Source organism: Caballeronia eucalypticola (assembly GCF_047608185.1).
In the GTDB taxonomy this organism is placed as follows: domain Bacteria; phylum Pseudomonadota; class Gammaproteobacteria; order Burkholderiales; family Burkholderiaceae; genus Caballeronia.
In genome coordinates, this window is record NZ_JBLKRU010000054.1 from 1 (window position 1) to 50,360 (window position 50,360).

At 59.6% G+C, this 50,360-nt stretch carries 40 protein-coding genes and 1 pseudogene; 26 read left to right on the top strand and 15 right to left on the bottom strand.

All coding sequences use genetic code 11. The features are described from left to right. The 5 genes from ACMX25_RS35120 to ACMX25_RS35140 form a co-directional block, all read left to right on the top strand. Positions 1-745: IS3 family transposase (locus ACMX25_RS35120; protein WP_414954486.1), on the top strand; the 745-nt coding region annotated here is incomplete at its 5' end. Positions 746-1,034: 289 nt separating this feature from the next. Beyond that, on the top strand, positions 1,035-2,540 hold the full coding sequence (xdhA, locus tag ACMX25_RS35125; RefSeq protein WP_414954487.1) for a xanthine dehydrogenase small subunit: 1,506 nt from the start codon (positions 1,035-1,037) through the stop codon (positions 2,538-2,540). 27 nt (positions 2,541-2,567) lie between these two features. Further along, on the top strand, positions 2,568-4,973 hold the full coding sequence (gene xdhB / locus ACMX25_RS35130) for a xanthine dehydrogenase molybdopterin binding subunit (RefSeq protein WP_414954488.1): 2,406 nt from the start codon (positions 2,568-2,570) through the stop codon (positions 4,971-4,973). A gap of 13 nt (positions 4,974-4,986) precedes the next feature. Further along, complete coding sequence (gene xdhC / locus ACMX25_RS35135; RefSeq protein ID WP_414954489.1) at positions 4,987-5,568, top strand: xanthine dehydrogenase accessory protein XdhC; 582 nt, start codon at positions 4,987-4,989, stop codon at positions 5,566-5,568. A gap of 806 nt (positions 5,569-6,374) precedes the next feature. Next, complete coding sequence (locus tag ACMX25_RS35140) at positions 6,375-6,779, top strand: GreA/GreB family elongation factor (RefSeq protein WP_414954490.1); 405 nt, start codon at positions 6,375-6,377, stop codon at positions 6,777-6,779. Positions 6,780-7,142: 363 nt separating this feature from the next. Here the strand turns inward: ACMX25_RS35140 and ACMX25_RS35145 are convergent, their stop codons facing one another. Next, a complete protein-coding gene (locus ACMX25_RS35145) occupies positions 7,143-10,742 on the bottom strand; it encodes an ABC transporter ATP-binding protein (RefSeq protein ID WP_414954491.1) in 3,600 nt (1,199 codons plus the stop codon). 95 nt (positions 10,743-10,837) lie between these two features. Here ACMX25_RS35145 and ACMX25_RS35150 point away from each other — a divergent pair, with 95 nt between their 5' ends. The 7 genes from ACMX25_RS35150 (at position 10,838) to ACMX25_RS35180 (ending at position 17,101) form a co-directional block, all read left to right on the top strand. Beyond that, positions 10,838-11,779, top strand: coding sequence for a LysR substrate-binding domain-containing protein (locus tag ACMX25_RS35150; RefSeq protein WP_414954492.1), 942 nt, complete (start codon positions 10,838-10,840; stop codon positions 11,777-11,779). A gap of 89 nt (positions 11,780-11,868) precedes the next feature. Then, positions 11,869-12,201, top strand: coding sequence for a helix-turn-helix domain-containing protein (locus ACMX25_RS35155; RefSeq protein ID WP_414954493.1), 333 nt, complete (start codon positions 11,869-11,871; stop codon positions 12,199-12,201). Positions 12,202-12,409: 208 nt separating this feature from the next. Next, positions 12,410-12,874, top strand: coding sequence for a hypothetical protein (locus tag ACMX25_RS35160; RefSeq protein ID WP_414954494.1), 465 nt, complete (start codon positions 12,410-12,412; stop codon positions 12,872-12,874). A 292-nt stretch (positions 12,875-13,166) separates the two neighbouring features. Continuing rightward, on the top strand, positions 13,167-13,985 hold the full coding sequence (locus ACMX25_RS35165) for an ABC transporter substrate-binding protein (protein WP_414954495.1): 819 nt from the start codon (positions 13,167-13,169) through the stop codon (positions 13,983-13,985). 94 nt (positions 13,986-14,079) lie between these two features. Next, entirely contained in the window at positions 14,080-14,805 is a 726-nt protein-coding gene (locus tag ACMX25_RS35170) for an amino acid ABC transporter permease (RefSeq protein ID WP_414954496.1), read from the top strand. Beyond that, entirely contained in the window at positions 14,802-15,539 is a 738-nt protein-coding gene (locus ACMX25_RS35175; protein WP_414954497.1) for an amino acid ABC transporter permease, read from the top strand. Before ACMX25_RS35170 ends, ACMX25_RS35175 begins: the two co-directional genes overlap by 4 nt. Positions 15,540-16,339: 800 nt before the next feature. Continuing rightward, entirely contained in the window at positions 16,340-17,101 is a 762-nt protein-coding gene (locus tag ACMX25_RS35180; protein WP_414954498.1) for a glucose 1-dehydrogenase, read from the top strand. A 187-nt stretch (positions 17,102-17,288) separates the two neighbouring features. Here ACMX25_RS35180 and ACMX25_RS35185 read toward each other — a convergent pair whose 3' ends face one another. The 5 genes from ACMX25_RS35185 to dapA form a co-directional block, all read right to left on the bottom strand. Beyond that, positions 17,289-18,776 (bottom strand): efflux transporter outer membrane subunit, encoded by a 1,488-nt coding sequence (locus ACMX25_RS35185; protein WP_414954499.1) that lies wholly within the window; start codon positions 18,774-18,776, stop codon positions 17,289-17,291. After that, positions 18,769-19,968, bottom strand: a complete 1,200-nt coding sequence (locus ACMX25_RS35190) for an efflux RND transporter periplasmic adaptor subunit (RefSeq protein WP_414954500.1) — start codon at positions 19,966-19,968, stop codon at positions 18,769-18,771. Before ACMX25_RS35190 ends, ACMX25_RS35185 begins: the two co-directional genes overlap by 8 nt. Further along, positions 19,958-23,149, bottom strand: coding sequence for an efflux RND transporter permease subunit (locus ACMX25_RS35195; RefSeq protein WP_414954501.1), 3,192 nt, complete (start codon positions 23,147-23,149; stop codon positions 19,958-19,960). Before ACMX25_RS35195 ends, ACMX25_RS35190 begins: the two co-directional genes overlap by 11 nt. A 480-nt stretch (positions 23,150-23,629) precedes the next feature. Next, positions 23,630-24,805, bottom strand: coding sequence for a porin (locus ACMX25_RS35200; protein ID WP_414954502.1), 1,176 nt, complete (start codon positions 24,803-24,805; stop codon positions 23,630-23,632). A 118-nt stretch (positions 24,806-24,923) separates the two neighbouring features. Next, positions 24,924-25,796 carry a 4-hydroxy-tetrahydrodipicolinate synthase gene (gene dapA, locus ACMX25_RS35205; RefSeq protein WP_414954503.1) on the bottom strand — a complete coding sequence of 291 codons (873 nt, stop codon included), beginning with the start codon at positions 25,794-25,796 and terminating at the stop codon, positions 24,924-24,926. Between the two features lie 475 nt (positions 25,797-26,271). Between dapA and ACMX25_RS35210 the strand changes: the two genes are divergently transcribed. The 3 genes from ACMX25_RS35210 (at position 26,272) to zwf (ending at position 28,901) form a co-directional block, all read left to right on the top strand. After that, positions 26,272-26,649, top strand: coding sequence for a DUF1090 domain-containing protein (locus tag ACMX25_RS35210; protein WP_414954504.1), 378 nt, complete (start codon positions 26,272-26,274; stop codon positions 26,647-26,649). A gap of 163 nt (positions 26,650-26,812) precedes the next feature. Next, on the top strand, positions 26,813-27,145 hold the full coding sequence (locus ACMX25_RS35215) for a hypothetical protein (protein ID WP_414954505.1): 333 nt from the start codon (positions 26,813-26,815) through the stop codon (positions 27,143-27,145). A 292-nt stretch (positions 27,146-27,437) separates the two neighbouring features. Continuing rightward, a complete protein-coding gene (gene zwf, locus ACMX25_RS35220) occupies positions 27,438-28,901 on the top strand; it encodes a glucose-6-phosphate dehydrogenase (RefSeq protein ID WP_414954506.1) in 1,464 nt (487 codons plus the stop codon). 126 nt (positions 28,902-29,027) lie between these two features. Here the strand turns inward: zwf and ACMX25_RS35225 are convergent, their stop codons facing one another. From ACMX25_RS35225 to ACMX25_RS35245, 5 genes are all read right to left on the bottom strand, one after another. Then, on the bottom strand, positions 29,028-30,362 hold the full coding sequence (locus tag ACMX25_RS35225) for a type II toxin-antitoxin system HipA family toxin (protein ID WP_414954524.1): 1,335 nt from the start codon (positions 30,360-30,362) through the stop codon (positions 29,028-29,030). Continuing rightward, positions 30,362-30,808: a helix-turn-helix transcriptional regulator gene (locus ACMX25_RS35230; protein ID WP_414954507.1), complete on the bottom strand. Its 447-nt coding sequence runs from the start codon at positions 30,806-30,808 to the stop codon at positions 30,362-30,364. Before ACMX25_RS35230 ends, ACMX25_RS35225 begins: the two co-directional genes overlap by 1 nt. Positions 30,809-31,040: 232 nt before the next feature. After that, entirely contained in the window at positions 31,041-33,305 is a 2,265-nt protein-coding gene (locus tag ACMX25_RS35235) for a xanthine dehydrogenase family protein molybdopterin-binding subunit (RefSeq protein ID WP_414954508.1), read from the bottom strand. Further along, positions 33,302-33,757: a (2Fe-2S)-binding protein gene (locus tag ACMX25_RS35240; RefSeq protein ID WP_414954509.1), complete on the bottom strand. Its 456-nt coding sequence runs from the start codon at positions 33,755-33,757 to the stop codon at positions 33,302-33,304. Before ACMX25_RS35240 ends, ACMX25_RS35235 begins: the two co-directional genes overlap by 4 nt. Further along, entirely contained in the window at positions 33,754-35,082 is a 1,329-nt protein-coding gene (locus ACMX25_RS35245; RefSeq protein WP_414954510.1) for a c-type cytochrome, read from the bottom strand. The genes ACMX25_RS35240 and ACMX25_RS35245 overlap by 4 nt, the downstream gene beginning before the upstream one ends. 632 nt (positions 35,083-35,714) lie before the next feature. On the opposite strand from ACMX25_RS35245, the gene ACMX25_RS35250 reads away from it, so the two are divergent. The 5 genes and pseudogenes from ACMX25_RS35250 to ACMX25_RS35270 all read left to right on the top strand — a co-directional run bounded on the left by ACMX25_RS35250 (position 35,715) and on the right by ACMX25_RS35270 (position 40,122). Further along, on the top strand, positions 35,715-36,866 hold the full coding sequence (locus ACMX25_RS35250) for a porin (protein ID WP_414954511.1): 1,152 nt from the start codon (positions 35,715-35,717) through the stop codon (positions 36,864-36,866). Positions 36,867-36,976: 110 nt separating this feature from the next. Further along, positions 36,977-37,175 (top strand): annotated as a pseudogene (locus ACMX25_RS35255) (AraC family transcriptional regulator); the annotation flags it as partial. Between the two features lie 201 nt (positions 37,176-37,376). Further along, positions 37,377-38,999: an FAD-dependent monooxygenase gene (locus ACMX25_RS35260; protein ID WP_414954512.1), complete on the top strand. Its 1,623-nt coding sequence runs from the start codon at positions 37,377-37,379 to the stop codon at positions 38,997-38,999. Positions 39,000-39,148: 149 nt separating this feature from the next. After that, positions 39,149-39,538 (top strand): hypothetical protein, encoded by a 390-nt coding sequence (locus tag ACMX25_RS35265; RefSeq protein WP_414954513.1) that lies wholly within the window; start codon positions 39,149-39,151, stop codon positions 39,536-39,538. Between the two features lie 125 nt (positions 39,539-39,663). Next, complete coding sequence (locus tag ACMX25_RS35270; RefSeq protein ID WP_414954514.1) at positions 39,664-40,122, top strand: CPBP family glutamic-type intramembrane protease; 459 nt, start codon at positions 39,664-39,666, stop codon at positions 40,120-40,122. A 154-nt stretch (positions 40,123-40,276) separates the two neighbouring features. On the opposite strand, the gene ACMX25_RS35275 is transcribed toward ACMX25_RS35270, so the two are convergent. Further along, complete coding sequence (locus ACMX25_RS35275) at positions 40,277-40,882, bottom strand: TetR/AcrR family transcriptional regulator (protein WP_414954515.1); 606 nt, start codon at positions 40,880-40,882, stop codon at positions 40,277-40,279. A 130-nt stretch (positions 40,883-41,012) separates the two neighbouring features. Here ACMX25_RS35275 and ACMX25_RS35280 point away from each other — a divergent pair, with 130 nt between their 5' ends. Continuing rightward, positions 41,013-41,936, top strand: coding sequence for an NAD-dependent epimerase/dehydratase family protein (locus ACMX25_RS35280; protein ID WP_414954516.1), 924 nt, complete (start codon positions 41,013-41,015; stop codon positions 41,934-41,936). 2 nt (positions 41,937-41,938) lie between these two features. Beyond that, positions 41,939-42,283: a DoxX family protein gene (locus ACMX25_RS35285; RefSeq protein ID WP_414954517.1), complete on the top strand. Its 345-nt coding sequence runs from the start codon at positions 41,939-41,941 to the stop codon at positions 42,281-42,283. A gap of 86 nt (positions 42,284-42,369) precedes the next feature. Here the strand turns inward: ACMX25_RS35285 and ACMX25_RS35290 are convergent, their stop codons facing one another. After that, positions 42,370-42,603, bottom strand: a complete 234-nt coding sequence (locus tag ACMX25_RS35290; protein WP_414954518.1) for a hypothetical protein — start codon at positions 42,601-42,603, stop codon at positions 42,370-42,372. Positions 42,604-42,949: 346 nt separating this feature from the next. After that, entirely contained in the window at positions 42,950-44,956 is a 2,007-nt protein-coding gene (locus ACMX25_RS35295) for a thiamine pyrophosphate-dependent enzyme (protein ID WP_414954519.1), read from the bottom strand. Between the two features lie 483 nt (positions 44,957-45,439). Here ACMX25_RS35295 and ACMX25_RS35300 point away from each other — a divergent pair, with 483 nt between their 5' ends. From ACMX25_RS35300 to ACMX25_RS35315, 4 genes are all read left to right on the top strand, one after another. Then, positions 45,440-45,772 carry a LysR family transcriptional regulator gene (locus tag ACMX25_RS35300; RefSeq protein WP_414954520.1) on the top strand — a complete coding sequence of 111 codons (333 nt, stop codon included), beginning with the start codon at positions 45,440-45,442 and terminating at the stop codon, positions 45,770-45,772. Positions 45,773-45,900: 128 nt separating this feature from the next. Beyond that, the gene (locus ACMX25_RS35305) at positions 45,901-46,827 is read left to right on the top strand and encodes a glutamate cyclase domain-containing protein (RefSeq protein ID WP_414954521.1); all 927 of its coding nucleotides are present in this window, start codon (positions 45,901-45,903) and stop codon (positions 46,825-46,827) included. 2 nt (positions 46,828-46,829) lie between these two features. Beyond that, the gene (locus tag ACMX25_RS35310) at positions 46,830-47,504 is read left to right on the top strand and encodes an aspartate/glutamate racemase family protein (RefSeq protein WP_414954522.1); all 675 of its coding nucleotides are present in this window, start codon (positions 46,830-46,832) and stop codon (positions 47,502-47,504) included. Between the two features lie 360 nt (positions 47,505-47,864). Further along, positions 47,865-48,671, top strand: a complete 807-nt coding sequence (locus ACMX25_RS35315; protein ID WP_414954523.1) for a transporter substrate-binding domain-containing protein — start codon at positions 47,865-47,867, stop codon at positions 48,669-48,671. Positions 48,672-49,100: 429 nt separating this feature from the next. Here the strand turns inward: ACMX25_RS35315 and ACMX25_RS35320 are convergent, their stop codons facing one another. Beyond that, positions 49,101-50,222, bottom strand: coding sequence for an IS110 family RNA-guided transposase (locus ACMX25_RS35320; RefSeq protein WP_414949685.1), 1,122 nt, complete (start codon positions 50,220-50,222; stop codon positions 49,101-49,103). Between the last annotated feature and the right edge of the window lie 138 nt (positions 50,223-50,360).

Genomic DNA, 50,360 nt, shown 5'->3' on the forward strand with positions numbered 1-50,360 from the left:
CCCGGTCAGTGCCGCAGATCTGGCGCTCATGCGCCGGATCGACGAGTTGCACCTGGAGCATCCGTTTGCCGGCGCGCGCATGTTAATGCGCTTGCTCAAGAGAGAGGGCATCGCGATTGGACGCAAGCACGTCGGCACGTTGATGCGCAAAATGGGCATCGAGGCGCTGTATCGCAAGCCGAACTTGAGCCGCAAACATCTGGCTCACAAGATTTGGCCGTACCTGTTGCGCGATCGGAAGATCGAGCGCAGCAACGAGGTGTTCGCATTGGACACGACATACGTGCCTATGGCACAGGGCTTCGTCTATCTCACTGCTGTGATCGATTGGGCCAGCCGCCGTGTTTTAGCCCACCGAGTCGCGATCACGATGGAAGCTGAGCATGCGGTGGCAGCGCTTGAAGAAGCGTTCGCGAAGTATGGATTGCCTGAGATCGTCAATACCGATCAAGGCAGCCAGTTCACCAGTACAGACTTCACCGACGCGGTCCGCTCGCGTGGGATCGCTCTGTCGATGGACGGCAAGGGAAGCTGGCGGGACAACGTTTTTATCGAACGGCTGTGGCGCAGCGTGAAGTACGAAGAAGTGTATTTGAAGGCTTACGAATCTGTCGCACACGCAAGGAAGTCAATCGACCATTACCTGACGTGGTACAACCAGCAAAGGCCTCATTCAAGTCTGTCGGACAAGACCCCGGATGAAGCTTACTTCGCGATGCTGCCCGCGATTAAATCGGCAGCGTGACCGCCCAGCGTTCCACTTAAAAATCGAAAAAACTGTCCGAATGAACGGGGCCACGTCTCATACCCCCAGCCCCACATCCCGTGACTTATCGCCGCAGCGATATGACGTGCATATCTCCCCTGCTATGGGTTCTGAATATTGACGGTGATACTTTGCGAACCGTCACTGTGGCGGCGCTCAGCCCGGCCGAAAAAGCGCAGAACGATGCTTCGACGCCACCACAGCAACGCTAAAAAGACGCGACGACAGCCCTAAAAGCAGCAGCGCAAACCAACGCGAGCAACGAGACATGAGCCAGCCCATCCGCTTCTACCACCGCAACGCGATCCGCGAGGTCAGCGACGCAGCCGTGACCCGCACCGTCCTCCAGTACCTGCGCGAAGACGCGCTCTGCACCGGCACGAAAGAGGGCTGCGCCGAAGGCGATTGCGGCGCGTGCACTGTCGTTCTGGGCGAACGCGACGAAGCGGGCGGGGTCAAGTTCAAGACGGTCAACGCGTGCATCCAGTTCCTGCCAGCGCTCGACGGCAAAGCGTTATTCACCGTCGAAGACTTACGCCAGCCCGACGGTTCGCTGCATCCGGTGCAGGAAGCGATGGTCGAATGCCACGGCTCGCAGTGCGGCTTCTGCACGCCGGGCTTCGTGATGTCGATGTGGTCCTTGTACGAAAAACACGGGCACGAACACGCATGCGCGAACAAGACCGTTCCGTCACGCGCCGATATCTCCGACGCGTTGACCGGTAATCTGTGCCGCTGCACCGGCTACCGGCCGATCGTTGACGCGGCGGAGCGGATGTTCGAAATCCCCGCGCCAAAAGCCCCGGTCGATATCGCCGCGCTGTCCCGCACGCTCGCCACGCTCGAACGCGAAGACACATTCCACTACGAACATGCGGGCCAGCGCTTCGATGCACCGCGCACCGTGGAAGAACTTGCGCTGATCAAGGCGGCCAAGCCATCGACGCGCATTCTGTCCGGCAGCACCGACATCGGCCTGTGGGTCACCAAGCTGATGCGCGATCTTGGCGACATCGTCTATGTCGGGCGAATCGACGCATTGCAGAAGATCGAAACGTCGAGCGACTGGATTGAAATTGGCGCGGGCGTCACGGTCGAACGAGCTTACGAAGAACTCGCCAAGCACTATCCCGAGCTGAAGGAAATGTGGAAGCGCTTTGCGTCGCTGCCAATTCGCAATGCCGGCACGCTTGGCGGCAACATCGCGAACGGTTCGCCGATTGGCGACTCCATGCCCGGACTGATCGCGCTCGGCGCGCACGTGATCGTTCGCGGCAATGATATCGATCGCGTCATGCCGCTCGAAGACCTCTACCTCGCGTATCAGAAGAAGGACATGGCCGAGCACGAGTTTGTCCTCGGCTTGAAAGTGCCCACGCGGACCGGCGTGCGCGCAAACCTGAAGTTCCGCACCTACAAGTTATCGAAGCGTTTCGACTCGGATATCTCGGCAGTGTGCGCGGCGCTTTCGTTTATCGCCGATGGCGACGTGATACGTGACCCGCGCATCGCGTTCGGCGGAATGGCCGCAACACCCAAGCGCGCGACCCACGTGGAAGACGTGCTGCGCGACGCCGACTGGCACGAAGCCACTGCGCAGGCCGCGATGCTCGCGCTCGCGAAAGACTACGCGCCGTTGTCCGATATGCGCGCGTCGAGCGACTATCGGCTCGAAGCCGCGAAGAACACGTTGCATCGATTCTGGCTTGAGACACGCCCAAATAATCCGTTGCCGAAAGCGGCGCTCGATGTACGCGCAGTGACTGCTTCCTGAACTTCAACGGACACGGAGAACAACAGAATGAATCAGCAAGCTGAACCGTTCCTGAGGGACATGAAGGAAGCCAAAGATCTCCTTGAAGCTGACTTCACGCAGGTCCACGTTTCGCGTCCGCACGAATCGGCGCATCTGCATGTCAGCGGCCGCGCGAGTTACACCGACGACATTCCGGTGGTCGCCGGCACGCTGCACGCGGCGCTTGGAATGTCCGCGAAGGTGCACGCAAAAATTGTATCGATGTCATTTGACGCCGTGCGGGCAACGCCTGGCGTTGTCGCTGTCTTCACGGCCGCTGATATCCCCGGCGTGAACGATGTCGGCCCGATCATTCACGGTGATGACCCGATCCTCGCCGATGGCATCGTGCAGTTCGTCGGTCAGCCGATGTTCATTGTCGTCGCGATGTCCCACGACATTGCCCGCCGCGCCGCGCGCCGGGCCGAGGTCGTGTATGAAGAGTTGCCTGCAATCCTGACACCGCAACAGGCGCGCGCCGCTAACTCGCACGTGCTGCCGCCAATGAAGCTCGCGCGCGGCGACGCCGGCGCGAAGATCGCGTGGGCCGCCCATCGCGAAACGGGCGAAATGCTGCTCGGCGGCCAGGAACAGTTCTACCTCGAAGGTCAGATTTCTTACGCCGTGCCGAAAGACGACGACGGCATGCACGTGTGGTGCTCGACGCAGCATCCGTCGGAAATGCAGCACATGGTCGCCCATATGCTCAACCTGGCGTCGCATAACGTGCTGGTCGAATGCAGGCGGATGGGCGGGGGCTTCGGCGGCAAGGAGTCGCAATCGGGACTGTTCGCGTGTTGCGCGGCGCTCGCTGCATGGAAGCTGCTGTGTCCCGTGAAGCTGCGTCCGGATCGCGACGACGACATGATGATCACCGGCAAGCGGCACGATTTTCACTACACGTACGAAGTGGGTTATGACGACACCGGACTGATCGATGGCGTGACCGTCGACATGACGTCGCGCTGCGGTTTTTCGGCTGATCTTTCGGGCCCTGTGATGACCCGCGCGCTGTGCCATTTCGACAATGCGTACTGGCTGCCGCACGTTTCTATCGATGGATTCTGCGGCAAGACCAATACGCAGTCGAACACAGCGTTTCGCGGCTTTGGCGGACCGCAGGGCGCGTTCGCGATCGAATACATCATGGATAACGTCGCGCGTTCGGTAGGGCTCGATTCGCTCGATGTACGCCGCCGGAATTTGTACGGCAAGACCGAGCAGAACGTCACGCCATACGGACAGGCGGTTGAAGACAACGTGATTCACGAACTGCTCGACGAGCTCGAAGCGACCAGCAATTACCGCGCTCGTCGCGAGGCTGTGCGCGAATTCAATGCGAACAACGATGTGCTTAAAAAGGGACTCGCACTGACGCCGGTGAAATTCGGCATTGCGTTCAATGTGACTCACTTTAACCAGGCCGGCGCGCTGGTGCATATCTATACCGACGGCTCGGTGCTCGTGAATCATGGCGGCACGGAGATGGGGCAGGGGCTAAACACGAAGGTCGCGCAGGTCGTCGCGCACGAGCTCGGCATTCGTTTTAACCGCGTGCGCGTGACGGCGACCGACACGAGCAAAGTCGCGAACACATCGGCGACCGCGGCGTCGACCGGCAGCGATCTGAACGGCAAGGCCGCGCAAGATGCTGCGCGTCAATTGCGCGAACGGCTTGCCGCGCTTGCTGCCGAGCACTATGGCGCGGGCGAAGTCGACGCGCGCGACGTACGGTTCATCGACGACCGGATTGTGGTCGGTGACAAGGCAATTCCTTTCGATGAAGTGATCATGCAGGCGTACCGCGCGCGGGTGCAGTTATGGTCCGATGGTTTCTACAAGACTCCTAAGCTTTACTGGGATCAGGGAAAGATGCAGGGACGGCCGTTCTCTTACTACTCCTATGGCGCAGCAGTTTCCGAAGTCGTGATCGACACGCTGACCGGTGAGATGCGTGTGCTGCGTGCCGATGCGTTGCACGACGTGGGCGCGTCGCTCAATCCGGCTTTGGATGTTGGACAGGTCGAAGGCGGTTTCATCCAGGGCATGGGTTGGCTGACGACCGAGGAATTGTGGTGGAACGCGGGCGGCAAGCTGATGACCCACGCGCCGTCCACGTACAAGATCCCGACCGTCAACGATTGCCCGCCCGTATTCGACGTCCGGCTGTTCAAGAACCGCAATGCGGAGGACAGCATCCACCGGTCGAAGGCTGTTGGCGAACCGCCCTTGCTGCTGCCGTTTTCAGTGTTCTTTGCGATCCGCGACGCAGTGGCGAGTGTCGGCAATAACACGGTGAATCCGCCGCTGAACGCGCCCGCGACGAGCGAGGAAATCTTGAAGGCCGTGAATGCGGTTCGCGCGGCAGTAGCTGCCACTACTGCCGTTGCTGCGCCCTCAGCCGCTTATTGATTCGAGGCTTGCTATGGAAATGCTCCAGGAACGCGTGCTGATCGGCCGTCGTAGCGGGGTGTCCGTACCGCCGGCCGCACCGCCGACGCATATCGTGCTGTTCGGCGCCGGGCACGTCGGCCACGCGCTGGTCAAGTTGCTGGGCATGCTGCCTTGCGTGGTTCAATGGGTCGATGCACGCGACGAACTATTCCCCGATGAAGTGCCCCACAACGTGCAGATCGAAGCAACGGATACACCGGATGTGATCGTTGATTCGGCGCCTTCCGGCGCGTGCTTCCTGGTGATGACGCATGACCATTCGCTCGATTTTTCGCTAGCAGTTCGAATCATGCGACGTAACGATTTCGCTTACTTTGGCATGATCGGGTCGAAGACGAAGCGCGTGAAATTCGAGCGGCGATTGGTTGATCGAGGTGTTGAGCCGGCGCGCTTGACGGAGATGACCTGTCCGATTGGCGTGGAAGGGATTGTGGACAAGGCGCCGGCTTCCATTGCTGTCGCCGTTTGTGCGCAGTTGATGCAGGTCAGGGCTTTGGCGCAGTACGGCGCTCAACTATGCTCGGGGCGCGAAGGCAGCAATTTTTATCGATGAAGGGAGCTGTCGGCGACTCCCTGTTCGTCATGCAGGTGATCTAGCGCCGGCAAAAACGGATCGTTGCAGCATCCAGGTTCCCCTTCAGCAAGGCAGATTCCCCAAACCGGATTGTTCCGAATCCGGCTCCATTGGGCGAGCGGAAGGCGCATTCGGAGTTTGAAAGCTTGCAATATCCTGACAAACACGCTTTAATGAAGTCATGTGCTTCTGTTGTCCTTCCCCAGCGCTCTTGACTTAGGTAACCGCCGTGTTTCTCATTTCGCTCCATTCACTCGCAGTGTTCCATTTTCCGGTTGTGACCGGAAGGTGCCTGCGTGCGAGCGAAAAATCGAGGGGCACGCAGCTCAATCGGAGCCGCGCACGTCCGGCGGACATGTCGGCACTTCCTTGTGCCCGGCTCCTGCGTAACGACTGATGGTCAGTTAACGCGCGAACCGGGCCTTCTCCTCCCGCACATCTCACATCACCGCATCGGCGTCGATCCCTACCAGGAACCGACGTTGGAAACGCACGTGTGCGCGTCTGTTCGGCGATGTGACCAATCATTTTCGTCCGCGATTTAAACCGCCAGGAAAGCTTTTATCCACCGGTTCTCCGGGACCGTGGACAGCGATGCAGCCGCACGCAACGTCTTTTACGGATCAACGGCATGGCGTGGTTTATCGCACAGGATAACTAACAGTAGAACAAGTGATTTGATGGCGGTTGCATTAGCCCATTTGATTCTTAATTTACCCACGAGGTACCCTATGTCACTCAATAAAATTCAATCATCGCCATTAACGAGATCCAGAACCAAGAGCATGCCCAAAGGTATGCCCATCCTGTCCGAACTCGATATGGAACGGCTCAAGCGTTGCGCGCGCGCGTCGGGTGCTTCATCCGAGCACCGTACGCTCGTGGAGGAACTCGAGGGTACCGCCATGCTGCTTGATGCCGCCGAGGTGCCGGCAGATGTCGTCATGGTGAACACCCGAATCGAATGCACGGTTGTTGCCAGCGGGGAAGCGCATCAATGGACGCTCGTCTATCCCGATGAAGCGGACTATGAACGGGGATGTATATCGGTTCTTTCGCCCACGGGTTTCGCGCTTCTCGGCACACGGGTGGGGCAGAAAGTGGAGTGTCGACCGCCAAGCGGCGTGCCGGTTCAATACATCGTTAAAAGCATTTTGTTCCGTCCGGAACAGCTGGCCTTAGCCGATTGACTTCCAAAGGCGTGCGTCAAGATCAAGGCGTGCACGGACGAGCGGGGCGATGCGCAAGGCATCGCACTCAACTGCTGTGTCCGTCATGCCGGCAACAAAATTCGCGCTGAGGGCCGCCGCCAAAACCGTATTCCAAGGCCAGTAGATTTGTCGGCTTACCTCTGCCTCTCCCCCAAACACACATCGAAGAACCTGTCTTGGCTGGCCTTGCGATCCATCACGCGCACTGGCAACGCTCTCAAGGCTTTCTGCCGATGAGACTGGAACATTCCCACCTCCCTTCGTACGCCGCCGCAGAAAGACCAACGGCGTCGGCCTGCAAATTCGACCCTTTTTCCGATGATCTTCACGTAAGCATAGACCTCACGCGGATTGCTGCAAGCCGTTGCCCACCTGTTGCCGGTTAACCAGTTGCGCATAGACCGAGTTGTTCGCCAGCAGTTGCGCGTGCGGACCCGCTTCAATCACCGAGCCGTGGTCCAGCACGATGATCAGGTCGGCCTCGCGCACGGTAGCCAGCCGGTGCGCAATGATCAGCGTCGTGCGATTGGTCATGAGCGTCTTCAGCGCGGCATGTACCTGTGCTTCGCTGATGGCGTCCAGGTGTGACGTTGCTTCATCCAGGACCAGCACCGGTGCATCCTTGAGAAAAGCACGCGCAATGGCCACACGCTGACGCTGCCCGCCCGACAACTGCACGCCCCGTTCACCCACCCGCGTGGCGAGCCCCTGCGGCAGCGTTGCCACGAAGTCCCCAAGCGATGCCTGCGCAAGCGCGAGTTGTAGCGCTTCCGCGCTGGCGTCGGGCCGCGCGAGGCGGATGTTTGCCTCAAGGGTGTCGTTGAAGAGATACGTGTCCTGTGACACGAGGGCAACGTGCGAGCGCAGCGAGTCGAGCCGCAGGCGCCGCAAGTCGACGCCATCGAGTTGAACCGAACCTGTGTCCGGGTCCCAGAAACGCAGCAGCAGATTCGCAATCGTGCTCTTGCCGGCGCCCGAGGCGCCAACAAGCGCCGCAGTAGAACCCGCACGCACGCAGAAAGACACGCCATTCAACACAGGTTGCGCGCGCTCGGCGTAAGCAAAGCGGGCGTCGTCAAAGCGGACTTCCGATCCACCCGGCGATGGTTGCAAGTCGCGTTCTCCGTCGAGCACGGCAACGGGCTCGTCATGGACGACTCTCAAGCGCCGAGCCGACGCGATGGTATCGGCCAGTTGCCTGCCCACCTGCGCAATTTCAGCCACCGGCATGAAGGCTGCCACGGCGAGGAGGATCAGCATCGGCAGCCACCCCGCGGAGAGTTGCCCGGCCGAGACCAGGAACGCACCTATCACGGCAACAGCCAAGCCGCCGAGTCCGGTCGCGACATCCAGCAGCGCAGTTTGACGAGCCAGATCCGCCAGCAGCGAGAGCCGCGTCACACTATAGTCGCGTGCCAGCGCCATGAACGCATCGCGCCGTCGCCCGGTTGCCTGGAACGCGAGCAGATCGGACAAACCCTGAATGGTCTCCGTCATATGCGCGCCGAGCAGACCTAGGGATTCGCGCGCCTTGCTGCCTAATACATCGATACGGTTGCGCCCGCGCACCGGCGAGAGCATCGCGTACACCAGGAACGGCAGCAGTCCGAGTGCAAGCGGCCAGGCCGCCGTTGCGAGGACGCCTATGACCGCGGCCGGCACCAGCACCGCGACTATTGCCGGGGCGACCGTATGCGCATAAAAATATTCGATGGTCTCAACGTCTTGCGTCGCCAACGTTACGAGATCGCCGGAGCGGCGGCGGAGGAGATAGCCGGGCGCCAGACGATCAAGCTGTCCGAACAAGCGGATTCGAAGATCCGCCAGCAGCCGGTACGCCATGTCGTGGGCAAGCCAGGATTCAAGCCAGTGCAACACTGCTGCGAGCGGCGCAACGAGCAACAGATACGCCGCGATCGCCTGATGCGGATTGCCGGCACGCAGCGCGGAAACCAGCCATGCACCCAGCACACCTACACCGATGAAAGCCGTCACTCTTCCAACGCCCAAAAGAATGGTCAACACAAGCCGCACTCGCCACGGGTGGATTGCCGCGATCAGGGACCCCAGCGTGGCCTTCCAACCCAGGGTTCTTGCATCGGCATCGAGCTCGCGCGGACCTTGCACAGTGTCTTCTTCCGTCTCACCGGCTTGCGCGGTCTTCGTTCCAGGCACGGCTGTTTGAAGAGCCGTTGTATCTGAGCGTAATGCCGACACACTGCGAGGCGTCACTTGCGCCGCCATCAGGCGGTGATACAGCCCGCTTCGCTTCATTAGTTCGTCATGCGTACCACTTTCCGCGACAAGGCCATCGTCCAGCACCAGGATGCGATCGGCGCCGATCACACTCGACAGTCTATGCGCGAGGATCAGCGTGGTGCGGCCTTGCATCAGGCGGTCCAGCGCCCGCTGAATCAGCGCCTCGTTTTCCGCATCGACGGCCGAGAGCGCTTCATCCAGTATCAGGATTGGGGCATCGCGCAGCAGTGCCCGTGCAATGGCAAGCCGTTGGCGCTGGCCACCTGACAGTTGCACACCGCGTTCGCCAATCGAAGTCTGATAGCCATCAGGCAGGCTCGAAATAAAGTCGTGAGCGTAGGCTGCCCGCGCGGCGGCTTCCACTTCATCATGGGTGGCATCCGGCCTCCCGAGCCGAAGGTTTTCTTCGACGGTACCCGCGAACAGCATTGTGTCCTGCGCAACCACCGCGATCTTCGCGCGCAGTGCATCGGGGTCAAGCGTACGCACATCCTGACCTGCGATGCGGATACTGCCGGCCTGAGGATCGTACTGGCGCAAAAGCAGGCGAACGATCGACGACTTGCCTGCGCCGCTCGGCCCCACGATGCCAATGCGCTCGCCGGCCGCCACCGAGAACGTGAGTCCGCGGTGCGCGAGACCGCGGCCGCCGGCATAGGCAAAACGCACATCGTCGAAATCCAGCGATGCCGGCGCGTCGCGCAACGAGTCCGTACCGGCCTCCGGCATCGGCGGGTTGGCCTCGAGCAGTGAGCGAATGCCCGCCGTCGCGGCTTGCCCGAGCATGCCTTGATGCAGGACGCTGCGCAGCTCGCGCAACGGCCGGAAAATCTCCGTACCCGCCATCAATACGATCAGGAGCGTGGTCAGGTCCATCTGTCCATGAGTCACGCGCCACGCGCCAAGCACGAGCGCCAGAGCAGCGCCCAGGGCGGCTCCCAGATCGACGATGCCGCGTGTAAGAAGGCCTGCCGCGAGCACCCAGAAAGTGTTGTCGGATACAGCACGCGCCTGCGTGGCGAGGCGTTCGCCCCAGACGCGGCTTTGCCCGAACGCCTTGAGCGTTGGCAGGCCCTGGACTGCATCTAGAAAGGTTTCACCGAACTCCTTGAATGCCTGGGCGCGCGCGAGGCTGGTGCGGCGTTCATGCATGTGTACGGCGATCGGCCCGAACAACGCCACCAGGGCGGCGACCAGGAGCACGGTGGCCACGGGCAGGTCCCAGAATGCGATGAAGCCGAAGATGGCAAACGGCGCGCAGAGGGCCACGGCCAGTTGCGGCAGATACTGCCCGAAGAAGGTCTGCAACTGCTCGACGCCATCGATGACCGACAACATCACGCCGCCCGTGCGTTGTTCGGCGAACCACGCCGGTCCAAGCGCCACGATACGGTCATACAACTGGCCACGCAGCGTTTCCTGGGCTCGCGCTGCGGTGCGGGAGGCGATGCTCGCGCGCCAGTGATCCAGCAGCGCACGCAGTACGATCGCGGCCGCTACAGCCACCGATGGCGCCACCCACGACTGCCAGGGATTGCCTCGCAACACCTGCGCGAGCAACTGGCCGAGAAACACAAACCGCGCGATGCCGGCCAGCAAGGCCAGCAATCCGACGACGATGCTGAGCACCATGTGCCCGCGTAGTCCCTTGGTCAATTGCCAAAGGCGAAGATCGAAATACATCCGGATAACTCCTCAAGGTATTGGATCATCGTGGCATGGACCTGCGCGGCGCGCGAGCGATGCTTTCTCAACCGGGGTTGAGCTAAACTTTACCCATGATGCCAAGACTCTCTCCCCACATTCCTCCGCTGGCCGCCCTGAAGGCGTTCGAAGCCGTAGCCCGACTCGGCAGCCTGAGCCGCGCGGCGGAAGAGCTCAACGTTACCAAGAGCGCCATCAGCCATCAATTGCGCGCGCTGGAATCGGCGTTGGGTACAACGTTGATGCACCGCGGCGGTACGACTTCACGCGCGCAACCCACGTCTGCGGGGCAGGAGTTGCTGCTGGCCATTGAAGCGAGTCTGATTCCGTTGGGCGAGGCCTGTGAGCGGTTAGCTGTGCGGCGGCGCAAGCGACGGCGCACGTTGACGGTTTCAGCGAATGCGCCATTTTCATCGCTGTGGCTTGCGCCTCACGTGGTTGAGTTCTCGACGCGCCATCCGGAAATCGCGGTGAACCTGAGGGTGTTTGACGATGAACCGGATTGGCAGAATGACACGATCGATATCGCGATTCTGCGCGTGCCATTGTCAAGCTCGACAACCGATACGCCGAACTCGCATCCCAGCGACCGGGCGCTGGTCCGGGAGACTGTGTTCCCCGTGTGCAGTCCGTTGTTGATCGACCCTCGGACCGCTACTCCGCAGATACTCGCCGAGCATCGCTTGCTGCAAGAGGAGCATCACGCATCGAGCCGTGAAATAGACTGGCAGACGTGGTTTGCACTGCTCGGTGCCGGCGTGCTTCCGGAGCAGAACCTGGTGCGCTTGAGCAGCTTTAATCCGATCATCGGCGCTGCGATTGCGGGGAAGGGTGTTGCACTCGGCCGGTCGCCGCTGATCGATTTCGACCTGGCCCACGGCCGTCTGGTGCGACTCTTTCCAGAGCATGAATTGCCGGGGTCGTGGCAGTTCGTGATTCGCCTGCATCCCGAGCGCTCATCCGATCCGACGCTGATCCAGTTTCAAACCTTCATGCTCGAGCGCTCGGCGATCTGACATGCATGGGAGGTCTCGCTTGGGCGCTGGCGGACGGGTTTGGTCATTGCCTAGTATAATAGGCATTAATGCGTTTAATGCCTATCTAAATGAGCAATCTTGTGATACCGCTGCAAGCTGCCGAGCGGGTTGTCCAGCTGGGTCAGCGTGTCCGGATCGCGCGCATCCGGCGCGGCTGGTCGGTCGCGGATCTTGCCAGCAAGGCCGGCATCAACCGCAATACCCTGACCGCACTGGAACTCGGCAGGCCAGGCACGGCAATCGGCGTCTGCTTTACCGTTCTCTGCGCGCTCGGTCTGGAGCAGGCCCTGGACGCTGTTGCCGATCCGGATGCCGACCTGCATGGCAAGGCCCTTGAAGCGACGCGTCGCCCAATGCGCGCAGGCAAGCCCAGGAAGGCGAGCGACGACTATGATTTCTGAACGCGAAGCGTGCGTCTGCTTGCAGCTTCCGGCGGGCTTTTTAGCCGTGGCAACGGAAAAAACGAGAGCGGTGAATGAGCGTCCGCCGTACAGCGGGAAACGGTTTCAAACGGCGTACCGCCGTGGGCATTAGAATGGACTGATCTATTCTCGGCCGGATTTATCGGCCTGAGACCTTGTGGCAAATTGATTAAGAACTGGGAGAGATGTGGATATTTTCTATCATTGGAAGGACTTCGCGCTCGATGTGAAAGAGGGCCGCATTGGTACGCTCGGATCTGACGGAGCCGTGCTCGAGCAACTAAAAGAACGCCTGCCGCGCAAGGTATGGACGTTTGCGACGCCGAAGGGAAAGAAGGGTCGGCTACAACTCATCGGCTCGTTCCTGATCACTGAGTCGAAACCAGTTTCGTTCGTGCCCAAATGGAAACACAACCTGTTTTACGATGCGGCGTCGCCGCGATCCGTCCTTTACACCGACTCGGCCAACCCGGAAAGAATCGATGAGGTGAGCGACTATTTCAACCGGCAATTCAACGCGACGGGTAAATTTACTGTGAGCGGAGAGAAGGGCATCCGGGAGATGGAAGCGGATGTCGTGCGCGGTTTCGAAAAGCTGGTGCAAGACTATCCGACCCTGCAGTTAATGGATGCCCTGGCCGCGATGTCCTGAGTTCAGGAGAAGCATCCGTTCTAGTGGTCACGCCTGCAGACTTCCGACGGAAAGCGATCGCCATGAAAAAGCGATATTGCATTCTTCGTGGTCCTGGCAGGCGTGAGCGCGACGCCATTACCCTGCCAGTATCTGTATCTGTACCTTCACCGCCCCCGTATTGATTATTCCGTCTGACGCTTAGCACAACACGAATTGATGGTTCGTCACAGCCCGGAGCGCTGCTACATTTCCGGCTGTGATGCACCCTTCGTGTGCTCGCTCTATCTACAACTGCGCAGACCAATACAAAATGAAAATCAATCTTCTCACTGCAGCCTTCATGGGGTCCATGCTGCTCATGTCGAGCCTGGCGCATGCCGATCGCCTCGACGATATCAAGAAGGCAGGCGTGCTACGCGTGGCGACTTTTGACAGTAATCCGCCCTTTGGCTTCGTCGATCCAAAGACGAACAAGATAGTCGGGTTGGATGTGGACTATGCGAAAGCGGTCGCTGACAAACTCGGCGTGAAACTTGATATTCAGCCGACCAATCCGGCCAACCGCATTGCGTTCCTGACATCGAAGAAAGTGGATCTCGTTTTTGCGAATTTCACCATTACCGATGAACGCAAGAAAGAGGTCGATTTCAGCACGCCGTACTTCGCCTCGGGTACGCAATTCATCGCGAAGAAGGGCACGCTGAAGTCGCCGGATCAACTGAACGATTTACGCATCGGCGCGGATAAAGGAACGACCAACGAGCAACAAGTTCGCGCTCAGTTTCCGCGAGCCACTATCGTGGCTTATGACGACACGCCTTTTGCATTTGCCGCCCTTCGGACGGGCAACGTCCAGGCGATCACGCAGGATGGTCCGAAGCTAGTCGGCTTGCTCGCTAACGTACCGGACCGCGACAAGTACGAAATTCCCGCTTTCACCATCTCGAACGACTATGAGGGCGTGGGTGTGCCCAAGGGCGAGCCGCGCCTGCTGAGTGTCGTCAACGACACGCTGACGGGTCTCGAGGCAAACGGTACTGCGGGCCATATCTACGATCAGTGGTTCGGACCGAAAAGCCGCGCGCCATTGCCGCGTTTGTTCAAGATCGGCGACCCGCAGAAGAGCTGATCGCCGAGTGTCCGGCCAAGCCCGGTTCGACCGCAAACGGTCGAACCGGGCTTGGCATTTTAATTTCTCATTCGTGTTTAGCTGAATGATTCCAATGAACGGATGGCTTGCGCCGAAGTATCTGATCTGGCTGCTGCAGGGCTTCGGCATGACGCTGGCATTGTCTGCGTCAGTCATAGTTACGGCGACGTTATGCGGCTGCCTGCTTGCCCTTGCGCGCACTTCGCGCGCCGCGCCGGTGCGTCGCGCGGCTGCGCTCTATGTATTGGTGTTTCGCAATTCACCACTGATTGTGCAACTGCTGTTCTGGTATTTCGGCGTGGCGACGCTGTTGCCCGACGCGGTCATGACGTGGTTGAATACGCCGCATTTTGCGGACGTTGGCATGTTCAAAATGTATTGGCCATCGTTTGAATTCGTGGCCGGGTGGATCGGATTGACCTGTTATTCGACCACGTTCATTGGCGAAGAATTTCGCTCGGGGTTATCGGGTGTACCCGTGGGTCAGCACAACGCGGCAGCCGCTCTTGGACTCACGCCGTTGACCGCATTCGTTCATGTGATCTTGCCGCAGGCGGTGCGGATCTCGACGCCGCCCTTGTTCGGGCAGTACATGAATATCGTCAAGAATTCGTCGCTGACCATGGCGATCGGGCTGGCTGAACTGTCGTATTCGTCGCGTCAGGTCGATACCGAGACCTTCAAGACGTTTCAGGCATTCGGCATGGCGACGGTGCTGTACATACTGACGATTGCTCTGCTGGAAGTTGTGCTCGTGGTAGTGCAGCGCAGCGGTTCGCGAGCGGCGGTGCGCCGATGAACGACGCCTTGTCCGCCATCCTGTCCAATCTACCGTACTTGCTCGTCGGCACGTTTCCCGATGGTCCGTTGGGGGGCGCCGCGCTCACGCTGGTGATGGCCTCGATCTCCGCTGTGTCGTCCGCGATCCTCGGGTTGGCGGGAGGCATTGGACTTGCGATGACGCGCGGCGTAGGTCACGTGATCCTGCTCGCAGTAATCGGGTTCTTTCGCGCCATACCCGTGCTTATGCTGATCTTCTGGACCTTCTTCCTGCTGCCGGTACTGCTTCATGTCAACGTACCGGGTCTGGCGACGGTCGTAGCCGCGCTATCGCTGATCGGCGGGGCGTACCTGTCGCATTCGGTTCATGCGGGTATCGAAGCAGTGGGGCGAGGGCAGCGCCAAGCGGCGCTCTCGCTGGGGCTGACACGCTGGCAGGCGATGCGTCATGTACTGCTGCCGCAGGCTATCCGCATCATGGCGCCGTCGTTTATTAACCAGTGGGTATCGCTCGTCAAGGACACGTCGCTCGCTTATATCGTCGGCGTGCCGGAACTTGCGTTTCTCGCTAACCAGGTGAATAGCCGGTTGATGATTTATCCCGTGCAAATCTTCCTGTTTGTGGGGCTCGTCTATTTGATCCTGTGCACTTCGCTCGATGCGTTGGCGACCCGTCTGTTGCTGGGCCGCGCGCAACCTGCCGAATCGCGGGTGACGGCGTTCCCCGTGGCGATCGCGCCGTCGCGGGAGTAAGGCAAGAGGCCTTTTCTCAACAGTCCCAGGCGCGCGTTTGATTGGTATAGCGAAGAGATGTTGAAAGTCGCTTAGCCGCCGCGCTTCCTGGGCCACTTTGGAAACGGCCAGATGTCTGCTCTTGGCTCCGCCACTTGGACAGCTTTGGCAACCCGCCCACGGCATCCGCACGACGTTCGCAAGCCGCTTCGCACGTAACTAGAGGCAAAGATCTTTCCGGTTCCGCAGTCACACTGGAAAAACCAGCGTGCGCCGTTCTTGCCGTGATTCACATAGTGAGACGCAGTGAGCTGGCCAAAACGATGGCCCGCTGCAATTTCAATCTGACGCAAGCAGCCGCACGATAGCGTCTTGCGATACTTGACGCTTTGAACCGCAAGAACCTTCTCGACGCCGCACGCGCACCTGAAAAGCCAGCGAGAACCGTCCTCGCGGGATATGGCGGTAAGCCTGCCAAACGTGCGGCCGGTAATATCGATTGCCATCTTGAGTCAGCTCAAAGCAAAACTGCTTGTCGTTAAAAGTCCAGGGTCTTCAGGATGCAGATCGTCTCGATGAACTGAGAAATCATACCAACATTGGATTCCGGGGCCTTGCACGAACGAGGGCGTACATTTTATCGCAGGAGTTTTTCTAACTCGGACCGGCAGTTAATCTGCTTTGCCTTTGCATCATGCTGTAGTTATTCTTGTGTGCGTCGAGTGCCGAGATGGAATGGGGAATGCCAACCATGAGCTCACCTGCATTCAGTCAGTCTCGGCACTCAATTCTTATCTCACTACCACAAGAAGGTTTGCTAAATGGATACCGACGCCCAAGCGCCGTTAATTCTGATAACGGGTGGAGGTCGTGGCGTAGGCGCGGCGACTGCACGTCTTGCTGCAGCACAAGGGTACGACGTAGCAATCAGCTTCATCTCCGACGAATCTGCCGCCCAGGCGGTAGCAACCGATGTAGAAGCGCTCGGGCGCCGCGCGTTAGCCATGCGTGCGGACAGCTCGGATCCAGAGCAGGTCGCTCAGCTATTCGCCGCGATCGACCGGGAGTTCGGCCGGATCGATGTACTGGTGAATAACGCCGCGGTACTCGCGCGGCAGTCCCGGATAGAGGATCTCGAGTTCGAGCGGATGCAGCGTATTTTCGTGGTCAATTCGATCGGTCCTATCCTCTGTGCACAACAGGCAGTGAAGCGCATGTCGTATCGTCACAATGGGCGGGGCGGCGCCGTGATCAACATTTCGTCGGCATCGGCCCGGCTCGGCAGTCCTAACGAATATGTCGATTACGCTGCGTCGAAGGGTGCCGTTGAGACATTCACCACGGGTTTTGCAAAAGAAGTCGCGCGGGACGGGATACGCGTCAACTGTATTCGCCCTGGGCACATCTACACCGACATGCACGCGAGCGGCGGCGAGCCGGGACGGGTGGACCGCGTCAAAGATTCGATCCCCATGGGACGCGGTGGTCAACCTGAAGAGGTTGCGCGGGCGATCCTCTGGCTAGCGAGCGCCGAGGCTTCTTTCATCACCGGCACGTTCCTCGATGTCACTGGCGGCAAGTGAGCAACAGCGTGCGGCATTGGACGCGTCGTCTTGGCTGAGCGCAGAGCTCTAGCTGTCCATATAACGTGGCACACGGCAGGGAAGATTTTCCCGTCCTAACCAACATGGAAATAGCCGCGGCTGGCTAAGACATCCCGTTGCAATACTGAGCGGTGCCCGTTTGCGCACAGGACAGCGTAGCCTGCATTTATTCTTTCGGTTTCTCGCCTGCCGCTACGAGCACCGGAGCCGCCGCCGTGCTCGCCAACTCTTCGCTTGACCAGCCGCCGCCCAACGCCTTGATCAACTGCACGTTCGCGCTTAGCTGGCGTGTCTGGATATCGAGCAGGCCGCGCTGAGCGTCGAGTGCGGCGGTCTGCGCCTGGACGACATCGAGATAACCCACCGCGCCTTGCCGATACCGGTGCAGCGCCAGATCAACGGAATACTGCGCCGAGTTGCTGGCATCGCGTTGCTGGTCGAGCGCCGTGCCAAGGTCCTGCAACAGAGAAAGATTGTCCTCGATTTGCTGGAACGCCGACAGCACGACACCGCGATAACGCGCACCGGCTTCATCGGTTGCCGCTTTCGCCGAATCGAGCTGTGCGCGGCGCAAGCCGCCATCGAAAACGTATTGCACGAGTTGCGGACCGATCGCCCAGAACAACGTCGGTGCACTAATCAAATTCGAATATGCGGTGCTTTGAAATCCGGCCTGCGCACTGAGCGTGATGGACGGGAAATACGCAGCACGCGCTACGCCGATCTTCGCATTGGCTTCAGCCACGCGACGCTCAGCCGCTGCAATGTCCGGGCGCCGCTGCAGCAACGTAGAGGGCAAGCCGGTGGGAATCACGGGCAGGGGAATCGCGGCGGTTTGCTGCGGCAATGTGAATTCGGACGCGGACGCGCCCACCAGTTCGGCGATCGCGTGTTCAATCAACGCGCGCTGTGCGAGGTTCTGCGACAACTGCGATTTCGCCGATGACAACTGCGTCTGCGCGCGCGATACGTCGAGCCCCGAAACCAGTCCTCCGCCGTGCAGCGTTTGCGTGAGTTGCAGCGCACGCGCGAATGCCGCGACGGTGTCGGTCAGCAACTGTGTCTGCTGATCGAGACCGCGCAGGCGGATATAGCTGTCGGCGAGTTGAATCTGCAGGCTCAGTTGCACCGATGCAAGATCGGCCTTCGATGCCTGTGCTTCGTCCTTGCCCGCTACCACGGAATCGCGCACGCGGCCCCACAGGTCAAGGTCGTAGTCGACCTCGCCGCCGAGCGTGGCGGAGTTGTAGTCGTTAGGGCCGCCCACACGCAATGGCCGCCTGTACGACTGCCGGTCGCGTTGTGGAACTGCATTCGCGGAGACCTTCGGGAACAGGCCGGCTGAGACCTGATCCACGAACGCCTGAGCCTGCCGGTAGTGTGCGAATGCCGCGGCAAGGTCCGTATTGTTCGCGAGCAGGCGCTGCTCGAGGTCATCGAGTTGAGCGTCGTTGTACATCTTCCACCAGCCGTTGCGGCTCAACTGGTCGGCGGGCTGCGCGCTGATCCACGGACCGACCGTGTGATATTGCGCGACGACGGGCGTTGGCGGCACCTTGTAATCCGGCGCAAGCGAGCAGGCGGCCAGCGCGAAGGTGCTTGCTACGGTTGTGGCGAACAAAGCCGGAGCGCGCAACGTACGTAACCTAGCCATTGGCGGCCACCTTCTTGTCGGCGCTGGCGACTTGCACGTGATCGCCGTCAACCAGACCATCCGGCGGCGTATCGATCACGCGGTCGTCTGCAACGAGCCCCGAGCCGATCTCGACCGAGTCGCCGAAATCGCGATTGATCGTCACCTTCTTGAACACGACCTGACCGTTCGCACCGAGCGTCGCGACCGTCAGGCCGCGCGCGTCGAAAACCAGTGCGCTGGCGGGAACCCGTACCGCGTTGGCCTGCACCGGCAGCTTGAAATGCAAGCTGGCAAAACCGCCTGGCAGGAGCTTGCCGTTGGAGTTGTCGACGAGTAATTGAACCAGCGTGGTGCCCGAACTTGCATTGACCGAATCCGCCGATGCAATCACGCGCGCAGTGAATTGCTGGCCGGGATATTCAGGTACGGAAAGCGTCGCTGTCGTGCCGCTGCGGACATCGGGGGCGTAACTCTGCGGGACCTGTACATACACGCGCAACTGCTTGACGTCGGACACCGTGAACAACTCCTGTCCGACGCCGCCGCTACCTGCATTGATGAGCGCGCCCACGTCAGTGTCACGAGCCGTCACCACGCCGTCAAACGGCGCCAGGATGCGCTCGAAGCCCTTGGTGGCGAGCAAACGATCCACATTGGCTTGCGCGGCCGCCACGGTCGCTTTCTTCGCGGTGTAGTCGCCCGTGCGTTCATCGACTTCCTGCTGGGCGACCGAGTCGGTGCCGAGCAGCGCCTGCCAGCGTTTCGCGGTCGTTCCCGCCAGCGCCGCGTTGGCTTGCGCGCTGGCCAGGTCCGCTCGTGCTTGCAGCAACTGCTGGTCGAGTTCCGGCGACTCGATCACCGCGAGCAATTGCCCGGCCTTCACCGGTCCGCCGATATCCACATTCCACGACTTCAGGTAACCGCTCACGCGCGCGAAGATCGGTGCACGCGAATACGCTTCGAGATGCGAGGGCAGGTCGAGCGTCGGACCGTTTGACGCGCTGACCGGATGGATCACGTTGACCGTCGGGACGACCTGCGCGTTGGTCCAGGTCTTGAGGTTGCGGGCATCGACGAAACGCAGCGTGACGCCGGCGGCGACCACGAGCAACGCCACCACCACAAGCACTACGCCGATCATGACGAGCCGCCGGCGCGGCACGGGTTGGTCGGTCACGGGTTGAGTGGTAATAGTAGGTTCAGATGACATGAGCAGGACCTCCCGTAACGGGTGTCGGGACAACCGCGCGGCCAGGGCGCGAGTGAATGATGCAGAAGATCACCGGGACCAGGAGCAGCGACGCGGTGGTAGCGAAAATCAGGCCGCCGATAACGGCGCGGCCAAGGGGTGCGTTCTGTTCGCCGCCTTCGCCCATCGCGAGGGCCATCGGCGCCATGCCGATGATCATCGAAAGGGCGGTCATGAGCACCGGGCGGAAACGGGTAAAGCCGGCCTCGAGCGCCGCCTTGAACGGGTCGCCGTGAACAGCCAGACGCTCGCGGCAGAAACTGACCACGAGGATGGAGTTGGCGGTCGCCACCCCCATGCACATGATCGCCCCCGTCAGCGCGGGCACGGACAGCGTGGTGTGGGTCGCGAACAGCATCCAGACGATGCCGGCGAGTGCGGCCGGCAACGCGGTGACGATCACGAACGGATCGGCCCACGACTGGAAGTTGACCACGACGATCAGGTAGATCAACACGACTGCGCCGAGCAGCCCGAACAACATACCGGCGAAGGCGCTGTTCATGGTCTGCACCTGGCCGAGCAGCGCAACCGATGAACCCTTCGGCAATGTACCGGCATTACGCTGCACCACGCGCTGGATGTCGGACGCAACCGCGCCAAGATCGCGATCCTGCGTGGTGGCGAAAATCTCGACCATCGGCTGGATGTTGTACTGGCTCACGACCGCGTTGGTGTTCGTACGCTGGACGGTCGCGAGGCCGCCGAGGATCTGGCCGCTGCTTTGCAAGCTCGACGTGATCGGCAAGTTTTGCAACGAGGCCAGCGAATCGAGGTTGTATTGCGGCGTCTGCATCACGATCGGATACGACACGCCGTTCGCATTATTCAACCAGAACGTCGGTGCGACCTGGCTCGATCCCGCGAGGTTCACGACCAGGCTGTTGGTCACGTCCCGCTCGTTGATGCCGAGCAGTTGCGCGCGGGTGCGGTCGACGTCGACGTTGAAGGTGGGAGAGTTCTGCGCTTGCTGGATGCGCGCATCGACTACGCCGGGGATCTGGCGGATCTCGCGCAACAACCGGTTCGCATAAGCGAAGTTCCCGGACAGGTTGTTGCCGCGCACCTGCAGGTCGACCGGCGCCGGCGAGCCGAAGTTCAGGATCTGGCTGATGATGTCCGCCGGCGGGAACGAGAACGTCACGCCCGGATAAAGGCGCGGCAACTTCTCGCGCATCTGCCGCACGTACTCCGCGGTCGGACGATGATCTTCGTTCAGCGCGATCTGGATGTCGCCGTCCTGCGAGCCGATCGTGCCGGTGTTGTTATAGGCGAGATTGATACCGCTGACCGGCAGGCCGATGTTGTCGACCATGGTGGCGAGTTCAGCGGTTGGAATGATCTGTCGAATCGACCCTTCCACATCCGCAAAAATCTGCGCGGTCTTTTCGACCCGCACGCCGACCGGCGCGCGTACGTGCAACAGGATCTGCCCGGCGTCCACATCGGGGAAAAAGTTGCGGCCGAGCAAGGGCACCAGCGCGAACGAGACCAGCACGAAACCGAGGAAGCAACTGACGAACGGTGCGCGATGATTCAGCGCGAGTTCCAGCAGGCCGTGATAACCCGCGCGAATCTTTTCGAAGCACCGTTCGAAGCCTTGCTGGAATCGTCCAAGTGGTCCGGGGCGCTTCTTTTCGTGCGCATCTTCATCCAGGTTGTGAGGATGCAGCAGGTACTTCGCCATCGTGGGAACGAGCGTTCGCGACAGGATGAACGACGCCACCATCGCGAAGATCACGGCCTCGGCCATGGGCACGAAGAGGAAACGCGCGACGCCGTCGAGGAAGAACATCGGCACGAACACAATGCAGATACAGAGCAACGCCACGAACGCCGGCGTGACGATCTGCGCGGCGCCATCGAGAATGGCTTCCTCTACTTGCTTGCCTTGCTCCAGATGCCAGTTGATATTTTCGATGGTCACGGTCGCGTCATCGACCAGGATCCCCACCGCGAGCGCAAGGCCGCCGAGCGTCATGATGTTGAGCGTCTCGCCAAGCGCTGACAGGGTCGCGATTGAACCGAGAATGGCGAGCGGAATCGAGGTCGCAATGATGACCGTCGAACGCCAGCTGCCGAGGAACAACAGGATCATGAGGCTGGTCAGCGCGGCCGCGATCACGCCTTCGCGCGCCACGCCGCTAATGGCCGCGCGCACGAAGAGCGACTGGTCGCCGATAGGCGCAATCTGCAGCGCGTCGGGCAATGACGCCTTGGCGTCGAGCACGTGCTGCTTGATGCCGGCAATGATGCCGAGCGTGGACACCGAGCCGTTTTTCAGCACCGACATCAGCACCGAACGCTTGCCGTCCACATGCACGATGTTGGTTTGCGGCGGACTGCCGTCTCGGACGTTGGCGACATCGTGGATATAAACCGTAGTGCCGTTGACCGCCTTGATCGGCAGGTCGCCCAGCGCTTTAAGCGCGTAAGGCGCGTTGTTCAACTGCAGCGTGTATTCGTGATCGCCGATCTTTTCCGTACCAATCGGCGTCAGCAAGTTCTGGGCGGCGAGCGCGTTGGCGACGTCTTGCGCAGACAGTCCGCGCGCTTGCAACGCAGTCGGGTCAATATCGATTTGTATCTGGCGAGACTTGCCGCCGAAGGGATACGGGATCGACGCACCGGCCACTGTCACCAGCGCCGGACGCAACTGATTCAGCCCGAGGTCGCCCAGGTTTTGTTCGGTGAGACCCTTGCCCGAGAGCGCGAGCTGGATGATCGGCACCGTGGATGCGTTGTAGTTCAGGATCAGCGGCGGCGTGGTGCCCGGCGGCAACTGACGCAATTGCGTCTGCGAAACGGCGGTCACCTGCGCGTTCGCGTTACTGATGTTCACGCCCGGCTGAAAGAAGATCTTGATGATGCCGAAGCCGTTCACCGATTCAGCTTCGATGTGCTGGATGTCGTTGACTGTAGTGGTCAGCGATCGCTCGAACGGCGACGTGATTCGTCCGACCATTTGATCCGGCGGCAAGCCCGTGTATTGCCATACGACGCTGATCACGGGAATGCGGATATCAGGAAAGATATCGGTCGGCGTTCTGATCGCGGAAAGCGGTCCGATGATCAGGATGAGGATCGCGAGGACGACGAAGGTGTAGGGTCGTCGGAGGGCGATACGTACTAGGCCGAGCATGAGCGTTCCAATACTTGGGGTTGAACTGAACCGATGAATTCTTTCTAATTACTTTCGAAATCCGGATAAGCACCGATTTCAAATAGACATCGCCAAGCGTACGTGATTTTGTCTGAAACGAAGACAATCCGGGAATGTACACAAAGGAAAACAAAGCTGCAGCGCGCCATCGCATTTTTGGACGGGCTTTAGAAGGTTTCCGGCCCGTTTTGGCAGCGGATTGAAGGCGGTAAATAAGCGCCTACCCCATTATTCACAAAGGTCTGAGGCTTTTCTGCGTCGTCGGCGCAGGCTTGTGAAGCGGTGCTGAGAGACGCACGGATTCTTTTATTACCGGCTTTTACGGCGCGGATTGCTTAAGACGGGATTGGCTTGTAAGGAGCTGATTCGCGGCGGATTTTTTGACGTAACGAAAGCGCGGTGCATTGGAGTATTTGAGTTCGTCCCCCGCTGCACCGTGCTCCGCAACATTATGCAATCTTAAAACGCGTGCTTGATGCCGACCGTGATCGCGACCTGACTGTTTGTCGACGAGGGTGACAGCGTGTTGATGGTGGCGTTGTTCAGCGCCGAGCCATCCGTCCCGCCACTGACGTGTTGATACACCCCTTCCGCATACAAGTCCGTGCGCCTGCTGAGCGAGTAGTCGGTCTGCAGCGTCACTTCGTGCCACCGTGGCGATGACGACGTGCCGCCGGTGCTATAGGCGCCGTCGGTGAAGGTGTAGGCACCTGCCAGACTCAACGCGGGGGTCAACGCGTAACGCGCGTTGAACTCGTAGTTGTTCAATCGCAAGCCGCCGTTCAACGCCATATTGCCCGCACCGCCGGCGAACACGCTAGCCATGTTGTCGATTTGCGAATGGGTCCACAGCAAGCCAACGGTTGCCGGGCCAAACACATAGTTGCCGCCCACGCCCCAGATCCGCTGACGCGCTGCGACGAAGTCTGCGCTGCCATCGGCTAATGACACCGCGCCGTTGGGATTGGTGCCCAACACGCCACCGCCCGCGTTGTTTATCTGGAGGTAGGCTGCTGCGACGTTGAACGGCCCATGCGCATAGGTCGCGCCAAAACCATAGGCGCGATTGTTGGAGAAACTGTTTGCGTTGTTGCTGAACGAATAAGCGCCGCCGAACGTGATGCCCGCATAAGGCGTGCTGACGTACTTGACCGTGTTGTTCAGGCTCAACGAGTCGGCCGCGAGGTTATCGTTGTTGAACGGATGCGCCGAAAGATTGCCGCCGTAACCGCTGCCCGCCGCCGATAACGGGCCAAGATAATCATTCGCCGAATCGAACTGGCGACCGAGCAGCACGGTGCCGAACTGACTGCTCTGCAGGCCCACGTACGCTTGTTCACCGAATGCATCGCCGCCATTGAACTGGGTACCGTTGTTCAGGTTGAAGCCGTTCTCGAGTTTGAATACAGCCTGAAAGCCGCCGCCCAGGTCCTCCGCGCCTTTGAGTCCGTAGACGGTGTTTTCGGTTGCGGCACTCGTTTCCTGCCAGGTGCCGTGGCCGCCCTGGTTGTCGGTGTAGATAAGTCCGGTATCGATTACGCCATACAGCGTCACGCTGCTTTGAGCATGCGCCGACACAGCGCAGCCCGCAGTCAAAGCGGTGGCCAGGAAAGAGGTGTTCAGGGATTTTTTCATTTTGACAGCTCCATGGTATTGCGGCGCCAAGCGCGCTTAAAACTGCTTGCTGCCCGGTCGATACTTCGACCAGGCAGCAAACAGAAACGGGGTATTTAAAGAGGGGAAGGGCCGTGTTTCAGGCCATGATCGCGAGCTGCCGGGTGCAGGCGTCGAGCGCGATCCGGAGCTGCTCTTTGAGCGTCGCCGACGCTTCCATGATCGGCAGGCGAGTCTCGCTTCTGATCGTGCCGTCAAGCGCCAGTGCTGCTTTCACGCCGGCCGGATTGGGTGCGCTGAACAGGAGTTTGATCACCGGCTTGAGCGCTTCGAAAAACGCAGCGGCGTCGTCCGTTCTCGCCGATAAAACCCGTTCGTGGATCTCGGCAAGAATATCGGCGAAAAGATGGGCGCTCGTCAGGATGCCGCCCGATCCACCCGCGATCAGGCAGTCGACATAGGCGTCGTCGTTGCCGCACAGCACGCTGATCGGCAGTTGGCAGAGCCTTTGGAAATTCGCCGGCACGCAAGCCTTGATGGCGACAATATTGGCGTGTTCGACGAGGCGCTCAACCGTGTTCGTCTCGATGCAAACACCGGTGCGATGCGGCACGTCGTACAAGATGATGGGCCGCTCGGTGGCGCGCGCAACTTCGCTGAAGTGCCAGCGAATGCCGTTTTGATCGGGGCAAATGTAGGCAGGCGCGGAGACCAGGTATCCACCGATATCCCAGTGGTCCAGTTCGCGGATTTCCTGCACCATGTCGCGCGTATTGAGACCTCCGACACCGACCACCACCGTCGGGCGTGTCCCGATGACTTCAAACAGGGAGCGCAGGACCTTATGCCGCTCGCTGTGGTCGAGCAACGCCGCTTCACCGGTCGTTCCCAGGGCGACGAAGCCGCTGATCTCCTGGCTCAGGTAGCGTTCGGCAAGCCGCTGCAGTGCATCCACGTCGACTTGTCCGTCCTTGAACGGCGTGACAATAGGCAACCATATTCCAGACACCATGCTCAACTCCGCTGCGCGCGGCGACCGGCTGCACGCGAAGGACCTGGAGGCTTTGCGGCGGTTGACACTGCTGCCGGGCGCGATCTTTGGCCGGCGCGAATGCTCGTTAATACATCGTCGAACGTCATGATGGTTTGCTTCGAATTCCATTCAATTGGATCAAGCGAAGCCTATCGGATCGAGCGTAAACGTCCTGTTAAAAAACGCGATTTTCGTATATAGAATGCGGGGTTGTTGAGCGGGATGCGGGATGCTGGGTTGCGGGTTAAAGCAGGGGTGCGCCGCGAGAAATGACCGTGCAAGCCAGGGGTTGCACTCTTGTTGTATTTGCCGGTATCCAAGGCATGCAAATGCGGGCGTTCTGGCTTCTGGCATGCCCCCTTCACGCGGGGTGTCCGGTCGGATAGCATGGCGAATCATCGATGCCCGATCGAAGCTGTTCGAGCACGTCAATCAACCTCTATCGAGGTAATAAGTGAAAAAAACGAAGACTGCCCTCAAGGTTCTGTTGTTGTCCTCAGTAATGTGTCCGATTCTTGTCTGGGCGCAAGTGCGTGGCTGCGAAGCAAAGCGTGCTTCGGTGGAAAAGGAAATTACGTATGCTCAGGCGCATAGCAATGCGCGTCGTGTCGATGGTCTGGAAACCGCGCTTGCCCGGCTGAATGCCAACTGCACCGATGAAGAATTGCGCAGCACGAGCCAGCGTAAAGTTGATGCGGCGCAGAAAAAGCTGACGGAACGCGAACACGATTTGCAGGAAGCCAGGACTCAAGGGAAAATTGCAGAGCGCCAACGCAAGGTGGATGAAGCGCATGCCGACCTGGAGCAGGCACAGGCGGAAAGCATCGACTGAACCAGGCAGGATGGCTTTCTAGTCCGCCGGCAATCGCGCGGACTGGAAGTTGGAACAAAGCGGGTACGCGGTGCCCTTGGCATTGGTGCCCGCTATCAGTTGATTTCAGGTCGGGTAGTAATTGTCCCCACGAAACATCTCTCTTTCTAGCAGGAGCCGATCCATGCGACCGCGTGTTCATCTTCTCTTCATTACCTCATTCGCTGGCTTGTTGTTGAGCGCTTGCGCGCAGACCAGCCCCGTCGAGTTTTCCGTATCGGGAGCGGATGCGCCATCGCTCAATCAGTCGAGCGATATGGACTTCGGCCCAATGGACAGGACGATCGCGCAATGCAAAACGGTCTCGAAGCAGGCGGGTCCGGATCAATGCTCGAAAGTTCGTGCATACGAGTCGTGTATGAAAACCAAAGGCTACATCACCGTACTTGGGCCGGAAAATCCGAAAGGTTGCGGCGATCCGGAGTGGGAGAAAGACGTGAGGAAGTGGCTTCAATGAGGGAATGGCCGGAACCGTTGCATGGCTCAGGCGTGTCGCGAGTCGTCCGACCGTGCATCAAGCGCCTGACGGTCTTCTGACCGGCTTCCGGATCTGAGAAAGCAGGCGAGGAAGACTCAGCAATTTGTCGGGTCCGGCAAAAATCGTATCTAAACACCTCGCCGGTGCACGAACTGCATCGCGAGTTTGATCAATAAGCGCGTGATACTGTGGCAGCAAATCGCCTCGGCGTCGGATGCACTCTTTCGCATTCCTTTCGCCAATCGTCGACAACCCAGAAAGGATTTGTACGATGGCCAAGGTCTCTGCAGGGGTGGGTCCACAGTTCCCACAAGTCGTGGTTCTATTCGGCGCCACTGGCGATCTGGCTCGACGCAAGCTCTTGCCGGGCTTGTTCCATCTGTCGAGCGCAGGATTCATTCCGGGCTGCAGGATCATTGCCGTCGCACTCGACGACATTCACGTTGACGACTTTCGTCGCACGGCGAAAGAAGCGCTTGACGAGTTTTCTTCTCGCAAGGTCGCCCAGACGGAGTGGGACACTTTCTGCGCCAATCTCGACTATGTGCCGCTGACAGCTGGTGCGGAGGCGCTCAAGTCGGCGGTGCAGACGGCCGAGTTGAGCTTTAACGGCGAGTGCCGGCGGCTGCACTACCTGAGCGTTCCACCTAATGCCGCGCTCTCCGCAGTCGGCATGCTCAAGGAAGCGGGCCTGGTGGATCGCTCACGGATCATCATGGAAAAGCCGTTCGGAACGGACCTGAAGAGTTCCGTCTCGCTGAATGCGCGCTTGCACGAAGTCTTCGAAGAAGAGCAGATCTTCCGGATCGATCATTTTCTGGGGAAGGAGCCCGCCCAGAACATTCTCGCTTTCCGCTTCGCGAACGGTCTGTTCGAGCCAATCTGGAATCGCAACTTCATCGACCATGTTCAGATCGATGTGCCTGAAACGCTGGGTCTCGGCAAGCGCGCGGGCTTCTATGAACAAACAGGCGCGTTTCGCGACATGGTCGTCACGCACCTGTTCCAGATTCTCGCGTTCATGGCGATGGAGCCACCGACATCGCTTGAACCGTCGCCCATTAGCGAGGAGAAGAACAAGGTTTTTCGCAGCATGCTGCCGATACAGCCAACTGACGTTGTCCGGGGGCAGTACACCGGGTATCGGGCCGAGGAAGGAGTCAGTCCAGAATCGGAAACAGAAACATTCATTGCGTTGAAATGTTCGATCGATAACTGGCGCTGGGCCGGCGTTCCATTTTATCTGCGCACGGGAAAGCGGCTTGCTGAAGGGCAACGCATCATTTCCATCGCGTTTCGCGAGCCGCCGAAGAGCATGTTTCCGGCCGGATCAGGCGTTGGTTCGCAAGGACCGGACCATTTGACGTTCGATCTGGCGGACGCCTCGAAAATGTCGCTTTCTTTTTATGGCAAGCGCCCGGGTCCCGGGATGCGGCTGGACAAACTAAGCTTGCAGTTCGCCATGCGCGATACCGGTCTGATTGGCGAAGTGCTGGAAGCCTATGAGCGATTGATCCTGGATGCCATGCGGGGAGATCGCACGCTTTTCACGACTGCTGAGGGTATTGAGCGGCTGTGGGAAGTATCGACAGCCTTGCTCGAATCTCCTCCCCCGGTTCGCTTCTACGCACCGGGCTCGTGGGGGCCGAATGCTATCCATCAGCTTGTTGCACCCCGGGCGTGGCGGCTTCCATTCGAGCGAGCGTGGCGGGATCCGAACGCGCTGGGTAGCTGACTCGATTCGACGCCAGAGTGGGCGCCTGCTGTTTCTATCGCAAACAGCTCGCCGCACGTCTCGCGTCGCATCGTTTCATTGAGGCTGCCCAAGACAGTCCGCTTCCTGAGCAAGCGTGAGTCCGGTCTACTGGGCGGCGAGCTTTGCGCTTTGTCGCTTCATGCCCTTGAAGATTTTGTCCGACGCGTCCTTCGGAAACCCGGCCGGCAACAGCGCCTCAACCTCCTCAATAACACCTTTCGTCATGTCGACCAGTGCCGTGATCATTTCCTCCACGTCTGCAGGGGCAAGCGTCACTCGTTGTCCCTGCGCAATCCAGTGGCGGCGCCTGATGTCATTGATCAGGCTGTGCGCATTCTTACTTCGCACTGCCATTGCGAGTCTCACTCGATGCGGAGAAATGAGGTTCGGCCCGTTTCCAATGATCGGGTGCGCGGAGAGAACATCATAGATGGGTGTAGCTTCGTAGCGATTCGACTTCAGGTGTGCAATGCTAAAGTTCTTTGCGTGACCGTCGGTTGCCGCGAGCATCCAGAAGACGATCTGCGTCATAAAGAAATTCCGCTGGTCGATCGCGGACCGCTCTGAACCGGCGAGCACTTCCATGACCTTATGTATTCCGGGTCCACCATCTGACTCATATTTGGCTGAAGCGGGCGTCCCGGTTGCCTGGCACATATCTTCCTGGGGTAGCCTCAGGATCCATGAACCGTCGCTCGCATACCGGCGATCGAATCGCTCGACGACGAGAACTTTTTGGTCCTCGAAGGTCGCCATGTCGCAGTGTGCAATGGGCAAACCATATGCTGCGACGATTTTCGAGCACAGCCACTCGTTCTCCACCGACGTGCGCATGTCAGCGCGCATGTTTCCAACCAGCCCAAGAGGCAGCTTCAGAATATGCGTGGTAGGGGTACTGCCTTCCGGGATGAACCACCGGCCGTCGTGCCGCAAAAGCGCAGTTTTCTCTTGTGCCCCGGCTATCGACAGGCGTAAGTCGTCGATAGGCTCATGTTGGCCCAACACGGGCGGGGCGGTTGTCTCCTGCAATAGCCGCGCGATTTCGGCCTCGTTGAGGGGACGCCCGTTGATCTGCTCGAGATTGGCCGGGGTTTCCTCCGGCGGTAGCAATTGGATCGCGCCTACGCAGTCGCGGCCTAGCTTGGCCAACAACTCGAAAGGCGACGTGCCGCCAGTTTTGTATCGGCTGGCAATACGTTCACGGATAGTCTGGCTATCTGGCAACAGGTTATCGAAATAGTCGGAGACAACCGCTCCTCGATAAGGCTGGTTGCCGGCTGTAAAGGGCAACGAGAGTGACAGTGGACGTCCCTGTTGATCAGCTAGCCATTCTTCGAAGTAGGTGAGTTTCTCGCCGTCCCGGGTGGTCTCCCACCTACCGACCGGCAACCCGTTCATCCAGAGGTTCAGGCTTTTAGCCTGTGCGCGGCGGCCCATTATTACCAGTCCTCGCGCTTCTTGGAGGCAGCGGCCGCCGGCTTGCGCCTGACCGGTTTTGGCGAGCCTTGCGCGTTGCCGCTTGCCGCTGTGACAACGGCGGACTTTCGTTTGCCCGCCGTCTTGGTTGCCACCGCAGTCGCACGGATTTTTGTCAGGCTCTTTTTCACCGGCACCGGCGGCTCCCCGGTTCGCATGCCTGCGGGCGTGCGCCCCTTGATGTTCGCCGGGCCCGACGTCTGGGTGAGAACGATACCGACCTTGAGCACGGTCAAAACCTGTAATAGCCGCTCCATGCTGGCGGATTCGGGTTTTGCCTCAAGTTGGGCGTAGGTCTGCTGGGTGACCCCCAAATGGCTCGCCATCTGGGCTTGCGTGAGCCCGGCGGCTTTGCGGAAACCAACAAGGAGTGGTCTTAGCTGGAAGGGGGTTTTGACGGGATAGTCCACAAGCGGCCTTGGTGGTCCGAACAGGGTTTGAACTGTAAATGACAGAAACAGTATATGTGCTGTTTTTGAAAATTACAATAAATAGGCTGTAAATGTCAAATACAGTAAATAACCTGTTAGACCGGCCTGCGCCACTCTCAACCAGGCTCGGCGGATCCGGATCGGATGAATGGCGATCCGCGCGCGCCGGGCATGAGCGCGGCGTCGCTGGCGAAGGTCACGGCCTCTCCACTTAAACCCGCAACGCCTCGCGCAACATGTCCGGTGACAGCGGCAAATTCCTGAAGCGTTTGCCGGTCGCGTCAGCGATGGCGTTCGCCAACGCCGCCGACATCGGTCCTTGCGACGCTTCGCCGACACCCAGGAACGGCGTCCCCGGCCGATCGATCAGATCGACATCGAGCACCTTCGGCGCCGACGAAAAACGCAAGATGGGGTACTGGCTCCAGTCGAAACTCGTAATGTTGTGCGCGTCGAAGGTGGTCGCCTCGAGGAGCGTCCAGCTGGCCGACTGCACAATGCCGCCTTCGACCTGATTGCGCACGCCGTCCGGATTCACGATCTGTCCGCAATCGATCGCGCACGCCACGCGCTCGATCGTTACGTAACCCGTTTCGCGTTCGACCGCGACTTCAACGGCCAGCGCGCAGTACGCCATCAGGTTCTTGTACATCGCGAACGCAAAGCCCACGCCGCGCGACGGCGCGCCGTCATGCACGCGATGTGGCCAGCCGAAACGCTGCGCTGCGCGTTCGATCACGTCACGCGCGCGCGGATCGTCGAGATGCTTCAGGCGGAACGCAACCGGATCGGACTGCGCGGCGAGCGCGAGTTCATCGATGAAACTCTCGATCGAAAAGATGTTGTGATACGCGCCGAGCGAACGCATGGCCGACACGCGGATCGGCATGTCCGGCAGGAAATGATGCTGCACGTAAAGATTCGGCAATCGATACAGCGGAATGCTGTTGCGATCCCCCCCGCCTTCGGGCATTGGAATCGGTTTCGGCGGCGCGGGCGTGAAGGGCTTCGACAGAAACCACGTCGGCATGAAGCGCCCGGCGTTTTCAATACGATTGTTGTGCGTGTTGCTCCACACCTCGAACTTCCAGTCGACGATCTGGCCGCTTGCATCCAGGGATGCCGTCACGTCGCTCGACATCGCCGGTCCGAACGGCTCCCATGTGTGCTCCTGATCGCGCATCCATTGCACGCGCACGGGCTTTCCAGGCACGGCGCGTGCGATCAACGCGGCGTCGGCGGCGACGTCGTCAGCGCCATTGTGTCCATAGCAACCGGACCCTTCGACGTGGATGCAATGCACGCGCTCGGGCGGCATCGACAACATTTCGGCGAGGCCTTTGCGCATCGGAAATACGCCTTGCGTGTGCGTCCAGACCGTCATAGTGCCGTCGTTGAGCCACGCGACGGCGCACGACGGGCCGATCGATCCGTGCGTCAGATACGGCTTCGTATATCGCGCGTGCAAGGTCTGCGTCGCGGGCGCGGCGGCGGCCGTTTTATTCGCGACGGAGATTTCCTGCGCGGGCAGTTTTTCGAGCGTTTCGTGGATTGTCGACTGCGCGGGCAACGGCGGACCACTGCGCCATTTCGCGGCGTCTGACAGCGCGCGCATTGCCACGATGGCGCGCCATTCATCGTCGGCGACGACTGCAAGATAGCTGCCGTCCTGCACGACCGCGATCACGCCGGGCATTGCGCGTACCGGCTTGATATCGACCGATTGCAGCGTCGCACCGTATGACGGCGGCCGTACAACGCGGGCATGCACCATGCCGGGCAACTTCAAGTCCTGCACATAACGCGGCGCGCCGGTTACCTTGCCCGGAATATCCACACGATGAAACGACTGCCCGATCACCTTGAACGTCTTTGGATCTTTGGTCGGTGCACCGGGCATGGCATTGCGATGCAAGTTGATGCCGCTCACCGCTTCGCCGAAGGTCAATCGACGGCCGTCGTTCGCGATAATTTCGCCGTCCTGCGTCGTCAGCGATGCAACATCGACGTTCAATCGTGTGGCCGCCGCTTCGAGCAACAACGAATGCACCTGCGCGGTCGCGTTGGCAATTGCGGTGCCGCTGTCGGCGGTCGAATGACTGCCGGCGGTGTAGCCTTCATCGGGCGTCGCGTTCGTGTCGGCAGTGACGAGGAGGATGCGTTCGGGCGTCACGCCGAGCTGTTCGGCGGCGATCTGCATGAACGCCGTGCGAATGCCGGTGCCGAGTTCCGCCTTGCCGGTGAACACCGTGATGCGGCCCGCCTCGTCGATCTTCACCCACGCATCGAGCATGGGCGATGTCTTCAAACTGCCCGGGAGCTGCGGCGCGGACACGGTGAACGTGCCGGCTTCGGTCGTCGTGGTCTGCGCGAGCGCGCGGACGGCAGGCAGCAGCGTGAAGCCGACCATGACGCTGCCGGCCGCAAGAAAGCGCCGGCGGTTGAGGTTGTCAGGCGGAATGCGCGGCTCGTTCATGCGGGTTGCCCCGCCTGACGAATCGCGGCAAGGATGCGCATGTGCGTACCGCAGCGGCACAGATTCGGTTCCATGTGCGCGCGAATCTCTTCGTCGGTGGGCGACGGTACGCGATCGAGCAGCGCCTGCGCGCGCATCACCATGCCTGCGATGCAGTAGCCGCACTGCGCCGCCTGTTTATCGATGAATGCCTGTTGCAGCTTGCCCGGCTCGTCCATGCTGCCGAGTCCTTCGATGGTACGCACAGGACGGGTGCCGACGACCGCGACCGGCATCAGGCACGAGAACACCGGCTTGTCACCGACGATCACCGTACACGCGCCGCATTGGCCCAGACCACAGCCGAATTTCGCGCCGTGCAGGCCGAGCTGATTGCGCAGGGCGTAGAGGAGCGGCGTCGACGGATCGATATCGAGTTGATGCGGCGTGCCGTTCACAATGAGCTTCATCATGGTTCGTGAGACTCCTTGCGCAGGCGTTCGATGTCGGCTACGTCGAGCGTCCATGCGGGTTGGCTGCTGAAATTCGAGCGCAGGTAAGCGGCGAGATCGGCGATCTGCGCGTTGGTGAACGTGTCCGCGAAGCCGGGCATGAAGGCGGCGCGTGTGCTGCGATCGGTGGGAATGCCGTCGAGGATCATCCGCAGCGCGTTGCGTGGATCGTGCGCGTTGACCGCGGTGCCGAGGGCGAGCGATGGACGGCTGCCGAGCGTGGTCATCGGTGCGTTCGTTGCGTGGCATGAAGCGCATGCTGCTGAGAAAAGCACTGCGCCGTTGTGGATGTTGCTCGTGTTTGCCTCGGCCGCTTGCTGCGTTGCTTTCGGCGATGCTTCGGCTGGTTTTTGTAGCGAGAGCAGATACGCGGCCATTGCATCGATGTCGGCATCGGATGCGTTCGTCAGCGATTGCGTCACCGCTCGCATCGGTCCGGCCGCTGCACCATGTTGATTGGAGAAACCGGTGCGCAAATACGCGGCGAGTTGATCGTGCGTCCACGGTTCGGGCGCGCTCAGCAACGTCGTCAACGCGGGCGCCTCCCAGCCTTCGATCACGTTGCCGTCGAACGCGTCGCCGCGCTTTTCTGCGCCGAGCAGATTCATCGGCGTGTGGCAGGCGGCGCAATGCGCGGGGCCGTCGATCAGGTATTTGCCGCGTATGAGTTGTGCGCCATGCGTTGCGGTTTCTGCTGGCGCTTGAACATCCGCTTCGCCATCCGCTTCGACGCCGGGATGCAAGAAGAACAGATTCCATGCTGCCATCAGCGGACGGATACTCAGCGGGAATATCAAGCGGTTCGCGGGCGCGGTGGAATGCACGGCATCGCGCGACATCAGAAACGCATAGAGCGCGGCGATGTCGGTGTCCGTCATGTGCGTGAAGTGCGGATACGGAAACGCAGGGTAGAGCAGGTGGCCGTCGCGCGCGACGCCGCGACGCATTGAACGTGTGAAGTCGCCAAGCGTCCAGCCACCGATGCCGGTTGTGCGATCGGGCGTGATATTGGTCGAATAGATCGTGCCGAACGGCGTTTCGAGCGGACGGCCGCCTGCGAAAGGCGCACTGCGATTTGCTGTGTGACACACGACGCAATCGCCGATCGCGGCCAGGTTCGCGCCGTGTTTGAGCAGGGTGGTGTCGGTGAGCGATAGAGGGGACGTTTCTGCTGCGTTAGCCGTCGATGTGAAGTGCGGATGCGCGAGCGAGCCAAGCGTCACCGCGAAAAACGCGGCGCATAACAATGCGCTCAGCAATGCCGCCAGCCCGATCGACCTCTTCATCGCGTCTCCATCGATGCGTCCGATTCAGCCGTCATATATAGCACAGGATTTTGCGAATCGCGCTGCGCCAAAGGATTCAATTAAGGTATCGATAAGGCCGATGACATCAACGTGGCATGGAAATGGCGAAATGGTCAGCCAGTCCCGCCTACTTAGTCCTGCAATAAACGGGAATTAATATAAAAAAACGCGGCCCGCAAGCCGCGCTAAAAAGATGAAAAAGACTGCCCCTGTCCAAAGGGCGAATCACTCTAAAAGTTAAGCCTGTGCATGACAACAGTAGTGAATGGAAGAGTCCATTGATAAAATGACGTGAAACTTTTTTCGCAGAGTTCGATCGGCGTAAATCTTACAAGGCCGTCCTGCAAAGTCCTTTAGCGACCACGTCGCATATGCACAACAAATAGGCCTTGACACCAACTTCACGCATCCAATGTGAAAGGTGTTTTTTCCTTAATCTACTTGCACTTATCTGCTTAAGCTTTCGCCATTGCGGCTTCAGAAAATACTATTGCTTGAAACGCGGCTAAAGAAATCGTCTGCGGGAATACACTGCGCAGCGGATCGCCGATCAGGTTATCGACGATTACTTGAATACGATTCTCTCGCAATGTTTCGGAGCTTTACAAATCATGAAGAAAACCCTCATCGCAGCTAGCCTCATGAGCGTGTTCGCCATCACCGCTCACGCACAAAGCAGCGTCACCCTTTACGGCACATTAGATGCCGGCCTTGTGTTTGCAAACAACGAAGGCGGCCACAGCAACTGGCAACAAGGCAGCGGTTCGGTATCGAACACTTACTTCGGCTTGCGCGGCAGTGAAGACCTGGGCAGCGGCCTGCACGCAATCTTCACGTTGGAAAGCGGCTTTAACCTGAACAACGGCAATTTCAGCGAAAACAGTACGATGTTCAATCGTCAGGCGTTCGTCGGCTTGCAAAGCAATCAGTACGGTACGGTGACGCTCGGTCGTCAGTACGACTCGGTGGTTGATTATCTGGCGCCGCTGTCAGAAGCCGGCGCAGGCTATGGCAACAACCTGGCCGCTCACCCGTTCGATAACGACAATCTCGACAACTCGTTCTCGGTCAAGAACGCAGTGAAGTACCAGAGCGCGAATTACGGCGGCGTGAAGTTCGGCGGCCTCTACGGTTTCAGCAATGCGGCCGGGCAGTTCTCGAACAATCGCGCATGGAGCGCAGGTGCTTCTTATGGCAATGGCCCGCTGAGCGTCGCAGCCGCTTACCTGCAGCTGAACAACTCGGGCAGTAATAACGTGGGTGGCGCCATATCCCAAGGCGACGGCACTGCAGCTATCGCCGCGCAACAGCAGCGCACCTACGGCGCCGGCATCAACTACGCTTACGGCCCGGCTAACGTTGGCCTCGTCTATACGCATACGCAACTCGATGGCATCACCGGCGTGAACGTCGGCGGCACGACGCTGCCGGGCGTGGCCGGCACGAACCTGCATATGGACAACTACGAAGTGAACGGCCGTTATGCGCTGACGCCGGCCCTGAGCCTCACTGCGGCGTACACGTTCACCGACGGCAAGGTATCGGGTTCGAACGGTTCGGGCGATCCGAAGTGGCAAACAGCGTCGCTGCAAGGCGATTACTCGCTCAGTAAGCGTACCGACGTGTACCTGGAAGGCGTGTATCAGCACGCATCGGGTGAGCTCGGCAACTTTGGTGCGAACGTTGCATCGATCAACACGTTGTCGCCGTCGTCGACCGCCAATCAGACGGTCGTCGCCGTGGGTATGCGTCACCGCTTCTAAGTTGACTTAGCATTAGTACACGCGCGCATGAAACGGTCATGCGCGCGTCCCATGGCCCGGTAGACGACACCCGGGAAAGCGGATAGCAGAAATAGGCGCGCTGAACGTCTCAGGCCGTGCTCGGCAAATCGCCGCTGTTCTACTTTCAGGATCTTCGTGTTGAACGCCAGATCACTTGTCCACGGCAGCGACCTCGACCTCGATGCAATCGCGGCTGAAGTCGGGTATGTTGACGGCGCGACGCTGGGTACGCTGTTGCGCGAACGGTTAGAGCGGGGAGTACGTGAGCTTCGCGCGGACTTGCGGTAACGGGGCGCAATTCGGAGTGCCAACTGGACGCGACGGTATGTGGGCGGTCAATTTTCCCAATGGGCAACAAACGCTCCGACAAATCCGTCATACTGCTTCGGATTAGAATTCGCAGCATCGGCACAACGGTTGCTACCGTGTCCATTTGTCGCCGTTTTTTTATCGAGCGACGCCGTTTTTCTCATCTGCAAGGAGAACGCGATGACCCCTTCCCCCGTTCTAATCGTCGGCGCAGGTCCGACCGGCCTGACACTCGCACTCACGTTACAGCGGCACGGTATTGCCGCTCGTGTCATCGACAAGCTGGAGCATCCAGCCGGCCTGTCCAAAGCACTCGCCGTCTGGCCGGCAAGTCTCGAAGTGCTCGCTGCGCTCGGCATGCACGACGCCTTCGCGAAAGCGGGTGCGCCGCTGCGCGCTGTCACATTTGGCGACGGCGGCAAGAAGCTCGCGCATGTGGACATGAGCGAAGGGATCGATAGCGCGTATCCGCAACCGATCCTGTTGCCGCAATCGAAGACCGAGAAAATCCTGAACGCGCAGTATCTGAGCACAGGCGGCATGATAGAGCGTGGTGTCGAACTGGTTTCGCTCGAGGAGAGCGACGGCACGGTCAGCGCGACTCTGCGCCATGCTGACGGGCGTAAGGAAACAACGAACGCCGCGTGGGTCGTTGGGGCAGACGGCGCGCGAAGTACCGTGCGTCACGAGCTTGGCATCGACTTTGAAGGTTATACGGAGCCCGAACTATTCATGCTTGGCGACGTGCGTATCGACGGTGCGGACCTGGACCGGCACAGCATCCACATCTGGTGGCATGACGGCGGCACGATCGCGCTGTTTCCGTTCGAGGACGGAGTGTGGCGGATCATCGTCGAGCGCAAAGGCGCTAGACAACAGTCCGGTGAACGCGAAGGTGACGGCAACAGCAACAGGCAAGCACCACACGAAGACTCGCCCGCGACGCTCGAAGAACTGCAACTGGCGATAGACCGTCACGGCCCTCCGGGCGCGCGTCTGTCGCAACCGGGGTGGCTCTCGTCGTTTCGCACGAACGAGCGTCTCGCGGCACGCTATTGCAGCAAGCGCGTGTTTCTCGCTGGCGACGCCGCGCACATCCATACGCCGGCGGGTGGGCAGGGCATGAACACCGGCATACAGGACGCGTTCAATCTGGGCTGGAAGCTCGCCTATGTGCTGCAAGGACGCGGCGACGCGCAGATGCTGATCGACAGCTATGAAGCCGAGCGTCGTCCGGTCGCGCATCAGGTGATCGGCCATGCATCGCGGTTGATGCACGCGGCGATGTCCGGCAATCCGATCATGCGTTTCGCGCGCGACGTGGCTGTATCCGTACTGGGTCGCGTACCGGCATTGCAGGCGCGGTTACGCACTGAAATGTCGGAGACGGAGATCACCTACGACGAGGGACTGCTAGTCGAACATGCCGGCAATTCACGCCATCCTGCACGGGGATTTTCCGGCACGCGTGCGCTCGACCTGCGCTGGACCGATGCGAAGAGCGGGGCGGCGCGCACGTTATGGCCGTCGCTGTGCGAAGGGCGCCACACGCTCGTGACGTTTGGCGAAGTCGATGCAATCACTCGGCGCGTCGCACCGTTTAGCGGTGTCGTGCAGACGATCGGATTCGATGCCACGGGCGAACCCGCGACACGCTATGGATTCGATGCGCCGGGTTATGTCCTGATCCGCCCGGACCAGGTCGTCGCCGTGCGCGGCAACGCGGAGGATGTCGCCACGCTCGACCGATATCTTGAGCGCGTCCTGCGCATGAGTGATGGTCATGCCGCGGCGACTACTTAGCTTCTGGCTCCGCGACCATGGGCGTGAGTGGCGTTAGACGCGACTAAGCTGAACGCCGGATGCTGGTTGACGACGCCAGAATCGCGTATCAATTCAGAGCCGCGCGCACCTCACGAAGAATTTCTTCCGAGAGGAAAGAACGAGGTCATATGGAAACCGATTGGCAGTTGGTACGCGAAGTGTTGAATGCGGCGATCGATAGTTGCGAGAGATTGGAGCTATCTGGCTATGTCGAAGAACACAGAGGACGGTCAGTCGCGGTCAACGGGCAACCAGTGAGCGTTCAAGAATTCCTGGTGAGCGCCTGGACCTTACCCGAGAACACGCGCTACGCAGTGATCCGGCAGCGGCACGAAAAAGGGTTGGACAGTCCATACGTTCCAGAATCAGCAAGGATTATTATGGCCGTGGCTGCTGCATGCGCCGAACTTGTTGGCGCAGCGAAGAACCCCCCCGGGGGCGATCAGATGCAAGCAATGGCGGATTGGTATCGGAACCATTTCGACCCTAATGTAAAGCGGGCAATCGCATCCAGTTAGTCTCCAGGTTTGCATGCGCGTCCACTTTAATGCGCAAGGCTGAGAGGTTCTTAACGGCAGTTGGCAATACGACGCTCGTCTATAAGATAAAAATGATTACCGCGCGTAGACACTTTCGGAGATTGGTGACGTGGCTGATCGAACTGCCTACCGTAAGGCTGATTCCGCTTGCGCTCGCATTCACTTACGTGGCGTCCATACCAACCATCGCTTTCGCCGTCTTTCATCCTGGAACGCTGCTCGGCGGACCAGGTTGGGGGAAGAATGATCTCATCAAAATTATCGTGCTGGGTTGCATCCTGGCGCCGCTGTTGGAGACGGCAGTATCGCAATGGGCTTGTATCCGACTGTTGAAAAAGCTGCGGCTTCCCACCGGAATGGCCGTCGTGCTATCCGCCGCATTCTTTGGGTTGGGCCACAGCTACAGCATCTTGTATATATGCATGACGTTCTTTGTGGGGCTGGTGCTGGGATCAGTATTTGCAATTGAAGACGCGAGAGGTGGGCACCCGTTTTTAGCGACTCTCGCAGTCCATGCCCTGCGAAATTGGGTGACGGCAGGCCTTACGATGTTCGTCCTCTGAATACAGCTGACAGAGGCCTGACGACGGCGAGCGAACGTGTTGTTTAGGGTCGCGCTCCGTTAGTCAACGGCAGGTCGTAATCGGCCACAAAACGACGTCCACAATTCTATAAACGCGCCTGGATCGTACGGAAACCGGTGCGCGGCTGTGCTCTTCAGCGAAGCGCAGCCGCTATCGCCTCGTCAATCTGCACCGCAAAGCGCGCTTCAACATTGGGCACCGTGAAGCCAATCGACAGTTCCAGATAGGCGTCGCCTAGCACCAATTGAACGAATGTCGCTGCCCGTATTGCCGCAGTCGATTCGTCCAATCGCTGTCGCAGAATTTTTGCGGCGAAGGCACGCACGACCTTTGCGCCATTCTCGTAAAACACCTGGCCGAGTTCAGGAAGACGCTCGGCCTCGGCAACGATGGCGCGGTAAAGCCGAAGATTGTCCAGCGTAATAAGGCTTCGTGCCAGTAACCATCCCAACTCGCGCAACTGGACTTCAGGTGATCCATCGGATTGCTCGTCCTGAGCGCTGGCAAGAAATCCACCCACGTGAGCGCACATCTCGCTGACCAGACCCACGAAGAGCGCCTCCTTCGACTTGAAGTGCCGGTAGACCGTCTGTTTGCCAACGCCCGCGGCTGCGGCGACATCGTCCATCGTTGCCAAGCCGAAACCCTGGCTTAAAAAGACGGCTTTGGCGCCGTCGAGGATGGCGGACCGCTTACGGCGTTGCAGCGGGCTCAGGTCGGGGAGAGTGGACGTGTTCATGTCAGATAAATAACAGATCATCGAGTAGTTGACAAGACTGGTCAGTCTCGTTTAGATTTGACGAAACGAGACCAGTTAGTCTCGTTCGTGCGAAATTATTGATTTTTCAGCCAGAGATCGAGGGAATGCTATGAAACTATTTATTACGGGTGGTACGGGCTTTATCGGGCAAGCGGTCGCGCGCAAGGCAATTAGTCTCGGCCATCAAGTGACAGCGCTCGTGCGCGACGACAAGTCGGCGGCCGCGGGTTCGCTGGCAAGTCTCGGCGTGAAACTGCATGTTGGCGACTTGCGTGAGCCGCAGTCGTTCGCAGCCGCTGCCGGTGCCGCCGATGGCGTGGTGCACATGGCGTCGACCAACGACGCTTCCGCCGCGGCTGCTGATGAGGCCGCGGCCGTAGCGATGCTGTCGCATTTGCATCCGGGCGCGGCGTTTGTCTATACGTCGGGCACATGGGTCTACGGGAATACGGAAGGTGAGCCCGCAACTGAAGCATCGGCGCTGAACCCGACGCCGCTTGTCGCCTGGCGGCCCGCAGTAGAGCAACAGGTGCTGGCGCTGGCAGCACGCCGCTCGATTGGCGCAGTGGTCCTCAGGCCGGCGATGGTGCACGGCTACGGCGGCGGCGTCTTCGGCATGCATGCCGGCATGGTCCGTCAGACCGGCACGGTGAGGGTCATTGGTGATGGTCGCAACCACTGGCCTGCCGTTCACGTCGATGATCTCGCCACGGCCTACCTGAGCGCGGTGGAGCGGGCGGCAAGCGGGGACGGTCGAGTCGCGGGACAGATATTCAACGTGGTCGCCGAAGATGCGGTTGCTGTCGCCGAAATGGGTGAAGCGATTCGGGCCACGGTCGGCGCCGATCGCGTCGAACCCTGGCCACTCGACGATGCCCGTAAATCACTTGGACCATTCGCTGACGCACTGGCGCTCGATCAGACTGTAAGTGGTCAGCGCGCCCGGGAAGTTCTCGGGTGGAAGCCCCATGGCCCCGGCCTGATCGCGGACCTCTCTGTGCAGAAGCACTTTCAACCGGGCAAAGGAGCATGACGATGGCGTTAGACATTCAATCCTTCGAATCGATTCTCACGATGATCGTAGCGGTTCTGTTCGCGATTGCCGGGGTAGTCAATCTCGCGGGACGTGGCGCGGTGAAGCGCGACTTCGAACACTGGGGTTATCCGGCATGGTTCCGGTTGCTCTGTGGCGCTCTCGAGTTGCTCAGTGCGGCACTTCTTCTTGGACAACAGACCAGAGTTTTAGGCCTGACCTTGACCGGTGCGATCATGATTGGCGCGCTCTTCACATTGCTGCGGAACCGGGAGCCGTTCCAGCATTTCGCTCCGGCGCTGATCTTCTCGGCTCTTGTTGTGGTGACGGTGGCGCTTCGTATTTGAAGCTTGCCCGGGTAATCGGTTTTGCTTAGCGAAATTGCAGAGAACGCGTGGGGATCAGCTAACGCAATGACCGACGACGTCGCAGCTCATCCTTTATACAGGGTGGCCTTGTGCCCTGTCGTGGCGCGATGCCAGATGACGTCGTCTGACAGCGTCGTTTCAATAAACTCAACCGGCACGCCGGCGTTGTCGATGACCGCAACACGGTAGTCGTCGATGGGTTCGTACGGCCCAAGAATGACCGTATGATTTTCAATCGCCGCTGCGAGGCCGCTTACCTTATAGGCAACATGCGGTTGCGTGCGCAGTAACGCGTGCAAGGGCGAATCACCTGTCGGCTTTGTGTATCTTCTCCAGGGCGCTCGAGACCTGGTTCAACGATAGAGCGTCGTGCAAGGCAATGGCAATGGCACCGCAATCGCGTGAATATCGGCACCTCAACTATTTGGGGGTCATAGTCGATTCAAGCAAACGTCTTCGCGTGTCGTCGCGGTTCGATTGCCGCGCCTAGCAATGGTCAGCGCCGGATTGAGTAAGCGAGACGCTCGGCACCTCATTTGCGCGCCGGCGACACACTTTGGCCTGCGTACTCCTCTGTATCGCCCGTTGCCTTCGAGGCAGGGACGTTTGCTATCGACTACGAACGCCTATGCTTCGCGCGCAGCGTCACACCGACAGATGGCCCGGCATCGTAATAGGCTCTGCCGGATCAACATGAACCTCAAGCAGCGCTGTGCGCGGTGAACGCAACAGCGCATCGATGGCAGGTTTCAGCCCTGCAGGACTCGTACAGCGCAGACCTTCCGCGCCGCATGCAGTCGCTATCTGCGCGTAGTCGATAGCACCGAGTTCACATCCATAGGCAGGGTTGCCCAACTCCTTTTGTTCGAAGACCACTTCCGCCAGCATGTCGTTGCGGAGAAGAACCACTTTGACCGGCAGGCCGTTCTTCACGGCCGTCGACATTTCCGCCATGAGCATCGCAAATCCACCATCGCCGACAATCGCCACCACTTGACGCGCCGGGTTGGCAAGCTGAGCCGAGATTGCAAATGGCAGGCCGGGCGCCATCGTGGCGAGCATGCCGGTGGCGACAAGTTGCTGGTTACGACGCAAGGTCAGGAAACGCGCAGAGAAATGCGTGTTCGCCCCACAATCCAGACACACGATTGCGTCTGGCGCCAATGCATCGCTGACAGCGCGGATGACGCTTTGCGGCCTCAGTGGAGTGCGTTCGGTCGCGGCTACTCGATCAAGCAGCGCATTCCACTGCACGACGCTTCCCTGGATGTCGCGCAGAAAGGCATCGTCCTTCTGACGCAGCAGGGGAAGTAGCGCGCGCAGCGTCTCCTTCGTGTCGCCGACAAGGCCCACTTCCACCGGAAAACGCAGTCCTATGCGTTCGGCCTTGATGTCCAGTTGTACACCGCGCGCGGCGCCCGGCTTCGGATACGAATCGACCCATGGCATCGTCGTGCCGATAATGAGTACCGTATCGCACCGATGCATGGCTTCCTCGGACGGAACCGTGCCAAGGTGCCCGATGCCGCCCGTGGAGAACGGTGAATCGTCGGGCAGCACGGTGCGCCCCAGCAGCGCTTTGGCGACTGGTGCATTGAGCCGGCTTGCGACCTGTTCCAGTTCGGCTGTTGCGCCGAGCGCGCCTTGGCCCGCCATGATCGCCACCCGGTTGCCGGCGTTGATCAAGTCGGCTGCGGCCTGCAACTCATTGCGTGCCGGTGTCGGAGTGGGGCGGCTCCATGCGGTTGAAGTCCGTAAGCCGTGATTTTCGGAGGATGCTTTGTCTTCAGAGAAATGCATGCCCTGCACGTCTTTCGATACCGTCAGGTGCGCGACGCCGCGCGAGCCGAGCGCGGTGCGGCAGGCGATGTCGGTGACTGTCAGCGCATGGCGGGGACCCGTCACAACGGTGTTATAGAGCGCGACGTCCTGCATCAGTGCAGAGGTGTCGACGCTCTGCTGAAAGCGCGTTCCGATCAGGTCGTGGAAGGTGAGGCCGGTGATGGCGAGAACCGGTGCGCCGTCGAAGTGGGCGTCGTATAAACCGTTCATCAGGTGCACGGCGCCGGGTCCGGTTGTTGCGACGCAGACACCCAGACGTCCCGTTGACTTGGCCCATCCCGATGCCATGAACGCCGCAGCTTCTTCGTGCCGCACGCCAATGAAGCGGATCTTGTCCTGGCGCCTGCGCAGCGCTTCGATGATGGGATTGATGCCGTCGCCGACCATGCCGAAGACATGATCGACATCCCAGGCCAGCAAGGTTTCGACGATCACGTCGGCCGTCGTTGCGTCGCTGTCAGGCTGAAACGACGGCTGGCGCCCGAGCGTCGCGGGCTGCCCTGAAGGCGACGCCGCCGCCTGCGCCGAAGCGGTCCGGACGGCGAGCAGGCCGGCACCCCCGGCGGCAGCCGCACGCAACATCGCACGGCGTTGCGGGGACTGCGGTCCCTCGTCGGCGGTGGTCCGGTCAAATTTTGAGTCGGATGGTGGAGTCGAAGTCACGACGTACTCCCGATAACACGCAGCCAGATCTGCGCGGTCCGCGCTTCGCGCACTGGTATTGGCATCGGCGAGGCACGGGTCGCCTAGAGCAACCTGACGACGGATCAGCAAGCCGTGATCCCGACGCTTCACTGGCCGTTGCTGCATCTATGGATCGAGAAGACGGTCGAGACAACGAATAAGTTGACTAAGACGCCGATGCTCTCTTTTGCATTTAAGGGCAAACACAGTATTGCCGGACGCGTCGAGCAACGGCTAAGAGATGGGTTGTCATCTGCAACCTCAAATTTTGGAGGCCCGCAGCAGTGCAAGCGTGTCGATGTACTCCCGGATGTTCGTCACTTTGTCATTTCGAACCGTAATGGCGAAGACCCAATATGTTTTACCAACCCCGGCTGCTGCTTAGGGCGACTTCTGCGCGACGAGTTCTCTCGCCAAGAGGAAATAAGTCGGAGCCGTAAGCGCCGCTACTCGCATGCACCGCCGTCCAAGGCGTTTCCTCGCAGAGAGTCCCAAAAGCTCCCGTTGCTTAATCCGCAACGGCGGACGCTTGAACTTGCACGCAACAGGTTTTATTTCGAGTTATTCTGATAGAAATACCTGACGTATATTTCGTGACGGGAGGACGGAATGGTCGATTTGCTCAATCTCAAGAACTTCGTTGTCTTATGCCAGGTAAGGAACTTCGGCCGGGCGGCCGAGCGTTGTCACGTGTCGACGTCTGGATTAAGCAGACGAATCAGTGGCCTGGAAAATTGGGTCGGCGCGCCGCTTTTCGACCGGTCGCGTCCATCGCTCGAATTGACGGAAGCCGGAGTGCGCTTGCTCGATGTTGCCGCGCAGGTTGTTGACGCGCTCGAGTGCGCTCGGGAGCTTATCCAGGGAGATCGGATTCACCAGTCCGATTTTCCGTCGGGTCCGCAATGCAATCGGCTGGACCTTTTACTCATGCACCGGCCATAACACCGAGACCGCTAGCACTTTGCGATCTTCAAAAAAAATTGTCTCATTTCAAGAAATACGGATTACTAAATAAATTACGAAAACCCATCAGTTCAGGACTGTCAGTCGAAAAACCCCGGAGAATTGAAATGCCTGTTGTGATCGATGCCATTGAAGAAGTTGTCGGACGTACCGTGCGTCGCGATATAAGCCGTCTCGTCGCGTTCGCGAAGGGTAACCTTGAGAAGGCCGCGAGATCCATCGCTGAACATCCGGCGCCGCACGTGGGAATCGTATGTGGGTTTTTTGTGCGGCACGCCGAGCCGCCTTCACCGGAAACAGACGGGCTCAATGGCATGGGTCAACTCGCCGCGGGACTGGTAGAGGCGGGAATTCCGGTAACGGTGATCTCGGACGCTCCGTGCGGGAAAGCTGCGTGGGCCGTCACCGACGTGTTGCCCGGCAAGGTGGCTCTGGAAATCGTGTCGGTGAATGCCGCGTCGGTCCGGCGTCTTCGCGAGCACCTCGAAACCTCGGAAAAACCACTGACGCATATCATCGCAATCGAGCGATGCGCGCCTGGATCGGACGGCAAGCCGCATCGCGAGCATGGCTGGGATATCTCCAACGACACCGCGCCACTGGACCTGCTTTTCAAGGACGAAGGATGGGAGCCGAAATGGACGACCATCGGCGTTGGCGATGGCGGCAACGAGATCGGCATGGGCGTGCTGCCAAAGTCGCTGGTGGAATCCGATATTCCCAACGGGCCGTTGATCGCCGCCACCACGCCAGCCGATTACCTTATCGTGGCGGGCGTCTCCAACTGGGGGGCGTATGGCTTACTTGGCGCGACCGCACATCTTCGTCCCGATCTCGCGCCGAAGTTGCTCAAGCACTTCAACGGCAAAATGGAATTCACGATCCTCGATGCCGCGGTGCACGTCGGCCAGGCAATCGACGACAGCAGGGTGGACCGTCTGGGGCAATTGCAGATGACCATCGACCGCTTGCCGCTCGATAACCACATTGCGGTGATCGACGAGATCGCGGCGTTGGTAACGGAGGCCCGATGACCATGAAGCGATCGCCTCGAATTGTTTTGATCCATGCTACGCCGGTCGCCATGCCGCCGATTCATCACGCGTTTTCAGAGGCATGGGGCGAGGCCGAACTGGTCAATCTGCTCGACGACGGCCTGACCGCGGAACGGGCGAAAACGCATGACCTCTCGCAGAGTTTAGTTGAACGCTTCGTTGACCTCGTGCACTACGCGCATAGGGCCGGCGCGGACGGCATCCTCGCGACTTGCTCCGCGTTCGGGCCTGCGATCGAAAGAGCCGCGTCGGAGTTGCCGGTCCCGGTGCTCAAGCCCAACGAAGCAATGTTTCGCGCCGCGTTTGAGTACGGTAACAAGATCGGCATGCTCGCGACATTCGCCCCTGCAGTGGTCACGATGGAAGCAGAGTTCGCCGAGGAAGCCGCACGACGCGGGTCATCGGCGAGACTGGAAATCATCGTGGTCGACGATGCCATCGATCTGCTGCGCAAAGGAGAGGAGCAGGCACACGACCGGCTGATCGCCGAACGAGCGCCCGAGCTTGCCCATTGCGATGTGGTCCTGCTCGCTCATTTCTCGACATCGCGGGCGACGACCCTGGTTCAGCAACGCATTAGCAATCCAGTGCTTAGCGCACCGGCGACGGCCGTGCGGCGTTTGCAGCAACTTGTCGACCTTGGAGCTAACTGTTGATCCGATATGCGGGCATTACTGTGTCGTGCAGCACTTTGGCAGTAGCGATTTTCCTGAAGGAGCCAACTCATTTTTCGTGATGTATTGACCGGCTACTTGTGGAAAATTTTTGTTTTCGCCATCGACTGCCTGCAGGTTTCTACACCGTATTTGCCTCGATGGAAGTTACGCAAATGATCGCTCTCTCGCGCTTGACCGGCTTTTTTACCCATGACAGTATATGTAACGGATACGTGAATGGGCCTCGCTGTTGACGCATGGAGGGTTGGTCCGGCAGTGAGCCATAAATTAATCGTCGGCCTTCAATGGGTCGTCAATACCGCACAAGCGGCGAATTAGCCAAACCTCAAAGGAAAAGCCATGAACGTTCGAAAATTAGCCGCCTGCATGCTATTAGGTGCGACCTTTGTCATGAATGCCAGCGCGGCCCTCGCGGCGGATACGCTGAAAGCCATCAAGGACCGGGGCACCATTGTTGTTGCGATCGATTTCACGCATCCGCCCTATGGAATGCTCGACACGAAAGCCGAGCAAACAGGCACTGATTTCGATATCGCGAAGCTCATCGCCAGTGACCTTGGCGTCAAGCTTCAGGTCTTGTCGGTGAACGGTCCCAACCGCATTCCGTTCCTGCTGACCAACAAGGCGGACATTGTCATTGCGTCGTTCTCCATCACCGATGATCGGAAGAAGGTGATCTCGTTCACGCGTCCATATGCAACGGAGCCAATCCTGATTCTCGCGCCGGGTAAGGACAGCATCAAGACGCCGGCTGATCTGGCCGGGAAGTCGGTTGCTGTGGCGCGAGGCAACACGGCGGACCTGGACCTGACTAACGTCATCAAAGAGAAAGATGTCAAGGACGTGCAGATCGTTCGATACCTCGATGAAGCAACAGCCAGAACAGCGGTTTCATCCGGGCAGCAAAGCATCTTTGCGGCATCGCTCGCCGACGCCATTGCGGTCAAGCAAGCTAGTCCTAATCAGCATTTCGAATTGCAGTTCAGAATGAGTGAAGATCCGCTCGGCATTGGCTTGCGTCAGGACGATCCGCAACTAATGGCGTGGCTTAATGACTGGGTGGGCAAGAATTTGAAGAACGGCAAGCTCAACGACATCTATATAAAGTACTTTGGTGTGCCGTTGTCGAAGACGGTGATGAACTGATCGGGCATGCCTTGTGTCATCCGTTTTTATCTATCTAATTAGGATTCCAGATTGGAAAATTCCATATTTTCTGCGCCGCAGCCTAGCACTTATGTGACACCTTTGACGGTGCACAATGGGCTTGGATTTCTGATATGACTTTCCGTGTCAAGCGTCGATGTTCAGATTTTTATTTCACTCATATTCGAGTGGGCGCTGCAATTTCCTGAGGGCGGCGTAGCAGTAAAACTCGACGGTGAATCAGGCTGATATTCGCGGGTTGGTTACCGCATTACAGAGATCCGTTTCGTGAGTCTGCCGCTAGCTTTGTGCGCAAGTCGGAATGAACCGTTGCCAAGAAATGACGCGGATAACTCGAATACCGGGCTACGCCGCCTTCAGGAAACTACCGTTTCATTGCGAACTGCTTTTTTGCTGCCTTCACCTGCCTTACTCCGAGCGCGGGCTCGCCTGCGCCATGCCCAACCGGCCGATGTCCCAGATGAAGCCCGCCAGTTCGCGAGCCACCGCGACGATGGCCACATTGGTGCTTTTGCCGCGCGCCACCAGCTTTCGATAGCGCCGGCACAGGCGCACCTGCGCGTCCCACGCCCGATCGACGATAACCTTTGGCAAGCCCTCATGACGACGCTGGATCTCGGGGCTCACTTTGGCCGTATGCCGATAACTCCAGGCCGCCTCGATGAGCAGTTTGCGGGCAAAGGAATTGCCGGTCTTCGTGATACCGCCTTGGCGCCGTTTGCCTCCCGAGGAATACTCCGAGGGCGTCACGCCAAGCCAGGCCATCAACTGTCGGGGGTGCGCAAAGCGACTCAAATCGCCTAACTCCGAGAGCAAGCCCACGGCAGCGGTGAACTGGATACCGCGCATCGATTGCAGAGCAAGCACGGCGGGATAAAAGCCCCAGCGTGGCACGGCATCGCGCATGGCCGATTCCAGACGCTGGCATTGTGCAAACCGATCCTCGATGGCGCGGCGTAACTCGTTAAACGCGAAATCCTGCCACTCGTTGCCAAACGAGAATTTGCTTAACCAGTTGCGGTGCGCCGGTCCCCAATTGGCCACCCCCACGTAGCGCACGCCGTGCGAGAGCAAAAATGCCTTCAGTGTCTGGCGCGCGCGCTTAAGCTCGTCGCGCGATTTTGCCCAGGTTCGGGCGAGATCGCGAAACGCTTCGTCTTCGACGGTGGGGATGTTGACGGCGCTGAGATCGCCGGCGCGCAGCGAGCGCACGAGCTTGATGGCATCGCGCCGGTCGGTCTTCACGCGATCGCCGGGTTTGCGCGGTATCTGCGTGGGGGCGCACACCATGCACTGGATGCCTTTGTCGCTCAGGCGCCGCTGCAAGACGTAGCCAAAGGGGCCCGCCTCATACACGACACGCACGTGCTTGGCCTTGGACAACAGCCGCTTGCACAGACGATCAAGATCGGCCTGAGTGGTGCCGATCTTGCCCAGCACCTCCACCTCACCGCCGTCCAGCGCGTAAGCGACGGTGATGGAATCCTTATGAACATCCAGTCCGACGAACAATGTGCTAACGTTTTGCATGCTGGCCTCCGGGTTGTAAATGAACACTTCGAGTGAGCGGTTCGCCCTCACTTTTACGGCTCTGGCTTTATGCTAACCCGCGCGGTTCAACTCTTCCTGTGGGGCCAGCCCTTACTTCCACGGAAGTCATACTGACTT

Coding starts and splice junctions, on each gene's coding strand:
- ACMX25_RS35165 (WP_414954495.1), top strand. CDS start 13,167: ATGAAAATCAATCTTCTCACTGCAGCCTTCATGGGGTCCATGCTGCTC.
- ACMX25_RS35280 (WP_414954516.1), top strand. CDS start 41,013: ATGAAACTATTTATTACGGGTGGTACGGGCTTTATCGGGCAAGCGGTC.
- ACMX25_RS35200 (WP_414954502.1), bottom strand. CDS start 24,805: ATGAAAAAATCCCTGAACACCTCTTTCCTGGCCACCGCTTTGACTGCG.
- ACMX25_RS35190 (WP_414954500.1), bottom strand. CDS start 19,968: ATGTCATCTGAACCTACTATTACCACTCAACCCGTGACCGACCAACCC.
- ACMX25_RS35180 (WP_414954498.1), top strand. CDS start 16,340: ATGGATACCGACGCCCAAGCGCCGTTAATTCTGATAACGGGTGGAGGT.
- ACMX25_RS35235 (WP_414954508.1), bottom strand. CDS start 33,305: ATGAACGAGCCGCGCATTCCGCCTGACAACCTCAACCGCCGGCGCTTT.
- ACMX25_RS35305 (WP_414954521.1), top strand. CDS start 45,901: ATGCCTGTTGTGATCGATGCCATTGAAGAAGTTGTCGGACGTACCGTG.
- zwf (WP_414954506.1), top strand. CDS start 27,438: ATGGCCAAGGTCTCTGCAGGGGTGGGTCCACAGTTCCCACAAGTCGTG.
- ACMX25_RS35145 (WP_414954491.1), bottom strand. CDS start 10,742: ATGTATTTCGATCTTCGCCTTTGGCAATTGACCAAGGGACTACGCGGG.
- ACMX25_RS35240 (WP_414954509.1), bottom strand. CDS start 33,757: ATGATGAAGCTCATTGTGAACGGCACGCCGCATCAACTCGATATCGAT.
- xdhA (WP_414954487.1), top strand. CDS start 1,035: ATGAGCCAGCCCATCCGCTTCTACCACCGCAACGCGATCCGCGAGGTC.
- ACMX25_RS35185 (WP_414954499.1), bottom strand. CDS start 18,776: ATGGCTAGGTTACGTACGTTGCGCGCTCCGGCTTTGTTCGCCACAACC.
- ACMX25_RS35315 (WP_414954523.1), top strand. CDS start 47,865: ATGAACGTTCGAAAATTAGCCGCCTGCATGCTATTAGGTGCGACCTTT.
- ACMX25_RS35295 (WP_414954519.1), bottom strand. CDS start 44,956: ATGCAGCAACGGCCAGTGAAGCGTCGGGATCACGGCTTGCTGATCCGT.
- ACMX25_RS35140 (WP_414954490.1), top strand. CDS start 6,375: ATGCCCAAAGGTATGCCCATCCTGTCCGAACTCGATATGGAACGGCTC.
- ACMX25_RS35215 (WP_414954505.1), top strand. CDS start 26,813: ATGCGACCGCGTGTTCATCTTCTCTTCATTACCTCATTCGCTGGCTTG.
- ACMX25_RS35310 (WP_414954522.1), top strand. CDS start 46,830: ATGAAGCGATCGCCTCGAATTGTTTTGATCCATGCTACGCCGGTCGCC.
- ACMX25_RS35195 (WP_414954501.1), bottom strand. CDS start 23,149: ATGCTCGGCCTAGTACGTATCGCCCTCCGACGACCCTACACCTTCGTC.
- ACMX25_RS35155 (WP_414954493.1), top strand. CDS start 11,869: ATGAGCAATCTTGTGATACCGCTGCAAGCTGCCGAGCGGGTTGTCCAG.
- ACMX25_RS35170 (WP_414954496.1), top strand. CDS start 14,080: ATGAACGGATGGCTTGCGCCGAAGTATCTGATCTGGCTGCTGCAGGGC.
- ACMX25_RS35275 (WP_414954515.1), bottom strand. CDS start 40,882: ATGAACACGTCCACTCTCCCCGACCTGAGCCCGCTGCAACGCCGTAAG.
- dapA (WP_414954503.1), bottom strand. CDS start 25,796: ATGGTGTCTGGAATATGGTTGCCTATTGTCACGCCGTTCAAGGACGGA.
- ACMX25_RS35300 (WP_414954520.1), top strand. CDS start 45,440: ATGGTCGATTTGCTCAATCTCAAGAACTTCGTTGTCTTATGCCAGGTA.
- ACMX25_RS35175 (WP_414954497.1), top strand. CDS start 14,802: ATGAACGACGCCTTGTCCGCCATCCTGTCCAATCTACCGTACTTGCTC.
- ACMX25_RS35245 (WP_414954510.1), bottom strand. CDS start 35,082: ATGAAGAGGTCGATCGGGCTGGCGGCATTGCTGAGCGCATTGTTATGC.
- ACMX25_RS35150 (WP_414954492.1), top strand. CDS start 10,838: ATGATGCCAAGACTCTCTCCCCACATTCCTCCGCTGGCCGCCCTGAAG.
- ACMX25_RS35260 (WP_414954512.1), top strand. CDS start 37,377: ATGACCCCTTCCCCCGTTCTAATCGTCGGCGCAGGTCCGACCGGCCTG.
- ACMX25_RS35320 (WP_414949685.1), bottom strand. CDS start 50,222: ATGCAAAACGTTAGCACATTGTTCGTCGGACTGGATGTTCATAAGGAT.
- xdhB (WP_414954488.1), top strand. CDS start 2,568: ATGAATCAGCAAGCTGAACCGTTCCTGAGGGACATGAAGGAAGCCAAA.
- ACMX25_RS35285 (WP_414954517.1), top strand. CDS start 41,939: ATGGCGTTAGACATTCAATCCTTCGAATCGATTCTCACGATGATCGTA.
- ACMX25_RS35265 (WP_414954513.1), top strand. CDS start 39,149: ATGGAAACCGATTGGCAGTTGGTACGCGAAGTGTTGAATGCGGCGATC.
- xdhC (WP_414954489.1), top strand. CDS start 4,987: ATGGAAATGCTCCAGGAACGCGTGCTGATCGGCCGTCGTAGCGGGGTG.
- ACMX25_RS35250 (WP_414954511.1), top strand. CDS start 35,715: ATGAAGAAAACCCTCATCGCAGCTAGCCTCATGAGCGTGTTCGCCATC.